Genomic DNA, 57,671 nt, shown 5'->3' with positions numbered 1-57,671 from the left:
GGAAAAATTCCTGCCTTTAAGCTTTGCCGCATTGACATAGGATTACATTATGATAAATATTGGTGTATTGGCACATGTAGATGCAGGAAAGACCACATTGATAGAAGCAATTCTTTATAAAACCGGAAAACTTAGAAAGATGGGCAGGGTGGATTTCGGAGACAGCTTTTTAGACAATGATGAATATGAGAGGAAGAGGGGGATTACTATATTTTCAAAGATTGCCGCGACAAAGCTTGAAGATATAGATATCAATATCATAGATACCCCGGGACATGTGGATTTTAGTGCCGAGATGGAAAGAACATTATCCATACTTGATATTGCGATACTTGTAATAAGCGGCAGTGACGGGGTACAGTCACATTCACATACACTTTTTAGACTTATTAGGGAAGCAAATATACCCACTATTATATTTGTTAATAAGATAGACAGTGATAAGTTTGATAAAGAAAAGGTTTTGGAAGGACTGAAAAAATCACTTTCAAATAATATTATTGATTTTTCAAAAATAAATAAAAATATTCAGGAGGAAGTTGCATCCTGTGATGAAAGTCTTATAGAAAAGTTTATAGAGGGAGAGGAGATAAGCAAAAAAGATATAAGTTTTTGCTTTGAAACTTTAAAGGCTTTCCCTGTGGTTTTCGGTTCCGCACTTAAGCTGATAAATATTGAAGAGATATTGGAGCTTATAAAAAAATATTTTCATGAAAAAACTTATAATGATAAATTATCAGGCATCATATATAAGATAAAATATGATGAGAACGGCAGCAGACTTTCATTTATAAAATTGACAGGCGGAAGTATATATGTAAAGGATACTCTAAAAGATGAAAAGATAAATCAGATTCGCTTCTATGACGGTGAAAAATATTCTACAAAGGATAAAGGGGTTGCCGGAGATATTATTGCGGTTACAGGGCTGTCAAAGTCACAAGCCGGAGATACTTTTGGAGATACCAAAAAACCTGTTACAAAACTTTTACCTGTACTAAGCTATAATATGATTTTCCCGGAAGAAATAAGCTTATATCAGATATATCCAAAGCTTTTACAGATATTTGATGAGATTCCCGAGATTAAAATGGAATATAATGAGGAACTTGAGAGAATAAAAGTAAATCTGATGGGTGAAGTGCAGATAGACCTTATAAAAAGTCTTATAAATGAAAGGCTTTGTATAAGCTGCGACTTTGTGGACGGCGGAATAATTTATAAGGAGAGTATCAAAGGATATATAGAGGGTGTCGGTCATTTTGAGCCGCTAAAGCATTATGCCGAGGTACATATACTTATCTCTGAGGGCGAGAGAGGAAGCGGAATAACATTTATAAATGAAGTATCTGATGATGAGCTTCCAAAAAACTATCAGAGTCAGGTGAAAAATATTATAGAAAACTCAAAGTTTAGAGGTGTACTGACGGGCAGTGAGCTTACGGATGTTGTTTTGACATTGGTGGCAGGCAGGGCGCATGAAAAGCATACAGAGGGTGGAGATTTCCTTGAGGCTGTAAACAGAGCCGTAAGGCATGGACTTATGTATGCCACATCCGTTCTTTTGGAACCTTATTATGATTTTGAGATAAATATTCCTATGAATTGCCTTGGAAGATTATTAAATGATCTTAATAATATGAATGCCGAGGAGATAAGCTATGAGGGAAGTGATACGGTTTTTGTAAAAGGCTTTGCACCTACAATAAATATACAAAACTATGGAAGCACACTTTTATCATATACCAAGGGGCTTGGGCAAATCACATTTGGGCTTAAGGGATTTTTGCCATGCCATAATACTGGTGAAATTATAAACGAGGTTTCTTATATGGCTGAGTTTGATACTAAAAACACAGCAGATTCGTTATTTTGTTCCCATGGAGAAAGCTTTATAGTGCCATGGAGTGAAGTATTTAATTATATGCATCTGCCTTTAAAGAAGTTTGAGCTTGTAAAAGAAGAGGAAAAAATAGAAACCGTTCGTTCTACCTATGATGCCTCAAAGGCTGACAGTGAAGAGTTGATGGCGATATTTGAAAGAACTTACGGTAAGATTACAAGAAGAATAGGGGATTGGGATGCACCTGTAAAAAAACAGCCTGAAAAAGAATATGTATATAAGGAAAGAGAAAAAAGGAAACATTATTTACTTGTTGACGGATATAATATTATATTTGCCTCAAAAGCATTAAATGAGCTTGCGCAGATAAATATTGATGCCGCAAGAGACAGACTTGTTGAACTTTTAATAGATTATAAGGCATATAAGGATTATGAAATAATATTGGTTTTTGATGCTTACAGACTTGTAAATCATCCTACAGAGGTACAAAACTTTGCAGGAGTATATGTAGTTTATACAAAGACTGCAGAGACAGCGGACCAGTATATCGAAAAGACCACCCATGAAATGATTAAAAAATATGATGTCACTGTAGCCACCTCGGACGGAATAGAGCAGATTATTATAAGAGGTAAGGGTGCAATACTTATATCGACAAGAGAATTTTTAAAAGACCTTGAGGATACAAAGGAAGCCTTTAGAAAAGAGCATATAGAAAAAAACACTGCATCCAACAGATTATTTGATTCTCTTGATGAGGAACTGAAAGAAAAAATTGAGAATATAAGACTGGGTAAAGAAAAACCGTAAAAATAGAGCCATGGCGAAAGTGCTATGGCTCTTTAAAATATTTCGGGCAATATATTTTATAAATAATTATCAGGTATGACAGCTTCCTGAGCAACCGCCACAACTGCCTCCACAGGAGGATTTTCCACTTTTCTTATCTTTATAAATTGATCTTACAATAAGACCTACTACACCGACCAATGCAGCTGAAATAACAACTGTTGCTACCATAATAATCTCCTTTCTTTAATAAAACCACTTATGCGTTAGCTTTTACAGTAGAATCTTTTTCTTCATATGGCTTACGCACAAGACCGTAAATAATAGCTGCGATTCCGATAAATCCAAATATTGTACCGATACCGAACTTACCTGTAATTATAAGTGAACCTACCTGATATATAATCATAGCTACTATATATGCAAACACACATTGATATCCTACAGCAGTCCAGAACCATTTTACACTGCTCATCTCTCTTCTGATAGCACTCATCGCTGCAATACAAGGAGCACACAGAAGGTTGAATACAAGGAATGAATATGCTGAAATAGGTGTGTAGTCGGCATGTAAAAGCTGCCAGATACCCTCACCGGTATCCTTATTGAAATCGGATACATGGTATAGAATACCGAATGTACCTACTACATTCTCTTTTGCCATAAGTCCTGTGATGGCTGCAACTGCAGGCTTCCATGTACCCCATCCGAGAGGAGCGAAGATCCAAGCAAAAGTATTACCGATATGTGCAAGTAGCGATAAATCCATCTGATCTTCAGCAAGATATGTAAATGAACCGTCTACAAATCCGAAATAGCTGAGGAACCATATAAGGATAGTTGCAAGTGTAATAACTGTACCTGCCTTCTTTACGAAGCTCCAACCTCTTTCAGCCATTGATCTGATGATTGAACCTGCTGTAGGAAGGTGATATGCAGGAAGCTCTATAACAAAAGGTGAAGGATCGCCTGAAAACAGCTTGGTCTTTTTAAGCATTATACCTGAGACGACAATAGCGGCAATACCTACAAAGTAAGCTGATGAAGCAACCCACGCGTCATTATTAAACAATGCACCTGATATAAGTGCGATAACAGGAAGCTTTGCAGAACATGGAATAAATGTGGTTGTAATAACCGTCATTCTTCTGTCATGCTCACTCTCAATAGTTCTTGAAGCCATAATTCCCGGAACACCGCAACCTGTACCTATAAGGATTGGAATAAAACTCTTACCTGAAAGTCCGAATCTTCTGAAAACTCTGTCCATAACGAATGCAATTCTCGCCATATATCCACAGCCCTCTAAGAAAGCTAGGAAGAAGAAGAGTGTAAGCATCTGAGGAAGGAATCCGAGTACGGCACCTACACCGGCAATAATACCGTTTACAATAAGACCGACAAGCCACTCGGCAACGCCTGCAGACTCAAGGAAACCTTGAACACCGGGCTGAATAATTTCTGCAACCAATACATCATTTACCCAGTCGGTCATTGCTGTACCTACAGTGGTAATTGAAATATAATAAACGGCAAACATGATAGCTGCGAATATCGGAAGACCCAAAATTCTGTTTGTAACTATCTTATCGATCCTATCTGAAATACTTACATAGTCTTTATTCTTAACCTTATAAAAACTTGCAATAACTGTGGAGATATAATTGTATCTCTCAGATGTGATGATACTCTCGGCTTCATCATCCATGGTATCTTCACATTTTGTTATGATCTTTTCAATTTCAGCAAGAGTACTGTCTGAAAGATTTAACTGCTCCATAGCCTTGTCATCTCTTTGGAACAACTTAACACCGTACCATCTTCTTTGAAGCTCAGGTACGCTGTTTGGAAGAAGAGCAATGATATCCTTGATAGCATCCTCTACATTCTTATCAAACTCTTGTTTTTCTTTTGGAAGAGTGTGGCTCTTTGCTATCTCGATAGCTTTTTCAGCCGCTTCCATAACTCCTGTACTCTTAAGTGCGGAAATCTCCACTACAGGACAGCCAAGCTTTTCACTCATTTTATCAAGATCAAGCTTGTTTCCGCTTTTTTCAAGTACATCGAGCATGTTTACCGCGATAACAACAGGGACACCTAACTCTGTAACCTGTGAAGTAAGATATAAGTTTCTCTCAAGGTTTGTACCGTCAATGATATTAAGTATTGCATCAGGCTTTTCATTGAGAACATAGTTTCTTGCTACAACTTCCTCCAATGTATATGGAGAGAGAGAATAAACACCCGGAAGGTCTGTGATGATAACATCTGTATGTCCTTTTAACTTTCCTTCCTTCTTTTCAACGGTAACACCGGGCCAGTTTCCAACTGTCTGGTTTGAACCTGTCAAGGCATTAAATAAAGTAGTTTTACCGGTATTTGGGTTTCCGGTAAGTGCAATTCTGATTGCCATATTAGCTCCTTATCTGGTTATTTCAATTTTTTCTGCGTCTTCTTTTCTAATAGAAAGCTCATATCCTCTAACAGTAACCTCAATAGGGTCACCAAGAGGAGCCACCTTACGTACATGAATAGTTGTACCCTTTGTTACACCCATATCCATAATTCTTCTTTTAACAGGACCTTCGCCGTGAACTCTGGCAACGGTAACATTCTCACCGATTTTTACATCTCTTAAAGTATCCATTCTTTTCTCCTTTCTGTAGTTTAATTAGTAATTCTCAAAAAAACACAATGGAATATCCACCGGTAAGTGTAAATATAAAATATTTACAAACTGATAATAAATTTCCAAGCTAACTTAGACCATAATCTTAGAGGCTAATTCCTTGCTGATTGCTACTCTTGAATCCTTGATGTTAACTATCAAGTTTCCGGCCATAGCATTAACAACTGTAATCTTGCCGTCTAAAACAAAACCGAGGGTTGCCAAAAAGGTTTTATCCTTTTCACGACCGCCGATTTGCTTTATGGTGTATTCTTCGCCTAAGTTAGCCATAAGTAAAGGCATCATAACTCCTCCTCCTTTTCTTTGCTAAAACATGTCAGATACATTCTATAGGTTAGCATACACTAACATCAATTGCAAGTTTTTTTTAAGAAAAAGTTAGAGTTTACTTACCGAAGATACACAACATTAGTAAAAACTAACTAAAAAGCACTTAAAAAAATACAATATTAACTGGTAAAAGTTGAAAAAAACATGAATTTTCTATTTACATTAACTTTAGTTTATGATATATTCTTTAGTGTAATAAATTTTGTAAAATATAATTGTTAATATTAGTCAACGCTAACTTATTAAGTGAGACATATTAACGCTGATTAAGGAGGATTAAAATGTTTTTATTAAATTGTTTAAATTGTAAGAGATGGGGATTATTTGCAGCAGGAGTTGCTTTCGGAACAGCAGGAATTAAATTGCTTTCAAGCAAGGATGCAAAGAAGGCTTATGCACAGGGAGCTGCAGCAGTTCTTCGTATGAAAGAGTCTGTAATGGATACAGTTTCATGTGTACAGGAGAATGCAAGTGATATTTTAGCAGAGGCTAAGGATATAAATGAAGAGCGTGCAGCAAAGGAAGCAGAGGCTAATATAGAGGAGTAATTTCTCTTTAAAATTTTTAATAATGAGATTCTGGTATAAGGAAGAGTTTAACTCTTCCTTAAGTTATAAAAGGATTTAGAGGTTAAAAAGTGAATTTTAAGATTTTACATGAGTCAAAGAAAAGAATGCGTGTACGCATGGCTCAAAAGAGAATGAGTATAAAAGAAGCGGATATGCTTCAATACTATTTAGAGGGCTTTGAATTTGTAAGAAAAGCCGTTGTATATGAAAGAACCTGTGATGTCGCTGTTTATTATAATGTTAATAAAAGAGACGCAGTTATAAATAAACTTAAAAAATTCGACTATAATAATAAAGCTTTGCTTGAAAGTATGCCAAGCACTTCGGGAAGACAGATAACAAGGGATTTCCAGGAAAAGATGGTAGGAATGCTCATATTTACAGGTGTAAGAAACATGTTCTTCCCGAATATTATCAATAATATTTATACTGTTTTTAAGGCGGCACCATATATTCGCAGAGGATTAAGATGCCTTTTTAAAATGAAGTTTGAAGTTGATTTGCTTGATGCACTTTCAATAGGTATATCAATAGCTCAGGGTAATTTCTCAACAGCGGGCTCTTTGATGCTCTTACTTGGAGTGGGAAGCGAGTTGGAGGATTGGACACATAAAAAATCTGTTGACGATTTGGCAAGAAGTATGTCATTAAATGTGGATAAGGTATGGCTTGTAACAGATGACGGAGAAGTATCTGTGCCTATTTCACAGGTTCAGTCAGGAGATATTATCAGAGTACATACAGGTAATGTGGTTCCTCTTGACGGTGAAATGATTAGCGGAGAGGCTATGTTAAACCAAGCTTCACTTACAGGTGAATCAGTACCTGTTGAAAAGAGCGCCGGTTCAAGAGTATATGCCGGTACTGTAGTTGAAGAGGGAGAATGTCTACTAAGAGCCATATCAGCTACAGGTCAAAGCAGATATGACAAAATCGTATCAATGATTGAGGAGAGTGAGAAGTTAAAGTCAAATACTGAGAATATGGCAAATAAGCTTGCTGACAGACTTGTACCATATACACTTCTTACAACAGGACTCACATATTTATTTGGAAGAAATATAACCAGAGCATTATCTGTGCTGATGGTTGACTTTTCATGTGCATTAAAGCTTTCCATGCCTCTGGCTGTACTATCCGCCATGAGAGAAGCCGGCAATCATAAGATTATTGTAAAGGGCGGGAAGTTTATGGAGGCAATTGCCAAGGCTGATACCATAGTATTTGATAAAACAGGTACATTGACACATGCCTGCCCTAAGGTAAACAGAATCATTACATTTGACGGTGATGATGAAAATCAGATGTTAAAGATTGCTGCATGCCTTGAGGAGCATTATCCTCATTCTATTGCCAATGCTGTAGTTAAGGAAGCTAAGGATAGAAAGATTCGTCATAAAGAGATGCATTCAGAGGTGCAATATATAGTTGCACATGGTATTGCAAGCAGAATCGAGGGCGAGAAGGTTGTAATAGGAAGCTCACATTTTGTATTTGATGACGAGAAGGTTGAGGTAAGCCCTGAGGCAAGAGAAGTGGTTGATAATATCGATCACAGATATTCACATCTTTATATGGCTATAGGCGGTAAGCTGGCTGCAATTATAGAAATCACAGATCCTTTAAGAGACGAGGCAAAGGATGTGTTAAAGAAGCTTAAGGCTCTCGGCATTAAAAAGACTGTAATGATGACAGGAGATAATCATTACACAGCAGAGGCTATCGCAAAAGAGGTAGGTGTAGATAAATTCTATGCGGAAGTTTTGCCTGAGGATAAGGCAAGCTATGTGGAAAAAGAGAAAGCAAAGGGAAGAACCGTGATAATGATTGGTGACGGTATAAACGACTCACCTGCATTATCCGCAGCGGATTGCGGTATCGCCATAAGTGAAGGTGCTGCAATTGCAAGGGAAATAGCTGATGTATGTATATCGGCGGATGATTTGAATGAACTTGTAAAATTAAAAGAGCTTTCAAATATGTTAAAGAAGCGTGTGGATTCAAATTTCAGATTTATTATGGGATTTAACGGTACGCTTATCGGACTTGGTATTTTTGGAATGGTTGCGCCGGCAACATCATCACTTTTACATAATTTGTCGACTGTAGGTATATCACTTTCAAGCATGACAAATTTGATGCCGGAAAATTAAGATAAATAAATTTTAATATTGTCGGACATCTTTTGATGTCCGATTTTTCACAAAAAGGTAACAAAAAAGATTGGTGACAATTGTTTTATGTGACCGTTTTGTGTATAATAAATATAGAAACAGTTAGTAGAAATAAACTAAGAAGGAGGAAAGTATGGTTATACAGGAAGCTGCTGAGATGTATTTGGAGACTATACTCAGATTGAAAAAGAAAACGGGTGTAGTAAGAGCAGTGGATATTGCAAGAGAAATGGGTTATTCAAAGCCTACTATAAGCGAGCAGATGAAAAAGTTCAGAGAAAACGGCTATGTGGAAGTGGACAATGAAGGACATATAACACTGACTCCGAAGGGAATGGAAATTGCAGAATCAACATTGGAAAGACATAATGTCCTGGGAGAGATTTTACAAAAAATTGGTGTAAGTAAGGATACTGCAATAGAAGACGCATGTAGAATAGAACATTATATAAGCGAAGAAACATTTGAATGTTTTAAGGCATATTTTAAGAATAAATAGTTTGTAGATTATTGATAAAAAAATATCTAAATGTATTTTATCAGATACTTTATTGAAAAATCTTATGCTAACCTGTACACTTAACGCTGTTTATATTAAGTCTATGATAAAAGTAAGAGGTAAAGTATGGGATTACATATAATAAATGAGGCAAATAAATGCTTGCAATGTAAAAAGCCGCTTTGCAGCAGTCATTGTCCTATAACAACATCAATACCGCAGGTAATATCACTTTTTAAAGAAGGTAAGATAATGGAGGCGGGAGAAATCCTTTTTGAAAACAATCCTTTGTCTTTGGTTTGCTCAATAGTATGCGACCATGAGGCTCAATGCCTTGGAAACTGTATAATGAACAGAAAAAACAATCCTGTAAGATTTTGTGATATTGAAAAATTTATATCGGATTTTTATTTGGACAGAATGGAATTTGTTAAAAAGCCGAGAAAAAATATAATGGTTGCTATTATAGGTGGTGGTCCGGCAGGTATGACAGTAGCTTTCAAGATGATAAAGGAAGGCTATGATGTAACTATCTTTGATGAGAAAAATACCATAGGAGGAGTTCTTCAATACGGTATTCCGGATTTCAGATTGCCAAAATCTTTAATGCAAAGATACTATGATAAGATGGAAAAAATCGGAATTAAAATCAGAAATAATACTGCCGTAGGTGGTGCACTTGAGATAAAGGATTTGTTTAGAGACGGATATAAGGCTGTATTTGTAGGAACCGGTGTATGGAGAGCAAAGACTCTGGGTATTGCGGGTGAGAGTATGCCAAATGTCCATTTCAGTGTGGACTATCTGGCAAATCCGAACGGACATAAGCTTGGAGAGAGTGTGGCAATAATCGGTATGGGAAATGCCGCAATGGATGTGGCAAGAACCGCATTAAGGCGTGGCTCAAGAACTGTAAGACTTTATGCCAGGAGCAAGAGAGTGGCTGCAAACTCGGTAGAGGTGGAGTCGGCTAAACTGGAGGGTGCCGAGTTTATTTTCGGCAAGGCAATTGAGTCAATTACTTATGACGGACCTGTTTTTAAGACTGCAATATTTGATGATGAGGGAAATGTTACAGGCTATGAAAAAGAGCTTGATTATGTGGATGCAGACTCTACCATTATTTCTGTAAGTAACGGTCCAAAGAATAAGCTGGTGCTTACAACAGAAGGATTAAGGGCATCGGATAAAGGTCTTTTGATAGTGGATGAGAATTGTATGACAACTGTTGAGGGCGTTTTTGCGGCAGGTGATGTGGTGCATGGCTCAAAAACAGTGGTTGATGCTGTAGCACAGGCTAAGTTGGCAGTGGAGGGAATGCTCAGATATTTAGAGAGTTTACAATAAAAGTTATAAGTATACTTGACAAAGACAAAATCAAGTAATATTATATTGTGCATAAACGAGGAAGAGAAAAGTAGCATATATAGAAATCACAGAGAGAGTTGCATAGCTGAGAGCAATTTATGGAAATATATGTGAAGACCATCTCAGAGTGGCTTTAATAAAGCACGGTGATTCCGTTATAATCAAATGAGGGATATGTATATATCCGAATTAAGGTGGAACCGCGTCAATCGCCCTTAAACGAAAGTTTAAGGGCGATTTTTTCTTATCGCAGGGACAATTACTTTATATGGAGAATAGGAGGAAATATGAAGATAACATTAAAAGACGGCTCGATAAAAGAGTATGAAAGCAAAAAAAGTATTATTGATATAGCTAAGGATATCAGTGAGGGGCTTGCAAGAAATGTAGTTGCAGGCGAGGTAAACGGTGTAAAGCATGATTTAAGGGATGAAATTGACTCTGATTGTGAGCTGAATCTTATTACAATAAAGGATAAGGAGGCACTTTCCGTTATAAGACATTCCGCATCACATGTTTTGGCAGAAGCGGTAAAGAGGGTTTTTCCTGAGGCAAAGCTTGCCATTGGACCAAGTATTGCGGAAGGCTTTTACTATGATTTTGATCATGAACCTTTTTCAAGAGAGGATCTTGATAAACTTGAAGCCGAGATGAAAAAGATTATAAAAGAGGGAGCACATATTGAAAAATTTGAGTTGCCAAGAGAAGAGGCTATCAAATTTATGAAAGAAAAGGGAGAGCCTTATAAGGTGGAGTTGATTCAGGATCTGCCTGAGGATGAGAAGATATCTTTTTACAAGCAGGGAGATTTTACAGATCTTTGTGCAGGACCTCATCTTCAAAGAACAAAGGATATAAAGGCATTTAAGCTTATATCATCCTCCATGGCTTATTGGAGAGGCGATTCAAATAAGGCTAAGCTTCAGAGAATATACGGTACAGCATATAATTCAAAGGAGGAGCTGGAGGCGCATCTAAAGCATCTTGAAGATATCAAGCTTAGAGATCACAATAAGCTTGGAAGAGAGATGGAACTATTTACTACAGTGGATGTAATAGGACAGGGACTTCCTCTTATGCTGCCAAAGGGTACAAAGATGATACAAAAGCTCCAAAGATGGATAGAGGATTTGGAGGATAATGAGTGGGGCTATGTAAGAACAAAGACTCCTCTTATGGCTAAATCGGATCTATATAAAATATCAGGTCACTGGGATCATTATCAGGACGGTATGTTTATACTTGGAGATCCTCAAAATGACGGAGAGATTTTGGCACTCAGACCTATGACATGCCCATTCCAGTACTATGTATATAAAAATACACAAAAATCTTACAGAGATCTGCCATATCGTATGGGAGAAACATCCACACTCTTTAGAAATGAAGATTCGGGAGAGATGCATGGACTGACAAGAGTAAGACAGTTTACAATCTCAGAGGGACATAATGTAATAAGACCTGATCAGGCTGAGGAAGAACTTCAAAATTGCTTAAATCTTGCAATCTATGTGCTTGATACTTTAGGACTTAGAGATGATGTAACATTCAGACTTTCAAAATGGGATAAGAATAATAAGGAAAAATATCTTGGAGATGATGCTTACTGGGAGGGTACTCAGGCTGCTCTTAGAAATATACTTATTGAGAAGGGGCTTCCTTTCACAGAGGCTGACGGTGAGGCTGCATTCTATGGTCCAAAGATCGATATTCAGGCAAAGAATGTATATGGTAAAGAAGATACTATGATTACAATTCAGCTGGATGCGGCTATTGCAGAGAACTTTGACCTTTACTATATCGATCAAAGCGGAGCAAAGGTAAGACCTTATATAGTTCACAGAACATCACTCGGCTGCTATGAGAGAACACTTGCATGGCTTATTGAAAAATATGCGGGAAAATTCCCTACATGGTTATGTGCGGAGCAGGTAAGAATACTTCCTATATCGGATAAATATGCTGAATATGCCAATATCGTTTTAAAGGAACTTAAGAAAAACGGTGTGGATGCAACTGTTGATACAAGAACGGAGAAAATAGGCTTTAAGATAAGAGATGCAAGACTTTCAAGACTTCCATATATGCTTGTGGTAGGAGAGAAGGAAGAAGCTGAGGGAAGTGTATCTGTAAGAAGCAGATTTGCAGGAGATGAGGGCAGCAAAAAGCTTTCGGATTTTGTAGATATGATTTGCAAAGAGATAAGAACAAAGGAAATCAGAAAAGAAGAAGTAACTGAATAAATATAAAAAGGGGCGTGTAAAATTTTTTTACACGCCTCGGTTTTAATCTTTTTTAATAATATTATCAAGTAAATGAAGTGGAAAAGGTGGAAAAGCCAGAGGTTTTACAGCTATAGACATCAAAAGAACAGGATTATCATCCGCCGCACTTCTGTTGGTACCAAGTTTACCGCATTTTTTACATCTGTGAACTATTGACCATTCTCCATCATCCTTTACCCAGATGGAAATAGGCTCCATAATACCTTTGCAATCACTTTTTCTGTCACCCGGCTCATTATCCACATGAATAGATGAAAGGCAATATGGGCAGTGATTTCTATGATGTGTGCCAGCACCCTCGGGGGAAATCATTTTTTTGCAATTTGCGCAGGGGAAGGATTCATTACATGCCTCATATCTGTAGTCAGGCTCTATCTTTAATGTTGTTTTTCTTTTTATAGTGCCTGATTTTTTTTGAGGTACCGGATTATTATTTAAATTTTTTAAAGCTTCTTCCAAATCAAATTTTTCCTGAGCCATATTCTTTCCTTTCAATTTTGTTTTTTCTACAATGAAACTCCTCTTATTTCATGAATATATACTATGAATTATCCAATGTATCTACTATAATTACATTCTGTAAAAGCCTTATAAATACTTGTTTGTTGTATTATACCGAAGAAATCTGCATCTGTAAAATATATTTTATGGCTTATATATTTACCTTTTTTAAATCATTAAAAAATTCAGGATAGGATATCTCAACACATTTTTTATTATCAAGTTTTATTTCTCCGTCGGATACAAGATTTAATATTGCAAAGGTCATTGCAATTCTATGATCGTCATAGGTGTTTACAGTAATATTTCCAAATATTTTGGAACCACCTGTAATTTCCATGCCGTCTTTTGTTTCAACCGCATTTACCCCAAGTTTAGACAGTTCTTCACACATAACTTTTATTCTGTTTGACTCCTTTACCTTAAGCTCTGCGGCATCTTTTATAACAGTAGTACCCTCAGCCAAAGCGGCCATGGCTGCAAGAAGAGGAAGTTCATCTATAAGAGTCGGTATAATATCTCCGCCGATAGTTGTTGCATGAAGCTTTGAGTATGACACCTTTATATCTCCGACAGGTTCAAATTCATCTGTAGACTTGATTATCTCTATATTTGCGCCCATATCCTTTAATACTCTTATAATTCCGTCTCTGGTAGGATTGATACCTACATTTTCAAGTATAAGTTCAGAGCCCGGAACCAAAATTGCAGCAGCCATAAAAAATGCGGCTGATGATATATCCGATGGCACATCTATATCATTTGCAAAGAGTTCGATACAGGGATTGATTGTTACGGATTTTTTTTCGGTAGTCAGATTTGCACCGAATTTTTGCAGCATAAGCTCGGTATGATCTCTGGATTTGGCAGGTTCTATAACAGTGGTGGAAGAGTCTGCATAAAGTCCTGCAAGTAATATGGCTGATTTTATCTGTGCACTTGCTACAGGAGAATTATACTCTATGCCATGTAGATTTTTCCCTGTAATTGTAAGAGGGGCAAAACCTTCATTGCTTTTAATATCCGCTCCCATCAAAGATAATGGCTGTATTATTCTATTCATAGGCCTTTTTTGTATTGATTTATCACCGGTAAGAACGGAGGTGAAAGGCTGTGCCGATAAAATACCGCTTACAAGTCTTGTAGTGGTACCGCTGTTTCCGCAATCTAAAATAGTATCAGGTTTCTTTAATCCATAAAGTCCTCTTCCCTTTACAACAACAAAATCGTTTTCCATTTCTATATCTATTCCCATTTTTTTAAATATTGAAATAGTGGATATACAGTCTGCACCGGTCAGAAAATTTTTTATATATGTAGTACCTTTTGATATAGCCCCGAGCATAACGGCTCTATGGGATATGGATTTATCACCCGGAACTTTTAATTTACCCTTTATCATATTTCCTCCAAAACTAAATAATTCTGTAATTATATTCTTTTAATAATTTTCTTGCCATTTCACATGAGTCGGCATCATAGAAAGAGATATTAAGTGCACCCTCACCCTTCTCTCTGTTGTGATTGATGCCTATATTCTTTATACTTATAGAATTTGCAGCCAGTATTGCAGAGATAATGGATATTGCTCCGGGCTTATCCTGTATATGTACACTGATATCATGCTTTGAAATAATAAGTCCTTGAGCATTGGTATCAAGGGAATTTCTGTATTCACCTGATTTTTCAAACATATCGCTGATATATAAATTTGATTTTACAGACAGATGCGAATATACATCCTCCAATATATCAATATATTTTCTCAACACCATATTTATAGGCTCTGAATTAACTATACAGATTTGTTCCCACATAATGGGAGATGCCGATGCAATTCTTGTAATATCTTTAAATCCTCCTGCGGCAAGCTGTTTCATAACTTTATCATCATAGTCATTATCTTTTACAAGATTTACCAAAGAGGCTGCAATTATATGAGGAAGATGGCTGATGGCGGCAACAACCGTATCATGTTTTTGATAGTCTATTACAAATGGAATGGATTTGATTTTTTTAATAATATATATTATTTCCTCCAATTTTGCATCAGGGAATTTTGAGGATGGAGTAAGCATATAATAGGCATTTTCCAAAAGCAGAGGATCTGAGGCTTCATAGCCGGATTTTTCAGAGCCTGCCATGGGATGTCCTCCTATAAATACATCCTCAAGTTCAAGCTCTTTTGCCAGTTTATGAATAGATGATTTTGTAGAGCCTACATCAGTGATAATGGCATCTTTTCTTATATACGGTTTTATTTTCTCCAAATAAATATTATTTAATTCCACAGGAGTACATAAAAATACTATATCACATTCTAAAAGAGTCTTATCTATATGCTCTAAGATAATATCAATGATACCTTCACTTTTACCTTTTAAAAGTTCCTGACTGTTATCGGTATAGGCATATACTTTTGATTTAGGGAGATATTTTTTTATTGCCTTGGCAATAGAGCCGGCTATAAGTCCGAAGCCTATAAAAGCTATATTATTATCTTGCATAATACTCCTTTCACGGATGCATTGACTGTATTAAATACAAAAAGTCTATTACATTTACCCACAATAGTCAATATTTTCACTTTAACAAATTAAAACTGCAAAGTTCTAAATGTGACAGCCAAACTGTAATAAAATAAAATTTGATTTCCGCTATTTAAATTTACTAGAATCGTCTTTTTATACAAAATTATTATAAAAATTTCCATAGTTTAACTATAAGAAAAACGGAAATTACATTGTATAAATTGAATATAAAACTTGAAATTTTATCGTATGTTTAGTAAAATATCTTTATCAGAAAAGTCTATTGACTAAAAAGGAGGGATTCTCTTATGAAGGTTTATGAAACTAAACAGATTCGTAATGTCGTATTACTTGGGCATGGAGGCTCGGGTAAGACTACAGTGGCAGAGGCTATGAGCTTTGTGGCAGGAAATATTTCCAAAATGGGAAGTATTACAAGCGGAAATACCATAAGCGACTATGATAAAGAAGAGATTAAAAGAGGTTTTTCCATCAGTACATCTTTGGTTCCGGTAGAATATGAAGGTGAGTCCGGAAGTATAAAGATAAATCTTTTGGATACTCCGGGATATTTTGACTTTGTAGGCGAGGTGGAAGAAGCTATATCTGCTGCAGACGCTGCAATCATTGTAGTCAATTGCAAGGCGGGAATCGAAGTAGGTACAATTAAAGCATGGGAGATGTGCGAGGAGTACGGATTACCTCGAATATTCTTTGTAACAAATATGGATGATGATAAGGCAAGCTATCGTGAACTGCTTTTGAAACTTGAAACAAAGTTCGGAAGAAAAGTGGCGCCATTCCATCTTCCTATTAGAGAAAATGAAAAATTCGTAGGATTTGTAAATGTCGTAAAGATGAAGGGTAGAAGATTTACAAATCTTTCCGATTATGTTGAGTGTGAGATACCTGACTATGTTGAGGCAAATCTTAAGATTGCAAGAGAAGCGCTTATGGAGGCTGTAGCTGAGACAAGTGAGGAGTATATGGAAAGATATCTCTCAGGTGAGGAGTTCACTGATGATGAAGTGGCACTTGCACTTAAAGAGAATATCTGTAACGGAGATATAGTGCCTGTAATGATGGGTTCGGGAGTTGACGCACAGGGCTTTAAGGCACTTATGATGGCTATTGAAAAGTACTTCCCTTCACCTGATTTTAAGGAATGTGTGGGAGTGGATGTAAGCAATGGCGAGCATTTTACTGCAAAATATAATAAAGAGGTATCATTATCAGCAAGAGTATTTAAGACGATAGTGGATCCTTTTATAGGAAAATACTCTTTGGTTAAGGTTTGTACAGGTACTCTCAAACCTGACAGTACCATATACAATGTAGGTAAGGAAACAGAGGAAAAATCAGGAAAGATATATGTACTCAGAGGAAAGAGCGCTATAGAAGTGCCTGAGCTTGTGGCAGGTGATATAGGTGCAATGGCAAAGCTTAATGTGACAACTACAGGTGATACCATTGCATTAAAGAACGCACCTATACTATATCATGGACCGAAAATCTCATCACCATATACATGTATGAGATATAAGATAGTAAATAAGGGTGAAGAGGATAAGCTTTCATCAGGTCTGTCAAAACTTATGGAAGAGGATTTGACTCTTAAGCATACAAATGATACTTTAAACAGACAGACTCTTCTCTATGGAATAGGTGATCAACAACTTGAAATTGTAGTTAGCAAACTTTTAGATAGATATAAGGTAAAGATAGAGCTTTCAAGACCTAAGGTGGCATTTAAAGAAACTATCAGACAAAAGGTAGAGGCTGCCGGAAGATACAAAAAGCAATCAGGCGGACATGGACAGTTCGGTGATGTTAAGATGAGTTTTGAACCTTCAGGAGATCTTGAGAAACCGTATGTATTTGAAGAAACCGTATTTGGAGGATCCGTACCGAAGAATTACTTCCCTGCAGTAGAAAAAGGTGTGGCTGAATGCTGTATAAAGGGACCTTTGGCTGCGTATCCTGTAGTAGGTGTTAAGGCAACACTTTTAGACGGATCATATCATCCGGTTGACTCATCAGAGATGGCATTTAAGATGGCTGCCACCATTGCATTTAAGGACGGATTTATGAAGGCTGTTCCTGTATTATTGGAGCCTATATATACAGTAAGTGTAGTAGTTCCGGATAAGTTTACAGGTGATGTAATGGGAGATCTGAACAAGAGACGCGGCAGAGTGCTCGGTATGGAATCAATCAATCACGGTAAGCAGATAATAAGAGCTGATGTACCTATGCTTGAGCTTTTCGGATATAATACGGATCTGCGCTCTATGACAGGAGGTATCGGTGTATTCAGCTATGAATTTGCAAGATATGAGCAGACACCGGGAGATATTCAAAAGAAAGAAGTTGAAGCAAGGGCTTCGAAATTGGATGGTGATTCCGAATAAATAATTATTTAACAGTAACTGTAATATTATCGTAAGAAAACTTACTATAATGTTACATATTACACAAGGGGGTTGAATTTTATTTCATATAACGCTATATTAGTGACAACAAAAAGTTTATATGAAAAGGAGATATCATGCCATGCGTTTAACAAAATTCAAAAAAACGGTTTTCTCAGTAGGTCTAGGTGTAAGCCTGGTTTCAGGTGCAATGGTTGCACTTGCTGAGACACCCCAGGTTATAACAAGAGTAAGTGCAGATGCTCAGCATTCTCAGGTTATCGAGGATGGTAATACTACTTACATCATCCAGGCACCGGGACAGAGAGCTCCATCACCTATTGTTACACCGGGTGTCACTACCAATATAATAAGATCTACAGCATCAAATGCAACTTCTTCAAATGCAACTTCATCGAATGCATCAAGATCCAGAAGTTCATCAGGTGGTTCAGGTTCAGGCTCTTCAAGAGGCGGCGGTAGTGCAAGACCTGTTACTACAGCACCAGGTAATCCGACACCTTCACAGGGTTCATCACCTTCACCTACAAACAGTGCTACACCTGTAGATCCAAGCAGAGGTTCAAATGTAGGCGATGTAAATGCTGCTAAACGTGGTAAGTTAAATGTTCCAAAGACAGCTGATCCTTCAGCAATGGGACTTTACACAGCATTACTCGGATTCTCAGCTGCAGCAGGTGCATTAGTAGTTTCAACAAAGAAAAAAGAAGATTAATAATTAAAAACTTTAAGGGCGGACCGTTACGGTCTGCCTTTTTTGGTATATTTGTTTTTTATAAAGAACAAGAAATTGCTAATAAAATAACAAACATCCTTTCTTTTATTACTTAAATATAGTAGAATATCATTGCTCGGTATAGAAAACAGTAAGTAAAAAAGAGGCTGTTTATACTATATATGTTTGATTTATTTTAGTGGAGGAATATTTGTGAGAGGTGTTGAAACAAGAATTCAGGAAATAAGACATAGAATTTTTAGAGAAGTTGCCAGAATGGCATATCACACAGAATGGCCTGTGGATAAAAGAATAGAGGAACTCCCTTATAAAATTATTCCGGGTGAGGTGGGGAATTTTAGAAATAATGTTTTCCTGGAAAGAGCTATAGTAGGTGAAAGATTAAGGCTTGCTATGGGATTGCCTTATAGAAGTGCGGCAAATCATGCGCCTGTGTCGGAAGGCATTGAGCTGGCTGATAAGGCTGAAACATATTATACACCACCATTAATAAATATAATAAAGTTCGCCTGCCATGGTTGTGTGGAAAAAAGGGTATATGTAACTGACGGTTGCCAGGGATGCTTGGCACATCCATGTTCCGAGGTATGCCCGACAGGTGCGGTAAAGATTGATAAGGAAAGCGGATTTTCAAGTATAAATCAGGAAAAATGTATTAAATGCGGAAGATGTGCAAATGTTTGTGCATACAATGCTATAATTGTACAGACAAGACCATGCGCGGCGTCTTGCGGTATGGATGCAATTTCTTCGGATGAAAACGGTAAGGCGGATATTGACTATGATAAATGTGTATCCTGTGGACAGTGTCTTGTAAACTGTCCTTTCGGAGCTATTTCAGATAAATCACAGATTTTCCAGACAATAAGAGCTATCCAGTCGGGAGACAGAGTATATGCGGCTATCGCACCGGCTTTTGTAGGCCAGTTCGGACCTAAGGTTACACCCGGGAAACTTCGTGCCGCAATGAAAGAACTTGGATTTGCCGATGTATTTGAGGTGGCAATCGGTGCCGATTTGTGTGCTACACAGGAGGCTTTTGACTTCCTTGAAGAAGTACCTGAGAAATTACCTTTTATGGGTACATCATGCTGTCCTTCATGGTCCTTGATGGCAAGGAAATTATTCCCTGACCGGGCTGAATGTATATCAATGGCACTTACACCTATGACACTTACAGCAAGACTTATAAAGAAACAGCATCCGGAAGGAAAAGTGGTATTTATAGGACCGTGTTCCGCAAAGAAGCTTGAGGCTATGTGGACCGAGGTAAGAAGTGAAGTGGATTTTGTACTTACATTTGAGGAGATGGCGGGAATATTTGATGCAAAGCATATAGATATAGAGAATCTTGCAGAAGATCCAAACGGTGTCAATGATGCATCTACAGACGGAAGAAACTTTGCTGTATCGGGAGGAGTTGCAAAGGCGGTTGTAGGCGTTATCAAAAGCCAATATCCTGATAAGGAAGTAAAGATAATGAATGCGGAAGGTCTTGCTGAATGCAGAAAGATGATGACTATGGCAAAGGCAGGCAAGTATCCCGGATATCTTCTTGAAGGTATGGCATGTCCGGGCGGTTGTGTAGCGGGACCGGGAACAATGCAGAATATTAAAAAATCCCAGGGAGCTGTAAATCAGTATGCAGCCAAAGCAAGTCACGGCATTGCAATTGAGACTGAATCTGTAAAAGAGCTTGATAAGCTGGTAAAATAAATATAGAATTTTAAATATTGTTGGCACTCGAGTTATTCGAGTGCCAATTTTTTATTGACTTTTATATTTTCGTGGTTATAATAGTTATAGCAGAGCAAAAGATAATTTTTAAAAATTTATTTTAGAGGTGATGAAATGAAAAAAGGGAATTTATCAATAAATAGTGAAAATATTTTTCCAATTATAAAAAAATGGCTTTATTCAGATCATGATATCTTTGTAAGAGAGTTGATATCCAATGCAACAGATGCCATAACAAAATTAAAAAAATTAAGCCTTGCGGGAGAGTTTACAAAGCCTGAGGGAGAAGAATATAAAATCAATGTGGAGGTAAGCCCTAAGCAGAAATTGATCAGATTTATCGATAACGGTATCGGTATGACTGAGGAAGAGGCGGAAAAGTATATAAACCAAATCGCTTTTTCAGGTGCTGTGGATTTTATAGAAAAATATAAGGATAAGACCAATGATGATCAGATAATAGGTCATTTCGGACTTGGATTTTATTCAGCATTTATGGTGGCTGATAAGGTAAGTATTGACACATTATCCTATAAGGAAGGTGCGACACCGATACATTGGGTAAGTGACGGAGGGCTTGAGTTTGAAATGGGTGAAGGAACCAAAAGCTCAAGGGGAACAGCCATTACACTGTATCTGAATGAGAACTGCCATGAGTTTGCAAATGAATTCAGAGTAAGAGAGATATTAAACAAATACTGTTCATTTATGCCGGAGGAGATTTTCCTAAAGGATATTGATGCTGAGGAAGCTACCGAGATAATCGAAAAGGATGAACTTTTAGATACGGATACTATAATAGAGAATATTATAGAGCCGGCAAAAACAGAGGAAAAAGAGAATGAAGACGGCACTAAGGAAGAGGTGGAAATAGAGCCTGCCAAGGAGAAGATAAAGATAAAAAAACGACCTGTAGCACTTAATGATATACATCCTCTTTGGACAAAGCATCCGAATGAGTGCAGTGATGAGGAATATATAGAGTTTTACAGAAAAGTCTTTATGGATTATAAGGAACCGCTGTTTTGGATTCATTTAAATATGGATTATCCTTTCAATCTTAAGGGAATACTTTATTTCCCTAAGATAAATACTGAATATGATTCAATAGAGGGAACTATAAAGCTTTACAATAATCAGGTATTTATCGCGGATAATATAAAAGAGGTTATTCCTGAGTTCCTTTTATTATTAAAGGGCGTAATAGACAGTGCGGATATTCCTTTAAATGTATCCAGGTCAGCTCTGCAAAATGACGGTTCGGTAAGAAAAATCTCTGAGTATATTGCAAAGAAGGTAGCGGATAAGCTTTCAGGTATGTGCAAGACAGAGAGAGAAAAATATGAAAAATACTGGGATGATATAGCTCCATTTATAAAATACGGTTATTTAAGGGATGAAAAGTTTGGTAAAAAGATAGAAGAGTTTATATTGTTTAAAAATATAAATGATAAATACCTTACAATCAGTGAGCTTGTAGAGGAAGACAAGGAAATCAATAAAGATGAAAATGAGGAAAGTAAGAACGCAGAAAATAAGGATGATAAAAAGATAAATATATTCTATGTGAATGATGTAAAAGAGCAGAGTCAATATGTGAATATCTTTAAATCAGCCGGAAAGGATGCGGTGGTTTTGCCTCATAGTATTGACGGACCTTTTATTACAAGTCTTGAAATGAAGAGAAATAATGTAAAATTCCTCAGAATAGATTCCGATATGACTGATGATATGAGAAGTGAGGAAATAGGTGAAGATTTAAAGGCATCTTATGAAGCATTATCAGAGAAGGTAAAAGCCGCTATTCATAATGACAAACTGAAGGTAGCTATAGAGCCTTTAAAAAATGATGAAATCTCATCCGTAATCACAATATCCGAAGAAAGCAGAAGAATGCAGGAGATGATGAAGCAATACGGAATGATGGGAATGAATCCTTCAATGTTTGGCGGTGAAGGTGAAACTTTGGTTCTTAATGCAAACCATCCGCTTGTTAAGGCGCTTTTGGAAAATACTCATGAAGAATGCTTTGATATGATTTGTGAGCATCTTTATGATATGGCTTCAATATCACATAGTCCGCTATCGCCTGAGAGAATGAGTGCATTTATAAAAAGAAGCAATGAGCTTATGCTTAAATTAAAATAATACATTAAAAAAAGAGCCTTGGTATGGCTCTTTTTAAAATGTATTATTCAATACCTACCATTACTGATGTAGCCTTGATAATTGCATAAGCCTCTTTACCTACAGAAAGCTCAAGCTCTTCAACAGCATTCTTTGAGATTGTAGAAGATACTACACCGAACTTGGTCTCAAGAGTTACAATATCATTTACAGAACCGCTTTGAATTCCCTTGATTACTCCGTGGAATTTGTTTCTTGCAGAGATCTTTGGAAGCTCTGTTGCAATCATAACCTCTGTAGCTTTGATGATAGCATATGCCGCATCACCCTTTTTAAGCCCCAATTCCTTTACGGCATTAATTGAAATTGTGGATGAAATAACCTCGCCGTTTGCTTCGATAGAAACGATAGCATTAACAGCACCCTCATTAATATTAGTTACAATTCCTTTAAACTGATTTCTTGCACTTATTTTCATTATGTAAAAACCTCATGTTAAAATATTTTACACAAAACGTAAAGCTTTATGTAATAGAAAATATTCTAACATATATAAATAAAATAGCAAGCTTTTCCGAGATAAATGCCTTTTTTTATATACTTGACTTATATAGGTGATATAATTATAATGAATGTAGTTTTAAAAACTACATTAAACGGAGTTGAAAAATATGACATATAGATTAATTGGGGATAGTTGTAGCGACTTAGATGAGAATCTGAAAAAAAATGAAAATATAAGAATAGTGCCTCTGACACTTGAAATCGGAGACTATCAGGTAATAGATGATGATAAATTTAATCAAAAAGATTTTATAAAAAGAATGGCTGAGTCAAAAGTCGGTGCAAAGAGTGCATGCCCTTCTCCCGAAGCTTTTAAAGAGGCTATGGAATGTGATACGGATATGATATTTGTGGTGACACTTTCAGACCATTTAAGCGGAAGCTATCAGAGCGCTGAAATCGGAAAAAATCTTTATGAAGAAGAGTATGAGAAAAAGGATATTTTGGTACTTTCTTCAAAGTCCGCTTCAGCAGGTCAATACAGACTTATGCTGGAACTTGAAAAATTATGTGAACAGGGGTTTAAGTTTGAGGAGATATCAAAAAGAATAACAAAGCTAAGAGATGAGATGAAGACATATTTTGTGTTGGAGTCGCTTGATACATTAAGAAAAAACGGAAGGCTTTCTGCTGTAACCGCATTTATAGCATCGGCTCTTAATATTAAGCCTATTATGGGAGCAGTGGACGGTGTTATAGTAAAAAAGGACCAGCAAAGAGGCATGCAAAAGGCACTCATAAAGATGGTGGAACTTGCGATAGAGGAGGCCGGAGAAAATACGAAAGAAAAGATAGTATGTATAACTCATATAAATAATGAGGAGAGAGGCGAGTATGTAGCAAATCTTTTTCGTGATTGCAATAAGTTTAAAGATGTAAAGCTTGTAAACGGTGCAGGTGTGGCGACCATGTATGCAGGCGATGGCGGTATAGTACTTGCAATAGGATAAATCTTAAATATATGAAAGTACACAATAATAAATTGTGTACTTTTTTTGGATTTATGATAAACTATTTTTAGAATACATAGATGGATAATATTTATGTTTGATTTACTATAAACATTTAGCGAGGGTTATATGAATTTACTTGAGGCAAAAAATATATTAAAAAACAACGGAAAAAAATTATTTGAAGAGCTTTATGGAAAGAATGAAGTTGAAAAAAATCTAAAGAGATATGAATGTATCTTAAACGGTTTTTCAAAAGAGTTCGGCAAAAAGGATATTAAGCTTTTTTCATCTCCGGGAAGAACGGAAATCTCAGGGAATCATACGGACCACAATAACGGCAAGGTGCTTGGAGGAAGCATAAATCTTGACTGTATAGCTGTAGCGGCAAAAAACGACAGTGATATTGTAAATATTATAAGTGAGACATTTTCACAGAAGTTCAAAGTAAATATAAAGGATATTGAGCCGGGGGTTGAGAAAATAGGCACTGTGGAGCTGTTAAAGGGTATTCTGGCAGGATTTAAGAAAAGAGGGGCGATTATAGGCGGTTTTGATGCCTATATCAGCAGCAATGTTATTTCAAGTGCCGGAGTAAGCTCATCAGCCGCTTTTGAAACTTTGATATGTCAGATTATAAATACATTATTTAATGACAATAAATTATCAAAAACAGATTATGCCTATATAGGAAAATATGCAGAGAATATTTACTGGGATAAATCAAGCGGGCTGCTTGATCAGATGTGCTGTGCCTATGGCGGACTTATCAGTATAGATTTTAAAAATCCCGATTTGCCGAAGGTGGATGAGATAGATTTTGATTTTGCAGGTGCCGAACATGATTTGATTATAGTTCAAACAGGAAGAGGTCATGCGGATCTTTCTGCTGATTATTCATCCATACCTGCAGAAATGAAAATGGTGGCAAAATATTTCGGCAAAAACACATTGTCGGAAGTAAATGAAGAAGAGTTTTATGAGAATATAATAAAGATAAGAGGATTTGCCGGAGACAGAGCTATACTTAGAAGTATCCATTTCTTTGATGAAAACAAAAGGGTTGAAAAAGAGGTGAAGGCTTTGGCGGAGAATGATTTTGAAACATTCTTAAAAAATATTACAGATAGCGGTAATTCATCATGGAAGTATCTGCAAAATGTATATACCAATAACGCACCGAATGAGCAGGGAATCACCGTGGCATTGTCACTGTCGGAAAAATTTTTAAATGAAAGGAATATTGGAGCCACCAGAGTACATGGCGGCGGGTTTGCCGGAGTTATAATGGCAATGGTGCCTGAAAAATACAGTGATGAATATATTGCCTATATGGATAAATTTATGGGCAAGGGTTCATGTTATAAAATGAAAATAAGACCTTATGGTTCTATATGTTTAAATGAATTTTTTAAGGAGGATAAATGAAAGAAGAACAATATTCGCTAGCCTGCCTGATTGTAGGAATACTTAGCTGTGTACTTTGTTGTATGTGCCTTGGAATACCGCTTGGAATAGCCGGAGTGGTACTGTTTGTTTTATCAATGGGAAACGGGCATGGGGTTGATGCAAAGGCGGGATTTGGACTTGCACTGTCTATAGCAGGATTTATACTTTCCGTTGTTACAATAATTTTATTTATATTGTTTATGTTAGGAATGACAGATACCGATTATCGTTATGACGATAATTGGTATGACCATTTCAGTGATTACAATAATTCACTGGATTATGGTGATTATTATAATCTGCCGTTTGAATTTGATTTTGATGATAATTTTGATGTGGAAACAGATGAGTTATAAAATGATTTTTAGTAAAGGATAAGCTTATGAAATGCCCGTTTTGCCAAGCGCAGGAAACAAAGGTGATTGACTCTCGCCCGGCAGAGGACAACTCTTCTATAAGAAGGAGAAGGCAGTGCGAGAAATGTAATAAAAGATTTACCACCTATGAGAAACTTGAAACCATACCTCTTATGGTTATAAAAAAGGATGATACCAGAGAAAATTTTGACAGATCCAAAATAGAAGCAGGTATTATACAAAGTTGCCATAAAAGACCTGTTTCTACCGTTATGATAAGAAAGACTGTAGATGATATAGAAAACCAAATCTATTCTATGGAAGTCGGTGAAATACCTACCAGAAAGATAGGTGAGCTTGTGATGGAAAAATTAAAGGATTTGGATGAGGTTGCCTATGTAAGATTTGCATCTGTATACAGGGAGTTTAAGGATGTAAATACTTTTGTGGATGAGATTGCAAAACTGTTAAAGAAATGATTTTTATGAATAAACTTTTTCCGGATTTATATAAAAAAGATATATATAATATAGATTTTAAAAAGCTCTACAATAGGGGCTTTAGGGCGGTGCTTTTTGATATTGATAATACCTTGACCACACATGGAACAAGGGCAAACAGGGCTAATATAGAATTTTTTAAATCATTAAGAAAAATAGGATTTAAAACCTGCCTGATTTCAAATAATAAAGAAAAAAGAGTGGCTCCATTTGCAAAGATGGTATCCTCGCCATATATATATAAGGCAAATAAGCCTTCAAAAAAGGGTTATTTAAAGGCTATGGATATTTTGAATGTCAAAAAAGAAGAGACGGTATTTGTGGGAGACCAGATTTTTACCGATATTTGGGGTGCGAACAATGCAGAGGTATATTCTGTTTTGGTTAATCCTATCAGCCCCAAGGAGGAGATACAGATAGTATTAAAAAGATTCTTTGAAAAAATAGTGCTGTTCTTTTATAAAAGGAAATTATCAAAGAGGAAGAAAAAATGATAAACGCCGGTACAAAAATATATGGAATTATAGGAAATCCTGTTTCTCACAGCCTTTCACCTCTATTACAAAATACTTTGGCAAATGAAATGAATATAGATATGAAATATATGGCATTTCATGTAAAAGAAAATATAGAAGATGCTATAAAAGGGGCATTTTTTTTGGATATAAAGGGATTTAATATAACCGTTCCATATAAAAGGGATGTATTAAGCATTGTTGATGAAATTGATGAGAGAGCAAAAAAAATCGGTGCAATAAATACTCTTGTTAAGACATCAAAAGGATATAGGGGCTATAATACCGATATTATAGGACTGTGTAAATGTATAAAAAATAACGGGCTTTCTATAAAGGATAGGGATATTATTTTACTTGGAGCGGGTGGTGCCGCAAAGGCTGCGCTTTATCTTGCAATTGAAGAGGGTGCAAGGTCTATTACCATAGTAAACAGAAATATAAAAAGGGCTGAAGAATTAAAAGCGGAAATTTTTAACAGCTTTAAAAATATATCCACAATCTCTTTGGATGATTTGAAAAAAAATATTGATATATTGGAGTATAAGGATTATTTTGTATTCCAAACTACAGATGTGGGTATGTTTCCTAATATAAACAGCTGTATAATTGATGATAATGAATTTTATAAAAAATGTGATTCGGGTATTGATCTTATCTATACACCATTTGAAACTGCATTTATAAAAAAAATGAAAGAAAACGGCAAAATCTGTATCAACGGACTTGATATGCTTATTCTTCAAGGTGTTGAGAGTTTTGAAATATGGAATGATGTCAAAGTAAGCGAAGATATAATAAAAAAAGTAAAAGTATTGTTGACAGAGAAGCTTAGAGAGAGAATGGGATGAAAATTCTGGTAATAAATGGTGTAAATATGAACTTCCTCGGTATAAGAAATAAGGAAGTTTATGGAAATAGAGATTATAATTATCTTTTGGAAATGATTGAAAAAAAAGCAAAAGAGCTTGGCGTGGATGTGGAATGTTTTCAGAGCAATCATGAAGGTGCTATTGTTGATAAGCTTCAGGAAGCATATTATGAAAAGCCTTTAGGAATTGTTATAAATCCTGCCGCATTTACACATACAAGTGTTGCTATAAGGGATGCTCTGGAAAGCCTTGATTGTATAAAGGTGGAAGTGCATATATCAAATATTTCCGACAGGGAAGAGTTTAGACACAGGTCAATTACACAGCCTGTATGTACAGGTCAAATAGCGGGGCTTGGTTTATATGGATATACTTTAGCAATGGAGTATATAATTGAACAAACTAAGTCTTGATTTGATATAAAAATTGTTATAAAATAGTTCAAGTATCGCATGAAAGTTTTAGGAGGAAATAATAATGGTTTCAGCAGGTGATTTTAAAAATGGTTTAACATTGGAGATTGAGGAAGGTCAGGTTTTTCAGATTCTTGAATTCCAGCATGTTAAGCCGGGAAAGGGAGCTGCATTCGTTCGTACAAAAATTAAGAATGTAATTACAGGTAGCGTTGTTGAGAGAACTTTCCGACCTACTGAGAAATTCCCACAGGCAAGAATAGACAGAGCGGATATGCAGTATTTATATTCAGATGGAGATATGTTCAATTTTATGAATGTTGATACATATGATCAGATCGCACTCAATTCAGACAAGGTTGGAGACGCATTAAAGTTTGTAAAAGAGAATGAGATGGTTAAGATATGTTCATTCAACGGCAATGTATTCTCTGTAGAGCCGCCTTTATTCGTAGAGTTGGAAATTACAGATACAGAACCGGGATTTGCAGGAAATACGGCACAGGGTGCTACTAAGCCTGCAACAGTTGAAACAGGAGCGGTTGTTTATGTTCCTTTGTTTGTAAATCTTGGTGATAAGATTAAGATTGATACAAGAACAGGTGAGTATTTATCCAGAGTTTAAAATTTTAATGCTTGACGGTCGTTCTGACCGTCTTTTTTAACAGCTTTAATATATTAGATATAAGATCTTATTGAATAAAGATTTAGCTGTTTTTATATTGTCAGGCAAGTGATAAGATAATGTTTGCAGGACAAAATCAATATACAGAGTGGAGATATATGAAGACAATTATAGAATTGATTTCAGATGAATTAAAGTCCGCCTTTGTGAAATTGTCATATGATGAAAAATACGGAAAGGTCAATATATCAAACAGACCGGACCTTTGCGAATATCAGTGCAATGGAGCTATGGCAGCGGCTAAGGAATATAAGAAAAAGCCTATTGATATAGCAAATGAAGTGGTGGAAATACTAAAGGATAATGACAGTTTTGAAAAAATCGAGGCTATTATGCCGGGATTTATCAATATAAATATCAGCAATGCCTTTATTGAAAAATATATGAAAGATATGTCAGCCGCATCGAAGTATGGAATTGAGCTTGATAATCCTTCAAAGAAAATAATAATCGACTATGGCGGTGCAAATGTGGCAAAACCTCTGCATATAGGTCATTTGCGTTCAGCTATTATAGGTGAGAGCCTAAAGAGGATGGGAAGATTTTTCGGAAATGAAGTAATAGCCGATGTGCATCTGGGTGACTGGGGTTTACAGATGGGGCTTATAATAGAAGAGCTTAGAGAAAGAAAGCCTGAGCTTGTATATTTTAAGGAAAATTATGATGGCGAATTCCCAAAAGAGCCACCATTTACATTGAATGATTTGGAAGAAATATATCCGGCGGCATCAAAAAAGTCAAAGACGGATGAGGGATTTAAGCAAAGAGCACAGGAAGCCACTTTGGCACTTCAAAGTGGATATAGACCTTATAGAGAGATATGGCAACATATAATGAATGTATCTGTAGAGGATTTAAAGAAAAATTACAGTTCATTACTTGTAGACTTTGATCTTTGGAAGGGCGAGTCGGATGCCGATCCTTATATTCCGGATCTGATAAAAGACCTTGAGGATAGAAAAATAGCCGGAGTTTCAGAGGGAGCTTTGGTTGTAGATATAGCTATGGAGGGTGATAAAAAGGAATTACCCCCATGTATTATAAGAAAATCAGACGGTGCGGCACTCTACGCCACATCAGATCTTGGAACTTTGGTTGAAAGAGAGAAGCTTTATTCTCCTGATGAATATATTTATATTGCGGATAAAAGACAGGAACTTCACTATACACAGTTTTTCAGAGTATCAAGAATTGCAGGTATAGTTCCCGATAATCATGAGCTTAAATATATAGGTTTCGGTACGATTAACGGAAAAGACGGAAAACCTTTAAAGACCAGAGACGGTGGAGTGGTTCGTCTTGAAACCGTGATTAAGGATATCGAGGATGCGGTATTTGCAAAGATAAAGGAATCAAGAGATATATCTGATGAGGAGGCAAGAAATACCGCAAAGATTGTAGGTCTTGCAGCTATAAAATATGCGGATCTCAGCAATCAGGCGGCTAAGGATTATATATTTGATATTGACAGATTTACTTCCTTTGAAGGAAATACAGGACCTTATATTCTTTATACAATAGTTAGAATAAAGTCTATTCTTGAAAAATATTATGAGAGCGGCAGTGAGAAGGTAAGTCTGAATGATTTGACCGTTCCAAAAGAGGATATTCATAAAAAGCTGTATATGGAACTTGCGGGATATAATGAGATTATGAGGGAGGCATGGACTGAGCTTGCTCCGCATAAAATATGCCAATTTATATATTCGGTTTCAAATACATTTAATTCTTTCTATCATGAAATAAAAATACTCTCTGAGAGTGATGAAACAAAAAAGAAGGGATACCTTGCAACCATACTTCTTACAAAGGAGCTGCTTGAAGCGGCTATAGATCTGCTTGGAATAGAAGCACCGAATAAAATGTAAATAGTTTTCAGATCTGTTATGCTTATCAACAAAGGTATGACAGATCTTTTTTATTTTTCAAAAAAATATTTTTGCTATATTACCTGACTTCCGTCGTTTCTCTCAAAACCTAGTACTCTAGGTATCCAAGAGCATGCAGTTTTGAAAGAAATTGTCGACTTCAGCTTTGGTTAAATAGAGGGCATCAAGGTTACTAAAGCCAACCAATTTTTTAACCTTTTCGTTAACGGCCTGGTCTCTTGATATATTGATATATGTATTATCACCTTTATTTACCACCCTAAAATCACGCATAAAGTTAATCAAGTCATAAGAGTTTATTTTATTTTTGAAGCACTTGATTTCTAATACTCTTAAAAGAAACAAGCTAAGGTAGCATATCAAAAAATGCCCATAGATTGTTTCTTTTTTCTGTAAATAAACAGGCCTGGCATCCAGGTATGATTTTGTAAGTCTAAAAGATTCCTCGATTTTCCATAGGCTATGGTATGTTTTATATACCTGTAATGGCTCCATATCTATCTCGGATGTCACTAAAAGATTATATCCTGCATATTTAAGATCTTCATCAATCTTAGATTTATTTAAATCTATTATAGGCTTTATTTTCTTGCCTGCACTATCTTTCGTTATGATGTCTACATATTTAGCACAATCTCCAAGTTCATCTTTAGCGATATTTTTGTATGTAGAAAACTTTGAAGCTTTATCGACCATTTTCATTATTTCAAGCTTTTGTTTCTTTGCAAGGTTAGGATTATAAGAGACGATACGCTTTTCTTTTATAGAGAACCTTGTAACACTCTCTTTTCCTGTTTCCGGATCAATCTCTTTAAAACTGTAATCAAAGCTGTCAATACAGGATTTAAGACGAAAAGATATATTATCTCTTTCATCAGTGTAATTAGAAAAGACATTTGTATCATTCTCAAGTAGAACCCATTTCTTTTCCTTTTCACTTAGATTCTTACCATGTATTGATTTTGAAAATATATAGCCATCATTAGCTTCTTTAACTGCAGCATAAATATTTCGTGCACAATTAAGTCCTTTATCAGCCACCTGAATCGTCTTGCCTGATACGTTGTGTCGTTGCTTCATTTCTTCAATAACTTTTCTAATATATGGCTTTTCCGATTCATTTCCTGGATACATTTGCATGGAGACAGGTACGAGATTAGCATCTAAAAGTAAAGCTTGCCCTATTATCGGGGAGTGCCTATTCTCTTTTGAAGGTCCCTTTTGCTTGTCATCACTAGGGATATCAATTTCAAAGTAATAATTAGTGCAATCAAAAAATACATTGCTTAGATCCCTTTTAGAATAGCTTTCATAAGAGTGATTAAATAAATCAATGTACTTTTTATAAGACTCTCCTATGAAAGAACAACCGTCATATACTTGGTCTTCAGAGATTGTTGAGCTGCCATAAAGGAATGGAAAGACATGAGAGGCTGTCTTTGACTTAGAGCATGGTGATATAACCCTTGCATAAATAAGTTGAGTAATTAAGTCAAATACAGAGAACTGAAAACGCATTTGAGAAGCAATTATATCAATAGTTTCTTTAACATCAAGCTCATCAATTAATGAGTAGAGCAAGAAGTGTCCTATATTAAGTTCAACAGGGGTGGAAAATGCACGAGGACGGGATTCTTCAGAAAGAACTTTTGTTCTATTCTCGTTTTGCTCTTTTACATAGTCACTGTAAAATTTAACAGGATCCGGAATCTCACCTGAAATCAAATCCTCAACATAACCAAAAGATTTTACATTTTTTGTTCTTGGTTGCTTTTTATTCTTATCCCAAAATGATTCATACATCTGAAGATAAGTACCTTTTTTCTTCTTTTCTTTTCTCAAAAAATAAGCCATAAACACCTCTAAAAGCAAAGTACTATGAAGTACTATGATTATAACATACTCTAAAAATTTTTTCAAATTTTTTCAAATATTTTTTATGTCAGAAAAGCCTTTAAAATAAAGGCTTTAAAAGAATTGCACAAAATCAAATAGTTTATTAGAAATTTAAAACGTCGGAACTTTCATAGTACTTCGACGGAAGACGGGTATAGATCTGCTTGGAATAGAAGCACCGAATAAAATGTAAATAGTTTTCAGATCTGTTATGCTTATCAACAAAGGTATGACAGATCTTTTTTATTTTTCAAAAAAATATTTTTGCTATATTATTTTTATTTAGATTGAAATTTTCTGTGTAAAAATATAGACTAAAGGTAACATATTAAATCAGAGATATAGAGATTTATATTAAGAAATATTTGTAATAATTATTTTTTTCTATACCGGAAAGATTATGTATTCAAAAAAATGCAATATAAATTTTCAAAAATCATCTATAAGTTTGTACAAATATGGTATAATAAAGGAAAATAATGGTGAAAAGATGCTTAAAACGGCAGTATACCAAAAGACTAAGAATAGATTTGGTTTCTTAGTTTATTTGTGCGTTAATAGATTATGTTTTGCTTTAGAATAATCTGAAATTTGACAATGAAATTGACATTTGAACGCAAAATACTGCAGTATTTCTTACATTTATTTACCTGAAAAGAAGAGGAGAAAAATATGGGATTAGCTACATTTATTGGTGGTGTACATCCATATGAAGGTAAGGAACTTTCAATGGAGCATCCTATAACAGTTCTGCAACCAAAAGGGGTTGAGATGGTGTTCCCATTAAGCCAGCATATTGGTGCACCTGCAAAGCCTTTGGTGGCTGTTGGGGATGAGGTACTGGTCGGACAAATAATTGCAGAGGCGGGAGGATTTATATCGGCAAATGTAATAAGCTCAGTGTCTGGAAAGGTTAAGAAGATTGAGCCAAGAAGGGTTGCAAACGGTTCAATGGTAAATTCTATTATTATCGAGGATAATAAAGAATACAATGCGATAGAAGGCTTCGGTGAAAAAAGGGATTATATAAGGCTTTCTAAAGATAAGATCAGAAAGATCGTAAAAGATGCGGGTATAGTAGGACTTGGAGGTGCGGGTTTCCCCACCCATGTAAAGATTTCTCCAAAGAATGAAGACGAAATAAATTATATAATTGTAAACGGTGCGGAATGTGAGCCGTATCTTACAAGCGATTACAGACTTATGATGGAAGAACCTAAAAAAATTATAGAAGGTTTAAAAATCATATTGCAACTTTTCCCGAATGCAACAGGAATTATAGGAATCGAAAACAATAAACCGAAAGCTATAGAAAAGCTAAAGGCTTTTGCACAAAATGAGCCAAAGATTGAAGTCGTGGAATTATATACAAAATATCCACAGGGTGGAGAGCGTTCTCTTATTTATGCATGCACCGGAAGAAAGCTCAATTCAAGTCTTTTGCCGGCTGATGTGGGATGTATTGTGGATAATGTGGATACTGTTGTCTCAATTTATAATGCAGTAGCGGAGTCAACACCTCTTATAAGAAGGATACTTACAGTTACAGGTGATGCTATTACCACACCTCAAAACTTTAATGTAAGAACGGGAACTAATTATCAGGAGCTTATAGAGGCTGCAGGAGGATTTAAGGAAGAACCGAGAAAAATACTTTCGGGAGGGCCTATGATGGGACAGGCATTATTTACACTTGATATACCTGTTACAAAGGCTTCATCATCCATAACCACCTTTTTACATGATGAGGTGGAAGAGAATCCCGAAACACCATGTATCAAATGCGGAAGATGTATAGATGTATGTCCAAGCTACCTTGTACCTGTACTTATGATGGAGAAGGCATTAAATGATGATACTGAAGGTTTTGAAAAATTAAACGGTATGGAATGTGTTGAATGCGGTTCATGTGCATATGTATGTCCGGCAAAAAGACCGCTTACTCAAGGCTTTAAATATATGCGTCAGGCTGTGGCTGCAAAGAGAAGAGCCGAAGCCGCAAAGAAGGAGGTGAAATAATGACAGGGAATTTTAATGTTTCATCATCTCCTCATGTGAGGGATAATTCATCCACAGCAAATATTATGAAGGATGTTTGTATAGCAATGATTCCTACATTGGCTTTCGGGTGTTTTCAATTCGGATTATCCGCACTTATAGTTGTTATAGGTACAGTTATTGCATGTGTACTTGCTGAATATTTGTATGAAAAACTTATGAAAAAACCTATAACTATTGGAGATTTTTCCGCTGTAGTTACAGGTCTTATATTGGCGCTTAATATGCCGCCGCAGATTCCTGTATGGATGCCGATACTTGGCGGAGTATTTGCAATAATTGTTGTAAAACAATTATATGGTGGACTTGGACAAAACTTTATGAATCCGGCACTTGCTGCCAGATGCTTCCTGCTTATATCATTTGCAGGTGCTATGACAAATTTCAGCTCCGTTGCAATGAACTATGATTCATCATCTACAGCTACACCTCTTGCATCTTTAAAGGCAATCGGTATAGAAAATGCAATGGAAAAATATAATATGCTAAATATTTTCCTTGGAAGAATCCCGGGAACTATAGGAGAGGTTTCAACCATTGCCTTACTTATAGGAGCTCTGTATCTTGTGGTAAGAAAGGTTATATCTCTTAGAATACCTCTTGTATATATTGCTACAGTGGCTGTATTTGTATTCATCTTCGGAGATCACAATCCCACAACCGTTTTATATCATATTATAAGCGGTGGTCTTATCTTCGGTGCATTCTTTATGGCAACCGATTATGTATCATCCCCTGTTACAAAAAAAGGGCAGATATATTTTGCGATATTTATAGGAATACTTACAGGTTTATTCAGATTATTCGGAGGTAATGCAGAGGGTGTTTCCTATGCCATTATTATCGGAAATATAGTTGCACCTTTGATTGAGAAATCTACACTACCTAAGGCATTTGGAAGGGAGGCAAAGAAGGCATGAAAAAACAATCAGGATTTGTAAAAGATGCAATCATCTTATTTGCTATAACCCTTATTTCGGGACTTGTACTTGGTTTTGTATATGATGTAACCAAGGAGCCTATAGCAGCCGCGGCAAAAGCGGCAAAGAATGAGGCATATGCCGTGGTTTTCCCTGAGGCAAAGGATTTTGAGGAGAATGAGGCAAATACCGCAAAGATAGCAGAGACTGCACAGGATATTGCAGGCAGAGGCTTTGGACATTCAAATATTGATGAAGTGGTTACTGCAAAGGATGAGTCGGGAAATGATATAGGAAGAGTTATCACTTCAACCTCTAAAGACGGATATAACGGTACGGTTCAGATATCGGTAGGTATCAAATCAGACGGTACGGTGGTGGGAATAACTTTCCTTACTTTGGAAGAAACACCGGGACTTGGTATGAGGGCAGGTGAGAGTGATTTTTACGGTCAGTATGCAGGTAAAAATACACAGGAGTTTAAACTTGTAAAGGGTGATGCGACTGCTGAGAATGAAATCAGTGCGATAAGCGGCTCCACTATTACAAGTACTGCCGTTACAAATGCTGTGAATGCGGCACTTTACTTTAATTCAATATTGGAATAAGGAGGAGATATGAGCAAAAGTTTTGAGCGTTTTTACAATGGTGTAATAAAAGAAAATCCTACCTTTGTTCTAATGTTGGGTATGTGTCCTACACTCGCCGTTACAACATCTGTATCTAATGCAATAGGTATGGGACTTTCTACAACTGCCGTTTTGATGTTTTCAAATTTAATTATTTCAGCAATGAGAAATATAATACCGGATAGAGTGAGAATACCGGCATTTATAGTTATAGTTGCATCACTTGTTACAGTAGTACAGCTTTTGATGCAGGGATATACTCCGGAAATCTATAAATCTCTCGGTATATATATTCCATTGATAGTTGTTAACTGTATTATCTTAGGTAGAGCAGAGAGCTATGCTTCAAAGAATTCACCTATACCTTCATTTTTTGACGGTCTTGGAATGGGAATCGGATTTACACTTGCACTGTCTTGCATAGGTTTTGTAAGAGAACTTTTGGGCGGTGGAACAATTTTAAAGGGCGTATTGCCGATTGATAAGTATCCGAACGGTATAGTTGCTATACCTGAGGCTTACAGGATTTCTATATTTGTACTTGCCCCCGGTGCATTCTTTGTACTGGCATTATTGTCGGCATTACAAAACTATTTTAAAGCACCGAGTGCTACAAATACTTCCAAATTATCAGAGTCAGGCTGCGGAAGTTGCTCTGCATGTTCGGGAAATACTAATGTAAAAGAAGAAATAAAAGAAGAAATAAAAAATTCGGGGGAGGATAAATAATGGCTAAACTGATTTTACTTTTGATTAGTGCTGCACTTGTAAACAATGTAGTGCTCAGTAGATTTTTGGGACTTTGTCCTTTTCTCGGTGTATCAAAAAAGACTGAAACCTCTGTAGGTATGGGTGCTGCGGTTATATTCGTTATCACCCTGTCAAGTATGGCGGCAAGCCTTATATATGCACATATTTTGGTACCTTTAAAGCTGGAATATTTACAGACCATTGTTTTTATTTTGGTAATAGCGGCATTGGTACAGTTTGTTGAGATGGTTTTAAAGAAAAATATGCCGTCCCTCTACGAGGCTCTCGGAGTTTATCTTCCTCTTATTACTACAAACTGTGCGGTTCTTGGAGTGGCTCTTGATAATGTTGCCAAGGAACATAGTTTTTTACAGAGTTTGGTATATGGTATAGGTACTGCCGGAGGCTTTGCTTTGGCAATAGTATTACTTTCAGGTGTAAGAGAAAAAATAGAGAATAATGATATACCTCATACAGTATCGGGAATGCCGATTGTTTTGATTACAGCAGGTCTTATGGCAATCGCCTTTACCGGATTCTCAGGTCTTATTTAGGAGGAAAGAAGATGAATGGTGTAATTATTGCGGCAGCAGTAGTTGGTATAGTCGGTATTCTTATCGGTCTCCTACTGGGGGTTGCAAGCGAGAAGTTTAAAGTGGAAGTTGATGAAAAGGAAATAGCTGTCAGAGAAGCATTGCCGGGTAATAATTGCGGAGGATGCGGATATCCGGGATGTGACGGACTTGCAAAAGCTATTGCGGCAGGTGAGGCTGCTGTAAACAAATGCCCTGTAGGCGGACCGCCTGTAGCGGCTATTATCGGTGAGATTATGGGTGTAAGTGCAGGTGAAGCTACAAAGGAGGTAGCATTTGTAAAATGTAAAGGGACCTGTGATAAAACCAAGCAAAACTTTACATATTTCGGTATCACGGATTGCAATTCGGCTATGAATGTACCCGGTCAGGGAGGTAAGGCATGTAGCTATGGATGTATGGGATTTGGCTCCTGTGTAAAGGTATGTGAGTTTGATTCTATTCATATAGTGGACGGTATTGCATTGGTAGATAGAGAAAAATGTGTGGCTTGTGGAAAATGTGTGGAAGCCTGTCCTAAGAAGCTTATCGACCTTGTTCCTTATGATACATTTACATTTGTACAATGTAATTCTCAGGATAAGGGTAAGGCTGTTAAGGAAGTATGTGAGGTAGGCTGCATTGCATGTACACTCTGCGTAAAGGCATGTGAGGATGATGCAATTCATATGAATGGAAATGTGGCACTTATAGACTATTCCAAATGTATAAATTGCGGAAAGTGCGCTGCAAAATGCCCAACTAAAGTTATACAAGTTGTTGATGGTAAATTATCGATGATCGCATGATAATAAAAAAAGAGGAGCTTACGTATGTAAACCCCTCTTTTTTTATTGCCCTCAAATAATAATGAAAATGCTTTCAGAATTTTGATGCATTCCTTATAATAAAATAAAATTCTTTGGTATTTCAAATACAAAAAAACCACCCGGGAAAAGGTGGTTAAATATTTTTAGGGGGGCCGGACAGTTAAACTGTCCGGTATGAGTATGAAAAAGCTTTGTAGTTCCAGTAATTCTGAAACCTGCATTAGCCATTGCTAATGCTCTTATAATATAAAAAATAATTATGTCTATAATATGGAAAAAATATAAAAAAAATATAAAGAAAGGAAATAATAAATAAAAAACAAAGTATATATGTTTATAAAAAATTTAGGTTACAAAAACAAAGAATTTATACAAAAATTTCTGTTTATTATTCAGTAAAAATGGAATGGGAGATATAACTACCGGATATATCATTGTCTTTATAAATGGATTAGACATAAATCCGTATATGGATTGTGATTGTGATTTGTCCCTTCCGGCATTGACATAATATATACAAGTGATTATAATATCCCTAGTTATAAAATAAAAACAAGGATGGAGAGAGTAGTCCCTGACAGAAGTTTCAGCGAGCCGGTGATGGTGTAAGACCGGTACGGAGTTACAGATGAAAATCACTCCTGAGTTGCAGTCTGAATTAACAGTAGGATATGCCGGTTTCCCCGTTATAGGAACACATATGATAGTATGTTGTAAAGGTGGTTTATAAGTTTTGCTTGTCCTGTTACAGGGCAAGCTTTTTTATAATCTATCTTACAAAGAAAGGATTTTTATGTATAAGAAAGTGCCTACAGATCTGAAATTTGTAGAGAGAGAAAGAGAAGTTGAAAAGTTTTGGCGTGAAAACCATATTTTTGAAAAGAGTATCGAAGATAGAAAAGATGCTCCCACATATATGTTTTATGACGGACCGCCGACAGCTAACGGAAAGCCACATATAGGACATGCCCTAACCAGAGTTATTAAGGATATGATTCCAAGATACAGAACTATGAAGGGCTATAAGGTTCCAAGAAAAGCAGGCTGGGATACCCACGGCCTTCCGGTAGAGATAGAAGTTGAAAAAGAACTTGGAATAAACGGTAAGGAGCAGATAGAGGGTTACGGTGTTGCTCCTTTTATTGAGAAATGTAAAGAATCGGTTTGGAAATATAAGGGCATGTGGGAGGAATTCTCAGATGTAATAGGTTTCTGGGCTGATATGAATGATCCATATGTTACATATCATGATTCATATATAGAGTCGGAGTGGTGGGCTCTAAAGCAGATATGGGATAAGGGACTTCTTTATAAGGGATTTAAGGTTGTACCATACTGTCCAAGATGCGGAACACCGCTTTCAAGCCATGAGGTGGCTCAAGGGTATAAGGATGTTAAGGAAAGATCAGCCATTGTAAGATTTAAGAAAAAGGATGAGAATGTATACTTCCTTGCATGGACTACAACACCTTGGACATTGCCAAGCAATGTGGCTCTTTGTGTAAACCCGGAGGAAGATTATGTAAAGGTAAAGCAGGGAGATTATACATACATTCTTGCAAATGCATTGGTTGAAACTGTTTTAAAAGAGGACTATACAGTACTTGAAACTTATAAGGGTAAGGATCTTGAGGGAATTGAGTATGAGCCGCTATGGGGTGGCCTTAATGTAAAGAGCAAGGCATGGTTTGTAGTATGTGATAACTATGTAACTCTTACAGACGGTACAGGTATAGTACATATCGCACCTGCATTCGGTGAGGATGACTCAAGAATAGGTAGAAATTACGATCTTCCATTTGTTCAGCTTGTAGATGCACAGGGTAATCTTACAAAGGAAACCAAGTGGGAAGGCGTGTTTGTAAAGGATGCCGATAAGTTGGTACTAAAAGATCTTGATGAAAACGGAAAGCTCTTTGATGCACCTGTATTTGAACATAGCTATCCACATTGTTGGAGATGTAATACACCGCTTATCTACTATGCAAGAGAGTCATGGTATATCAAGATGACTGCGGTAAAGAAAGATATAATAAGAAATAATAATACAATTAACTGGATTCCTGAGAGTATAGGTAAGGGACGTTTCGGTGATTGGCTTGAAAATATTCAGGACTGGGCGGTGTCAAGAAACAGATACTGGGGAACACCGCTTAATGTATGGATTTGTGACTGCGGACATATGCACAGTATCGGAAGTGTTGAAGAGTTAAAGTCAATGTCAAAGAACTGTCCTGACAATATAGAACTTCACAGACCATATATTGATGAAGTGACCATTACCTGCCCGGAATGCGGTAAGGAGATGAGAAGAACACCTGAAGTGCTTGATGCATGGTTTGATTCAGGTTCTATGCCTTTTGCACAACATCATTATCCTTTTGAAAATCATGAAAAGTTTGAGGCACAGTTCCCTGCTGACTTTATCTCAGAGGCGGTAGACCAGACAAGAGGATGGTTTTACTCACTGCTTGCAATATCTACATTGATATTTAACAAAGCACCGTATAAGAATGTTATTGTAATGGGACATGTACAGGATGAAGACGGTCAAAAGATGAGTAAGTCAAAGGGAAATGCCGTAGATCCGATGGATGCACTTAATAAGTTCGGTGCAGATGCAATCAGATGGTATTTCTATGTAAACTCGGCACCATGGTTGCCAAACAGATTCCATGACAAGGCTGTTGAGGAAGGACAGAGAAAGTTCCTCGGTACACTTTGGAATACCTATGCCTTCTATGTACTGTATGCGGATATTGATAATTTTGATCCGACAAAGTACAGCCTTGATTATGACAAGCTTAGCGTAATGGATAAATGGCTTTTATCAAAGCTTAATACATTGGTTAAAACAGTGGATGAATATTTGAGCAATTATAAGATAACAGAGACTGCAAGAGCATTACAGAGTTTTACTGATGATATGAGTAACTGGTATGTCAGAAGATGTAGAGAGAGATTCTGGGCAAAGGGTATGGAGCAGGATAAGATAAATGCTTATATGACTCTATATACAGCACTTATTACTCTTTCAAAGATTGCCGCACCTATGATACCTTTTATGACTGAGGAGATTTATCAAAATCTTGTAAGAAGTGTGGATAAAAATGCTCCTGAGAGTATACATTTAACAGACTTCCCTGCCGTTAATGAGGAGTTTATAGATAAAGAGCTTGAAGTAAGCATGGATGAAGTTCTTGATATAGTGGTACTTGGAAGAGCCGCAAGAAACTCGGCAAATATAAAGAATCGTCAGCCTATCGGGAATATGTATGTCAAGGCTGAAAATGTACTGGATCCTTTCTATGTGGAAATCATTGAGGACGAGCTTAATGTCAAGTCTGTAGAGTTTAAGGATGATGTAGAGGAGTTTGTAAGCTACATATTCAAACCGCAGTTAAAGACGGTAGGACCGAAATACGGTAAGCTTTTAGGTAAAATAAAGGAAGCGCTAAGCTCACTTGAAGGTCATGCAGCTATGAATTCTTTAAATGAAACAGGAAGTCTGGAGTTTGACTTTGACGGTGAAAAGGTAAGTCTGGCGAGAGAAGATTTACTTATTGAGAGTGCAAAGAATGATGATTTTGTTACAGAAGGTGATAATAAGACCACGGTTGTACTTGATATAAGACTTGATGAGGCACTTATTGAAGAGGGCTTTGTAAGAGAACTTATTTCAAAAATTCAGACTATGAGAAAGGAAGCCGGGTTTGAGGTTGTTGACCATATCTTACTCTCTCAAAGCGGAAATGATAAAATTGCAGATATCATAAAGAAAAACGAAGATATTATAAAGAATGACACATTGGCAGATGAGATTATTTATAACAATGTAGAGGGATACACTAAAGATTGGAACTTGAACGGAGAAAACACATCCCTTGGAGTGAGTAAGAAAGGTTAAATGAGCTTACAATGATGAACGCTAAGGAATTAAAAAAGGCTATAGAAGATAATGTAAAGGTTTTATACAGAAAGACTATAGATGAGGCAAGTAAGGAGCAGGTTTTTTATGCTCTTTCCTATGCCATAAAAGATACTATTATAGATGAATGGATAGCTACACATAAGGCTTATGATGCTCAGGATGCAAAGATTTTATACTATTTGTCAATGGAGTTTTTGATAGGCAGGGCACTAGGCAATAATATAATAAACCTTGGTGCAAGAAAAGAAGTGGCAGAGGTTATGGAGGAGCTTGGTTTTGATCTTTCCGATATAGAGGATCAGGAGAGCGATCCGGCACTTGGAAACGGCGGTCTTGGAAGACTGGCGGCATGTTTTCTTGATTCGCTTGCAACACTTAACTATCCGGCATACGGTTGTGGTATAAGATATCATTATGGTATGTTTAAGCAGAAGATAGAGAACGGATATCAAAGGGAAGTTCCTGATGATTGGATTAAGAACGGATATCCTTTTGAGGTAAAGAGAAGTGAATATTCATATATAGTTAAATTCGGCGGAAATGTCAGAGTTGAGAATGTGGACGGCAAGGAGAAGTTTATACATGAAAACTACGGTTCTGTAAAAGCGATTCCTTATGATATGCCTGTACTTGGATATGAGAACGGAATGGTGAATTCACTTCGTATCTGGGATGCGGAGGCTATTACAAACTTCAGCCTTGAGCAGTTTGACAGAGGTGATTATCAAAAAGCACTTGAGCAGGAAAATCTTGCAAAGACATTGGTAGAGGTGCTTTATCCAAATGATAATCATTATGCAGGTAAGGAACTCAGATTAAAGCAACAGTATTTCTTTATTTCTGCAAGCCTTCAAAGAGCTCTTGATAAGTTTAAAGAAAATCACAGTGATATACATGATCTTCCAAAGAAGGTGGTATTCCAGTTAAATGATACTCATCCTACAGTGGCTATACCTGAGCTTATGAGACTTTTACTTGATGAGGAAGGTCTAAGCTGGGATGATGCATGGGCAATCACAACAAGTTGTATGGCATATACAAATCATACTATTATGGCGGAGGCACTTGAGAAGTGGCCTATTGATTTGTTCAAGTCATTATTGCCTCGAGTTTATCAAATTGTGGATGAGATAAACAGAAGATTTGTTGAGCAGATAAAGTCAAAATACCCGGCAAACTACGCAGAAAAAGAAAAAAATATGGCAATACTTTATAACGGTCAGGTACGAATGGCATATATGGCTATTGCGGCAGGATTTTCTGTAAACGGTGTGGCAAGACTTCATACGGAGATCTTAAAGAATCAGGAGCTGAAAGATTTTTATGAGATGATGCCTGAGAAATTTAATAATAAGACAAACGGTATCACTCAAAGAAGATTCCTTGATCATGCCAATCCGCTCTTGACCGATTGGATTACAAAGAAGCTTGGAACAGATAAGTTTATTACAGATTTGCCGCTTCTTTCAGGCCTTAAGAATTATCTGGATGATGATAATGCTCTTAATGAGTTTATGGATATCAAATATCAGAATAAACTTAGACTTGTTAAGTATATCAAGGAGCATAACGGTATAGACATAGATCCTAATTCCATCTTTGATGTACAGGTTAAGAGATTGCATGAGTATAAGCGTCAGCTTTTGAATATTTTGCATGTAATGTATCTTTATAATAAGCTTAAGAATGATGACAACTTTGATATGTATCCAAGAACATTTATATTCGGTGCCAAGGCTGCGGCAGGATACAAAAGAGCAAAGCAGACTATCAAGCTTATAAACTCTGTTGCGGATGTTATCAATAATGATAGGAGCATAAATGGAAAGATTAAAGTGGTCTTTATAGAGGATTACAAGGTTTCAAGTGCTGAAATCATCTTTGCGGCGGCTGATGTCAGCGAGCAGATTTCCACGGCAAGTAAAGAGGCTTCAGGTACGGGAAATATGAAATTTATGCTTAACGGTGCGCCTACCATAGGAACTATGGACGGTGCAAATGTTGAGATAGTTGAAGAAGTAGGTCATGAAAACGCATTTATCTTCGGACTTTCTTCAGATGAGGTAATTGCATACGAGAAGAATAATGAATATGATCCGATGACTATATTTAACAGTGACAGTGAGATCAGAACAGTGCTTATGCAGCTTGTAAACGGATTCTATTCTCCGAATAATACTGAGGAGTTTAGAGAAATCTATGATTCACTTTTAAAGAAGCAGGGGAATGACAGAGCGGATACATACTTTATTCTTAAAGACTTTAGAAGTTATGCGGCGGCTCATGATGAGGTGGATAAGGCTTACAGAGACCAAAAGAGATGGGCAAGGATGGCGCTTACACAGACTGCAAATGTAGGTAAGTTCTCATCTGACAGAACCATAGAAGAATATGTAAGAGATATTTGGCATTTGAGTAAATTAAGGTTGGATAATGCAAAATAAAAAAATTTTCAGTTTTGATATTGATATGACATTGCTTGATCATAAAGATTATAAGATCACTCCCTCCGCTCTTTCAGCTATAGAAAGCTTAAGAGAGCAGGGGCATATCATAGTCCTTGCTACAGGTAGAAATCCTGAAAACAGCGACAGCAGGCAATTCGTTGATATAGTAAATCCTGATGCTATGATTGGATTAAACGGAACATTGGTAAAGGTGGGAGAAGAAAAAATCTTTGAACATTTCTTTGATAAGGATGTTTTAAGAGGTCTGGCAAAATATGTAGAGGGCAAGGAATGCTCTATAGGGCTTACTCTTGAAGATAAGGATTATTTTTTTAATCCACATATAATTGATGCATATGATATTAAAAGATGGGGACAGCACTTTAGAAAGTTTTATCCGGCTGAAGAATTGTTTGACCTTCCTATAAGAACATTGACTTATATAGGACCGGTTGAAGGTGCAAAGGATATAGAAAAGAAATTTCCCACTTTGAAACTACCGCTCTTTGCCGGAATGTTCGGAGCTGATGTTGTAGAAAAGGTTGCAAGCAAGGCGGAAGGACTAAAACGCCTGTGTAATTACTTCGGTGTCGATTTAAAAGATACGGTTTCATTCGGAGATTCTATGAATGATAAGGAAATCTTGGAGGAATCGGGACTTGGTGTAGCCATGGGCAATTCCATAGAGGAATTAAAACAATATGCAGACTATGTCACAGATAATATAGCTGATGATGGAGTTTTTAACGCATTAAAAAAATTCGGATTTATAAATATTTAATATATTAGGCGTAACAGTTTGCCATGGGCAGATATCGGTTTGGAATTCTCATACAGATATATGGCGGCTTTTGGCAGGGCTGTTACAAAAGGAGCATTATGAAACAGACGATTGTTGATTTAAGAAGAGTAATGCAAAGAGAGGGGATAGACGCATGGATATCCCCTTCTTCTGATGCACATCAAAGTGAATATCCTACAGAATATGATAAATGCAGAAGGTTTCTTAGCGGATTTACCGGAAGTGCGGGTACACTTCTTGTAATGAAGGAAGAGGCCTTTCTTTGGACAGACGGAAGATATTTTTTACAGGCGGAAAATGAGCTTAAAGATAGCGGTATAACTCTTATGAAAATGGGAGAGCCGGGAGTACCAGGTCTTGATGAACTTTTGGAAGAGAAGATGAAAAAAGATGAAGTACTTGGATTTAACGGTTCACTTCTAAGTTTTTCCGAAGGAAAGGTCATTGCAGGAAAGGTCGTAAAAAACGGTGTAAAGCTTGCTATCGGAAAAGAACTCACTGATGAAGTTTGGACTGACAGACCGAAAAGACCTCATACAAAAGTCTTTATTTTAGAAGAAAAGTATGCAGGAAAATCAGCGGCAAAAAAGATAAGTGAAGTAAGAGAGAGAATGAAAGGAAGGGATCTTTTGATAGTATCTTCACTTTCAGATATTGCATGGCTAACAAATCTTAGAGCCTTTGATATAAAATGTAATCCTTTATTTTTATCTTATTTTATCCTTGAAACAGATAAGGCAACATTATTTATTCAAGAAGAGGCGCTTAGTGAGGAAGTGAGAAAATATCTGGCTGAGAACAGTATAGACATAAAGCCATATGACAGCTTTGATGAAAATGTTGCTGATATTAAAAATAAGCAGATAATGTTTGATGAGGCGGATGTAAGCTACAAGACATTTATTTCTATAAGCAAAAAAGAAAATGCGAATAAACTTTACAGTGTATTAAGCCCTGTAACCTATCTGAAAAATATCAAGAATGATGTTGAAGTTTCAAATATGAAGAAATCTCATATCAGAGACGGTGTATATATGGCTAAGTATATGTACCGGATAAAAAAACAGATGAAAGAGGGGGCAAAGTTTACAGAAAAGACCGCATCAGATATTCTGGATAATTTAAGAAGAGGGGATGAACTCTTCCTTGATTTAAGCTTCCCTACTATCTCAGGTTATGCAGAAAACGGTGCAATCGTTCATTATGAAGCGGAGTATGAGACAGCAAAGCAGATGGAGTCAAAGGGATTATACCTATTTGACTCAGGTGCTACATATAAGGACGGCACTACCGATGTAACAAGAACAATTTCTCTTGGAGAAAACACCTATGAAGAGAAGCTCCACTATACCTTGGTAACCATCGGTATGCTAAGACTTTTAAATACTACATTTAGAAGAGGTGCTATAGGTGCATGCCTTGATATAAAGGCAAGAGAAGCACTTTGGGATTACGGGCTTGACTACAATCATGGCACCGGACATGGTGTTGGCTTTGTAAATACTGTACATGAGGCACCAACATCTATAAGAAACAAGATAAACAAAGATTTATTCAGAAATCTTGAGTTTGAGCCTGGTATGATAATGAGTGATGAGCCGGGAGTATATATAAGCGGTAAGCATGGTATCAGAATGGAAATTTTGATGAATGTAGTGGAAAAGCAGGAAGGTTTCCTCGGATTTGAGAGTCTTACCATGGCACCTATTGACAGCGAGCCGCTCTTAGTGGAAGTGATGACAAAGAAGGATATTGAATTTTATAACAAATATCAGAGAGAAGTCTACGAGGCTATATCCTATGGACTTAGTGAAGAAGAGAAAGCATGGCTGAAGGAATTAACAAAAGAAATATAAAAGCTTCTAAGGAGCTAAAATGCGCAGTCGCCAAAAAATGTGGCGGCTGCGATTATATAAACAGTTCATATAATAAGCATGTCAAGGAGAAACTTGACACAGCAAATTCATTGATAAAAAAATATGGCAAATTTGACGGGATTGTCTCCATGAGCAATCCCTATCATTATAGGAACAAAGTAAGTGCGGTCTTCGGCTTTGAAAACAAGAAAATCATTGCAGGAACTTACGAAAAGAACTCACATAGAGTGGTGGATACAAAAAACTGCCTTATTGAAGATGAGAAGGCAAGCAGTATTATACAGACCATCAAGAAAATGTGTGTTTCATTTAAAATAAAGGCATATGACGAAGACAGCGGCTACGGATTTTTGCGCCATGTACTGATTCGTGTAGGAAAGAAAAGCGGTCAGATCATGGTGGTTTTGGTGACCTCAAATGTAATATTCCCAAATAAGAATGCCTTTATAAAGGTACTGAGAGGAGAGCACCCCGAGATAACTACCATAGTGCAGAATGTGAATAATAAAAATACCAGCATGGTACTTGGTGACAGGGAAATAGTGATGTATGGTAAGGGCTATATCACAGATGAACTATGTGGGCTTACATTCAAAATTTCACCGAAGTCATTCTATCAGGTAAATCGAGACCAAACTGAAAAGCTGTATTCTCAGGCTATAGAGTATGCCGGTTTGGAGGGTGATGAAGTATTACTTGATGCCTACTCGGGAATAGGCACTATCGGGCTTATAGCTTCAAAGTCCGTAAAGGAAGTAATATCTGTAGAACTTAATAAGGATGCCCACAAAGATGCCATTACCAATGCCAAGATAAACAATATAAAGAATGTGAAGTTCTATAATGCAGATGCAACCGCATTTATAAATGATCTGGCAGCAGCCGGTGAAAAAATAGATGTGGTAATCCTTGATCCCCCAAGAACAGGCTCTACAGAGGAGTTTATAGCTGCGGTCGGTAGACTTAAGCCAAAGAAGGTAGTATATGTGTCCTGTAATCCGGAGACACTTGCTAGGGATCTGGAAAGCTTTAAAAGGCAGAGGTATGGGTTTGAGAAGGGGATGGTGTTTGATTGCTTTTGCCATACTAGGCATGCGGAGGTCGTGGTATTGATGTCAAGGAAAGATAAATAAGAACCAGAATGCGGCGTATTTCCAGCTTTTTCGGTAGTTATGAGGTAAGGTCTGACCTCTGAAAAGGCTCGGTTATTTTATATGGAAACATATCTACTGCGAAAATGTGTGTCAGGTTGTGACCTCGGATTAGATAACGTAAATTGAGTTAGTGGATTAGATGTCGGGCATTTTTGAGCAAGAGCTGAAAACTGGCAACTCGATAGTAAAGGCATTTTCGGGCAGTGGAATAGATGTCGGGAGGTGAAGACAGAAATGTTCAAAGATATATGCATCAATAACAAATCGTGTGAATTGATGAAATCAGTGAATAGACCTAAATATGGCAGTAGAACAATACTAACGGATTCATGTTGGGAATATGTAGCTTTGTTTTTGAAGCGTCAATCAATATCTGGAGCAAGTGATGCCTTATTTTATTGGGAACAGGCGCATAGTTTTTATTTAGCGTCACAGGAACTTCCAGATAACGCACGACCATTAACATCATATTATTGTATTTTAAATGCAGCTAAGGCCTTATTGCGATATAAAGGTGTTGATGATAGTAGATTAAAAAACCATGGAATATCGTCTGTTAGAGATGATACTAATAAGACAAATATAAAAGAGGCTTGTACATCGATAAAAGGCGCTGGAGTTTTACCTGAGCTGTCAATATATTACGGACATAATATAGTCACAGGCCATTACACAATGGCGGAATTACTTTATAATATTCCATGTGTTCATAGAGCATATTGCATTACTTTTTCCAAACCGGAGATATTTGTTCCTATCAGCAAGCCTGTGTTCGTAAAAAAAGACAACTCTAAGGAAGCATGGATTAAATTCGAAGTTTCTGGAAGGTATGCAAATGCTAAGGCTCTTAAGAACTTGCCATCGAAGTTTGAGAGAGACCTAGGTGTTGATGATAAATATGTTATAAGAATGAAAAAAAGATTCAATTGGGATATTCACAAGCTAATTGAGGAGCGTAAAAAAGCACTAAATAAATATCACGAAAAGACTAGAGGCTATCTTTTTTACATATTTGGTGAGACAAAATTATGGTACATAAAAAAAGAAGTTTCAGGTAATGACAACTTAGCAAATATGCCATCGACTGTATTGATTTTTGCTGTGTTTCATTGGATAAGTGAATTGGTCAGATATAATCCGAAATTATTTAGCAAATACATGAAGTCAAAACAGAACTGGTTGTTACATGAATTCATTAATAATGCATTAGACCAATTTGTAGATGAGGTAGGATGTGAAATAACTGGTGAAGATATCATGTGTACCGGATACAGAAAATGACATAAATAACTCATATAAACCCTCTCGGTTATTATAGCCGAGAGGGTTTTTGTGAAAAAAGCTCATTAATAAAAATATTACAAGTTTCAGTAATAGAAGGTATTGATATTTGAATTGAGAGATAGTATAATTATTATAGACACTGATAATAAAGATTACTAAAAAGAGGTGATAAGAATGCTTATTTCTAAGAATATACAAATCGAATTTGCTGATTCGACAATAAAAGCCATTGATGCCATTCATGATATAAGAGAAGGCGTCAGGAGTGCATCGTTGAATCTTTATTCGAGATACGGTGTGCAGATACAGACCCCGATGGTTTATGGTGACGATAAGGTGGTAGTAGAAGTCAAAATTCCAAAAGAAATTGTGGGCACATTTGCAATAGGCCCTCATTTAAAAGGTGTTGCTGCATATTTACTTAAGCAATGTAATGGTAGATATGATGATTATCTTGTAGGAAAACGCTTATTGAGCTATACAGAAATTGCAGCACCTGATGCGTCTGAAAATAAATTCCGTATGGAAGATAGACTGGAGGCTGTTTCAAAGTTCGCAAAATTGCTTGAAAGGTCTGATGAAGAAGCCATGGATGCGATTAGTAAAATATTGATGATAATAAAGGAGGTTAACCAAAATGATATTACAAGTATTTAAAAGCGTTGGTAATACATTGAGTATAGCTGACGCGTATACGGCATTGATTTCGCTATATTCTAATCAAATTTATCCAACGAAAAAGGCTGCAGGTTCTCTAGGCGGAGCAGTAAATGGTGGTACGATTATATTGAAAAATGGTTATTATATGAGAGTGAGGTAAAATATGTATAATACATACGCAGATAATTTGACATACTGAGCATCGGAATTAGCAAAGAGAAGTAGTGTATCTGTATCCCTATCAGGGTGGCCAGCTGCTTTTGCAATAATGTCGATTCCATTATCTGTTGTCGCAATATATGCAATAAAAGAATGCTTAAGCGAAATCAGTAGTGGGTTTGACTAAAATGCGCAACGAAATCAGTCGTGGGTCAATCATATACAAAATAAGGATATCTATGTCATCATAGCTGGTGACTAAGATATCCTTTTTTAGAAAAGATTGAAGTATGGTTTGATTTTATTTGTTTAATGTATCGACTATTTGTTTGGTATATGTGCCACGTTTTTTGTGCTCTCGTTTTCTGGAATATAAACATGTGGTCAAGCAATAGAATAGTTTGTCTTTTAGGCAGTATAGTGCACGTGCACGGAAACGTTCTAGGTTTGTATATCCATTGGACACGTCAATCAGTAATCGAAGTTTCTGATTGATGTTTTCAGCTAGAGCATTAGATTGTCGTCTATCGTCATAAGGCCTTCTGAAGCTGTTTATAATTTCTGGTTTCCAGTGCTTCAGTAGAGATATGAATTCCTTATAGCAGTCTAAGTCTGAGTGTTCAAATAGCTCAATCAGATAATCAAGTTTCATACTAGCTTCTTCAAGAGAGCAGCGTTTATTGAAGTCTCTATATAGCTCCTTTAATTCATACGCAAGCTTTAAATCAGGACTTATCTCCAACAACATGTTGAAAAGGTCCCTATAATTCATCTTCTGACGAAATTTTGAATTATATCTTGGCTCGTTATCGAGGTCGAATGAATCAGTTTCTAATAACTTATGCCAGGTCTTCAACAAATAGTAACTGGGACTATCATAAACACACTGTTTCATGATTCCTACACGTATGTATCTAAAGCACTCCGTAAGGTGTTTGATGACATGGAAAGGGTCTACCGCTATTTCGCAATGTCTCAGGTACTTTTTACAGACATCCCTATAAGGTTCCCACATATCGATCGTAACGTACTTTACCTTGTCTCTCTCCGATTGTGGAATCATTTCAAAGTGTTTCGACAGCGTTACTTTCGAACGGTTTAAAGTATCTCGTTTAATGTCCTATTATTGTTGTCTACGAATACGCACAAATATGAACCACCATATTTCGCCATGGAAGAAGATATCTCATCGATACCAAGGTTCTCAGGAAGTGTTAATCTAGGTGCACGGATGAAACTATCGGCATATACTTGTATAATCGTGTTGGATACGTGGTATTTATGTGCAATATCCTTGTAAGTCATACGAACATTATGTAGATCCAAGGCAATCGCATTGAGTACTGCGTATGACTGATGGAAGTTCTCTGGACCAAATGGACTTGGCTCAGAGAAGGACTTCCCACATTCTTTACAGACATAGCGTCTTCTTGTCCAATCAATGATGGATGGAATCCCTGCAACGTCAAGGTGGTTATAGCTGTATGAAGAATAATTCTTTATTTTTGAATGACCTCCACAACAGGGACAGGTAGGGTGAGTATCATTCAGTTTTATTAAGATGTGTAATTTATCAGATGATTTATGTGTATCAATCGAAAAAATCATATCGTCACTAACATTGAGTGTGGATATGATAAAATCATTTATAGCCATATGGCGCCTCCTATCGTTATTATTCAATCTTTTTCCAACTTGAATTCTAACATAGGAGTTTTTTATTAGCTGAGACCCCGAGTGAATTTGGAGGGTATCCCCGAGTTGTAAAAAAAGAGGTCAAAATTTGACCCCTAGAAATTTCGGAGGGTCGCCCCGACCCCGAGTGATTTTATAGTGCCGATTATACTATCATCGCTATTATTTTTTTAGTGTCCATAAATTTTCAATAGGCATCTTGATAAATATTGAATTTTAATTTATTATTAAATATAGATTCAGTATTATAGGAGAAAGAGGTGTGCTATGGCACAGGTATTAAAAGAAGAAGTTAGAAATAGAATACTCGAAGCAGCAGAAAAAGTATTTTATAAAAAGGATTATAGAGGTGCCAAATTAACAGAAATTGCAAAAGAAGCAGATATTCCTGTGGCACTAATTTATACCTATTTCAAAAACAAGGAAGTTTTGTTTGATGCAGTAGTAAGTTCTGTTTATATAAACTTCGAGTCAGCTTTTAATGAGGAAGAATCTTTGGAAAAAGGTTCTGCTTCTGAAAGGTTTGATGAAGTTGGAGAAAATTATATTCATGAACTTTTAAAAGAGCGTAAGAAGTTAATTATTTTAATGGATAAAAGCTCAGGAACGAAACATACAGAAGCAAAACAAAAACTCATATCACAAATGGAGGTTCATATTGAAGTAAGTTTAAAAAGACAATCGAAAGAGGAATATGATCCAATGCTTGCCCATATTTTAGCCAGTAATTTTACAGAGGGGCTTCTTGAAATAGCAAGGCACTATCAAAGTGAAAAGTGGGCAAAAGATATGCTAAAACTTATTGCAAGGTGTTATTACAAGGGAGTGGAATCCCTGTAATCAGCACTAAAAAATAGACTTTGTGTAATCAGCAAAGTCTTACTTTAAACCTTAATACTGAATTAAAATTCAATATTATTCAATTTTGAAAGGAGAGTTGTTCATGCCGGAAAAAGAATTAAGGAAAAAGGTGATTGGGAAAAATGGTTTATCCAATTCACTTCTTGCTTTAAAAATAGTATTTGATTTGATACCACAAATCTTACTTGTATATTTGATTAGTTCTTTAATCACAAACAATATTAACGAAGGTAATTTAAAGTATATATTCTTGGGAATCTTTATATCGTTTGTATTAAAAGGCGTGTTTTACTATTTTGCAACAAAGGTTGCCCATGAGAAAGCATACGAAAAATTGACAGAACTTAGGATAGATATTATCGGGCATCTAAAAAAACTAAGTTTGGGATTTTTCAAAGAACATAATACAGGGGAGCTTACGAACATTGTTCAGCATGATGTGGAGCAAGTGGAAGTATACCTTGCTCATGGTCTTCCTGAAATAATGGCAGTTACGCTTCTGCCTACCATTATTTTCATAGCTATGATTTTTGTAGACTGGCGTCTTGCTCTTGGAATGATTGCCGGAGTTCCACTCATGTATTTGGTAAAAGTTCTTTCACAGAAAACAATGGATAAGAACTTTGCTATTTACTTTAATCATGAAAATAAGATGAGAGAAGAGTTGATGGAATATGTAAAAAACATTTCTGTGATTAAGGCTTTTGCTAAAGAAGAGGAGATTAGCGAAAGAACATTAAAAACGGCAAGAGAGTATATTTACTGGGTTAAAAAGAGCATGGGAGCAATTACAATTCCAATGGGACTCATTGACATATTTATGGAAATTGGAGTAGTTATTGTCATGATTTTAGGAAGCATATTTCTTTACTATGGAAATATTACAACACCTAATTTTATACTTGCCATTATTTTATCGTCTGCCTTTACTGCATCTATAAGTAAGACAGCTACATTGCAACATTTTTCTATTGTGTTTAAGGAAGCTCTAAAGGCGATTGGAAAAGTTTTAACCGTTTCGCTTCCAAAGAAAAAGATAGAACAAGGTTTAGAATTTGGAAATATAGAATTTAAAGATGTGAATTTTGCATACGGAAAAGATAGTTTCAAGTTAAAGGATATAAATCTTATTTTTAAGAAAAACAGCTTAAATGCTTTTGTTGGAGCAAGTGGATGCGGTAAGAGTACAGTATCCAATTTGCTTATGGGTTTTTGGGATGCTGACAGCGGACGAATAGAAATAAATGGGAAAGATATAAAGGATTACAGTCAGGAAAATATTTCAAATCTTATTGGAAGTGTGCAACAGGAGGTCATCCTTTTCGATTTAAGTATTTTTGACAATATTGCAATCGGGAAACTTAATGCGACAAAAGAAGAAGTCATAGAAGCTGCTAAAAAAGCAAGATGCCATAATTTTATTTCTGCTTTACCAAATGGATATGAAACACAAGTAGGTGAAATGGGAGTTAAGTTATCCGGTGGAGAAAAACAAAGAATATCCATTGCGAGAATGATACTCAAAAATGCACCGATTTTAATATTAGATGAGGCAATGGCAGCTGTTGATAGTGAAAATGAAAGACTAATCGGTGAAGCGATTGATGATTTAAGTAAGGATAAAACCATCATTACAATTGCTCACCATCTAAATACGATTAGAGATTCAGACCAAATTATAGTTATGGATAAGGGTGTTGTTCTTGATGCAGGAAGCCATGAAGAGTTGATGAAAAGATGTGATTTTTATAAGGATATGGTTGATGAACAGAACAAAGTTGATAGATGGAATTTGAAAGATAATAGTCTTTCACGAACAAGAAACGAAGTGGATTGCGAGTGTATGGAGGTGGCAACAGAAAATGTTTAGAGAAATGTTAAAACTACTTACAAAAACCGGCAAGAGAGATTTGATTATATCAAGCGTATTCTTTGCCCTTTATGGATTAAGCTCCATAGCCATGATTGTTATCGTATTTTCTATACTGTTCCAAATCTTTGATAGAACGAGCTTAGCAAGCCTATATAAATATTTTATTGCGATTGGATTACTTGTAGTCTTCAAAGGTATTTGTAACATGGTTGCGGATATGAAAAAGCATAGTGCAGGTTTTGATATTGTTCAGCAAATAAGAGAACGCATGATTATCAAATTAAAGAAATTCAGTTTGGGATTTTATACCAATGAACGACTTGGGGAAATAAATACAATTTTACACAAAGATGTTGATAATATGTCCCTTGTTGTAGGACATATGTGGTCAAGAATGTTTGGTGATTTTTTGATAGGTGCAGTCGTATTTGTTGGTCTTGCAAATATTGATATAAAGTTGGCACTGATAATGGCAGTATCCGTTCCAATTGCACTTGCCTTTCTATATCTGACAATTAAGCAGTCTGAAAAAATAGAAAATCAGAACAACTTAAGCCTTCTTGATATGGTTAGTTTATTTGTTGAATATGTTAGAGGAATACCTGTATTAAAGAGTTTTGGGGAGAATAAGAGCTTAGATAATGAGCTTATGAACAAAACGAAAAAGTTTGGAGAAACAAGTAAAGCAGCTTCAAGATTTAAGGCAAAACAGCTATCTATATTTGGTTTTTTACTGGATATTGGATATTTAATTCTTTTAATCGCAGGAGCAATATTTGCTGTAAAGGGAAATCTTGATGTACTTAATTTTATTATCTTTGCAGTAATTTCAAAAGAGTTTTATAAGCCGTTCGCTTCTATGGAACAACACTATATGTATTATGTTTCGGCGGTAGACAGCTATGAGAGACTTTCAAGAATTTTGTATGCAGATATAATACCTGACAAGGCAGATGGTATTATTCCGAAGCAAAATAACATAGCCTTTGAAAATATTAAATTTTCCTATGAAGAAGATGAGTTTAAAATGGAAAATTTAAGTTTTGATATTGCTGAAAAAACAATGACAGCCTTAGTTGGAGAATCTGGTAGTGGAAAGACTACTATAACCAACTTGCTTTTAAGATTTTATGATGTGCATAAAGGGAAAATTACACTTGGAGGAACTGATATAAGGGATATTCCTTATGATGAGCTTTTAGATCGTATCAGCATTGTCATGCAGAATGTTCAACTGTTTGATAACACGATTGAAGAAAATATCAGAGTAGGTAAAAAAGGAGCTACAAAAGAGGAAATCATTAAAGCTGCAAAGAAGGCAAGGATACATGATTTCATTATGAGTTTACCAAAAGGTTATAAAACTGATATTGGAGAAAATGGTGGGATTCTTTCAGGTGGGCAGAGACAAAGAATATCTATTGCAAGAGCCTTTCTAAAGGATGCACCTATTTTAATTCTTGATGAAATGACAAGTAATGTTGATCCTGTAAATGAATCTTTGATACAAGATGCTATTACAGAACTTGCAAAGAATAGAACTGTACTTGTAGTGGCTCATCATTTAAAAACAATTCAAAAAGCTGACCAAATTCTCGTATTTCAAAAAGGCAATTTACTTGAAAAAGGAAAGCATGGGGAACTTCTTGAGAAAGATGGCTACTACACAAAATTATGGAAAGCTCAGTATGAGGTGTAACCATGATTTTGTTAAAAGATGTTTCTTATGAATGGGAAGATGGACGAACTGCTTTAAAAAATATCAATCTTGAAATTAAAAAAGGTGAATTTGTTTTAATTTCAGGGAAAAGTGGAAGTGGTAAAAGCACTCTTGGAAGTGTAATGAATGGTCTTATTCCACATTATTACAAAGGCAAAATGCAAGGAGAAGCCTTTGCGTATGGAAAAGATATAAGCAAACTATTACTTCATGAAGTAGGACATATTGTAGGGACTGTATTTCAAGATCCAAGAAGTCAATTTTTTACAACAACGACAGATGAAGAAATAGCTTTTGGGCTTCAAACCATCTGCAAATCAAGAGATGAAATCAAACAGAGAGTAGAAGAAGTATACGCAGAATTGGATACCCCGGAACTGAAAGGAAAATCTGTTTTTGAATTATCAAGCGGACAGAAACAAAAGATAGCTATTGCAAGCATCTGTGCGATGAATCCGAAAGTTTTGATTTTAGATGAACCTTCAGCAAATTTGGATATGAAAGCAACATTTGACCTATTTTTAATTTTGGAAAAATTAAAGAAAAAGGGAACAACTGTTGTTCTAATTGAACATCGTTTGTACTATGTAAAATCTTTATTTGACCGTTTTCTTTTGGTTAAAGATGGAGAGATTGCACAGGACTTGAGTCGGGAAGAAGTTATCCATCTTGAAGGGGAGTTTTGGGATGATAATGGACTAAGAACTCTTGAATTAGAAGAATACAGGATAAGCGAGAAGAAAGATT

Annotated in this window: 49 protein-coding genes and 1 other annotated feature (2 of these 50 running past the window's edge); of the genes, 38 read left to right on the top strand and 11 right to left on the bottom strand. The window is 36.3% G+C overall.

Translation table 11 applies throughout. The features are described 5' to 3' along the window. Nucleotides 1-40, top strand: the end of a protein-coding gene (gene ybaK / locus J4O15_RS09105) for a Cys-tRNA(Pro) deacylase (protein WP_009218304.1). The gene continues 428 nt to the left of window position 1, outside the view; only the last 40 of its 468 coding nucleotides appear in the window; its start codon lies beyond the left edge, outside the window; the stop codon is at nucleotides 38-40. A 9-nt stretch (nucleotides 41-49) separates the two neighbouring features. Next, nucleotides 50-2,656: a translation factor GTPase family protein gene (locus J4O15_RS09100; RefSeq protein ID WP_208100530.1), complete on the top strand. Its 2,607-nt coding sequence runs from the start codon at nucleotides 50-52 to the stop codon at nucleotides 2,654-2,656. A 69-nt stretch (nucleotides 2,657-2,725) separates the two neighbouring features. Here the strand turns inward: J4O15_RS09100 and J4O15_RS09095 are convergent, their stop codons facing one another. The 4 genes from J4O15_RS09095 to J4O15_RS09080 all read right to left on the bottom strand — a co-directional run bounded on the left by J4O15_RS09095 (nucleotide 2,726) and on the right by J4O15_RS09080 (nucleotide 5,609). After that, nucleotides 2,726-2,866, bottom strand: a complete 141-nt coding sequence (locus J4O15_RS09095) for a FeoB-associated Cys-rich membrane protein (RefSeq protein ID WP_009218306.1) — start codon at nucleotides 2,864-2,866, stop codon at nucleotides 2,726-2,728. A gap of 28 nt (nucleotides 2,867-2,894) precedes the next feature. Beyond that, nucleotides 2,895-5,048, bottom strand: coding sequence for a ferrous iron transport protein B (gene feoB, locus J4O15_RS09090; protein WP_208100529.1), 2,154 nt, complete (start codon nucleotides 5,046-5,048; stop codon nucleotides 2,895-2,897). A gap of 9 nt (nucleotides 5,049-5,057) precedes the next feature. Continuing rightward, complete coding sequence (locus tag J4O15_RS09085; RefSeq protein ID WP_009218308.1) at nucleotides 5,058-5,282, bottom strand: FeoA family protein; 225 nt, start codon at nucleotides 5,280-5,282, stop codon at nucleotides 5,058-5,060. A gap of 114 nt (nucleotides 5,283-5,396) precedes the next feature. Further along, on the bottom strand, nucleotides 5,397-5,609 hold the full coding sequence (locus J4O15_RS09080; protein WP_009218309.1) for a FeoA family protein: 213 nt from the start codon (nucleotides 5,607-5,609) through the stop codon (nucleotides 5,397-5,399). A gap of 326 nt (nucleotides 5,610-5,935) precedes the next feature. On the opposite strand from J4O15_RS09080, the gene J4O15_RS09075 reads away from it, so the two are divergent. The 5 genes from J4O15_RS09075 to thrS all read left to right on the top strand — a co-directional run bounded on the left by J4O15_RS09075 (nucleotide 5,936) and on the right by thrS (nucleotide 12,507). Further along, nucleotides 5,936-6,202 carry a DUF6110 family protein gene (locus tag J4O15_RS09075; RefSeq protein WP_009218310.1) on the top strand — a complete coding sequence of 89 codons (267 nt, stop codon included), beginning with the start codon at nucleotides 5,936-5,938 and terminating at the stop codon, nucleotides 6,200-6,202. Nucleotides 6,203-6,339: 137 nt separating this feature from the next. Beyond that, a complete protein-coding gene (locus J4O15_RS09070; protein ID WP_208100813.1) occupies nucleotides 6,340-8,376 on the top strand; it encodes a heavy metal translocating P-type ATPase in 2,037 nt (678 codons plus the stop codon). A gap of 154 nt (nucleotides 8,377-8,530) precedes the next feature. Continuing rightward, the gene (locus tag J4O15_RS09065; protein ID WP_009218312.1) at nucleotides 8,531-8,896 is read left to right on the top strand and encodes a metal-dependent transcriptional regulator; all 366 of its coding nucleotides are present in this window, start codon (nucleotides 8,531-8,533) and stop codon (nucleotides 8,894-8,896) included. Between the two features lie 126 nt (nucleotides 8,897-9,022). Next, the gene (locus tag J4O15_RS09060; protein ID WP_009218313.1) at nucleotides 9,023-10,243 is read left to right on the top strand and encodes an FAD-dependent oxidoreductase; all 1,221 of its coding nucleotides are present in this window, start codon (nucleotides 9,023-9,025) and stop codon (nucleotides 10,241-10,243) included. 49 nt (nucleotides 10,244-10,292) lie between these two features. Then, nucleotides 10,293-10,484 (top strand) — a binding site (T-box leader). Nucleotides 10,485-10,551: 67 nt separating this feature from the next. Further along, a complete protein-coding gene (gene thrS, locus J4O15_RS09055; RefSeq protein WP_208100528.1) occupies nucleotides 10,552-12,507 on the top strand; it encodes a threonine--tRNA ligase in 1,956 nt (651 codons plus the stop codon). 42 nt (nucleotides 12,508-12,549) lie between these two features. Here the strand turns inward: thrS and J4O15_RS09050 are convergent, their stop codons facing one another. The 3 genes from J4O15_RS09050 to J4O15_RS09040 form a co-directional block, all read right to left on the bottom strand. Beyond that, entirely contained in the window at nucleotides 12,550-13,029 is a 480-nt protein-coding gene (locus J4O15_RS09050) for an RNHCP domain-containing protein (RefSeq protein WP_208100527.1), read from the bottom strand. Nucleotides 13,030-13,201: 172 nt separating this feature from the next. Continuing rightward, nucleotides 13,202-14,452, bottom strand: coding sequence for a 3-phosphoshikimate 1-carboxyvinyltransferase (aroA, locus tag J4O15_RS09045; RefSeq protein ID WP_208100526.1), 1,251 nt, complete (start codon nucleotides 14,450-14,452; stop codon nucleotides 13,202-13,204). Between the two features lie 13 nt (nucleotides 14,453-14,465). Continuing rightward, nucleotides 14,466-15,557 (bottom strand): prephenate dehydrogenase, encoded by a 1,092-nt coding sequence (locus tag J4O15_RS09040; RefSeq protein WP_208100525.1) that lies wholly within the window; start codon nucleotides 15,555-15,557, stop codon nucleotides 14,466-14,468. 332 nt (nucleotides 15,558-15,889) lie between these two features. Between J4O15_RS09040 and J4O15_RS09035 the strand changes: the two genes are divergently transcribed. From J4O15_RS09035 to htpG, 4 genes are all read left to right on the top strand, one after another. Next, nucleotides 15,890-17,992: an elongation factor G gene (locus tag J4O15_RS09035; RefSeq protein ID WP_208100524.1), complete on the top strand. Its 2,103-nt coding sequence runs from the start codon at nucleotides 15,890-15,892 to the stop codon at nucleotides 17,990-17,992. Between the two features lie 142 nt (nucleotides 17,993-18,134). Further along, nucleotides 18,135-18,728 (top strand): sortase B protein-sorting domain-containing protein, encoded by a 594-nt coding sequence (locus tag J4O15_RS09030; protein WP_009218319.1) that lies wholly within the window; start codon nucleotides 18,135-18,137, stop codon nucleotides 18,726-18,728. A gap of 213 nt (nucleotides 18,729-18,941) precedes the next feature. Beyond that, nucleotides 18,942-20,465 (top strand): 4Fe-4S dicluster domain-containing protein, encoded by a 1,524-nt coding sequence (locus J4O15_RS09025; protein ID WP_208100523.1) that lies wholly within the window; start codon nucleotides 18,942-18,944, stop codon nucleotides 20,463-20,465. 135 nt (nucleotides 20,466-20,600) lie between these two features. After that, a complete protein-coding gene (gene htpG / locus J4O15_RS09020; protein WP_208100522.1) occupies nucleotides 20,601-22,634 on the top strand; it encodes a molecular chaperone HtpG in 2,034 nt (677 codons plus the stop codon). Between the two features lie 43 nt (nucleotides 22,635-22,677). Here htpG and J4O15_RS09015 read toward each other — a convergent pair whose 3' ends face one another. Continuing rightward, a complete protein-coding gene (locus tag J4O15_RS09015; protein ID WP_208100521.1) occupies nucleotides 22,678-23,091 on the bottom strand; it encodes a TOBE domain-containing protein in 414 nt (137 codons plus the stop codon). A gap of 193 nt (nucleotides 23,092-23,284) precedes the next feature. Between J4O15_RS09015 and J4O15_RS09010 the strand changes: the two genes are divergently transcribed. The 9 genes from J4O15_RS09010 (at nucleotide 23,285) to argS (ending at nucleotide 30,785) form a co-directional block, all read left to right on the top strand. Continuing rightward, the gene (locus J4O15_RS09010; RefSeq protein ID WP_208100520.1) at nucleotides 23,285-24,127 is read left to right on the top strand and encodes a DegV family protein; all 843 of its coding nucleotides are present in this window, start codon (nucleotides 23,285-23,287) and stop codon (nucleotides 24,125-24,127) included. Nucleotides 24,128-24,256: 129 nt separating this feature from the next. Beyond that, a complete protein-coding gene (locus tag J4O15_RS09005) occupies nucleotides 24,257-25,555 on the top strand; it encodes a galactokinase (protein WP_208100519.1) in 1,299 nt (432 codons plus the stop codon). Next, entirely contained in the window at nucleotides 25,552-25,932 is a 381-nt protein-coding gene (locus J4O15_RS09000) for a DUF4190 domain-containing protein (protein ID WP_208100518.1), read from the top strand. Before J4O15_RS09005 ends, J4O15_RS09000 begins: the two co-directional genes overlap by 4 nt. 26 nt (nucleotides 25,933-25,958) lie before the next feature. Then, the gene (gene nrdR, locus J4O15_RS08995; RefSeq protein ID WP_009218326.1) at nucleotides 25,959-26,411 is read left to right on the top strand and encodes a transcriptional regulator NrdR; all 453 of its coding nucleotides are present in this window, start codon (nucleotides 25,959-25,961) and stop codon (nucleotides 26,409-26,411) included. After that, nucleotides 26,408-26,926 carry a YqeG family HAD IIIA-type phosphatase gene (locus tag J4O15_RS08990; protein WP_009218327.1) on the top strand — a complete coding sequence of 173 codons (519 nt, stop codon included), beginning with the start codon at nucleotides 26,408-26,410 and terminating at the stop codon, nucleotides 26,924-26,926. Before nrdR ends, J4O15_RS08990 begins: the two co-directional genes overlap by 4 nt. Then, nucleotides 26,923-27,798, top strand: a complete 876-nt coding sequence (gene aroE / locus J4O15_RS08985) for a shikimate dehydrogenase (RefSeq protein ID WP_208100517.1) — start codon at nucleotides 26,923-26,925, stop codon at nucleotides 27,796-27,798. Before J4O15_RS08990 ends, aroE begins: the two co-directional genes overlap by 4 nt. Continuing rightward, complete coding sequence (gene aroQ / locus J4O15_RS08980) at nucleotides 27,795-28,232, top strand: type II 3-dehydroquinate dehydratase (protein WP_208100516.1); 438 nt, start codon at nucleotides 27,795-27,797, stop codon at nucleotides 28,230-28,232. The genes aroE and aroQ overlap by 4 nt, the downstream gene beginning before the upstream one ends. Nucleotides 28,233-28,296: 64 nt before the next feature. Continuing rightward, a complete protein-coding gene (gene efp / locus J4O15_RS08975; RefSeq protein ID WP_009218330.1) occupies nucleotides 28,297-28,857 on the top strand; it encodes an elongation factor P in 561 nt (186 codons plus the stop codon). 158 nt (nucleotides 28,858-29,015) lie between these two features. After that, nucleotides 29,016-30,785 (top strand): arginine--tRNA ligase, encoded by a 1,770-nt coding sequence (gene argS / locus J4O15_RS08970; protein ID WP_208100515.1) that lies wholly within the window; start codon nucleotides 29,016-29,018, stop codon nucleotides 30,783-30,785. A 117-nt stretch (nucleotides 30,786-30,902) separates the two neighbouring features. Here argS and J4O15_RS08965 read toward each other — a convergent pair whose 3' ends face one another. Next, nucleotides 30,903-32,660 (bottom strand): IS1634 family transposase, encoded by a 1,758-nt coding sequence (locus tag J4O15_RS08965; RefSeq protein WP_208100312.1) that lies wholly within the window; start codon nucleotides 32,658-32,660, stop codon nucleotides 30,903-30,905. 714 nt (nucleotides 32,661-33,374) lie between these two features. Between J4O15_RS08965 and rsxC the strand changes: the two genes are divergently transcribed. The 14 genes from rsxC (at nucleotide 33,375) to J4O15_RS08895 (ending at nucleotide 50,776) form a co-directional block, all read left to right on the top strand. Further along, complete coding sequence (rsxC, locus tag J4O15_RS08960) at nucleotides 33,375-34,721, top strand: electron transport complex subunit RsxC (protein WP_208100514.1); 1,347 nt, start codon at nucleotides 33,375-33,377, stop codon at nucleotides 34,719-34,721. Beyond that, complete coding sequence (locus J4O15_RS08955; protein ID WP_009218334.1) at nucleotides 34,721-35,680, top strand: RnfABCDGE type electron transport complex subunit D; 960 nt, start codon at nucleotides 34,721-34,723, stop codon at nucleotides 35,678-35,680. Before rsxC ends, J4O15_RS08955 begins: the two co-directional genes overlap by 1 nt. Further along, nucleotides 35,677-36,288, top strand: coding sequence for an RnfABCDGE type electron transport complex subunit G (locus J4O15_RS08950; protein ID WP_208100513.1), 612 nt, complete (start codon nucleotides 35,677-35,679; stop codon nucleotides 36,286-36,288). The genes J4O15_RS08955 and J4O15_RS08950 overlap by 4 nt, the downstream gene beginning before the upstream one ends. A 9-nt stretch (nucleotides 36,289-36,297) precedes the next feature. Then, complete coding sequence (gene rsxE / locus J4O15_RS08945; RefSeq protein ID WP_208100512.1) at nucleotides 36,298-37,038, top strand: electron transport complex subunit RsxE; 741 nt, start codon at nucleotides 36,298-36,300, stop codon at nucleotides 37,036-37,038. Continuing rightward, nucleotides 37,038-37,613, top strand: coding sequence for an electron transport complex subunit RsxA (rsxA, locus tag J4O15_RS08940; RefSeq protein WP_208100511.1), 576 nt, complete (start codon nucleotides 37,038-37,040; stop codon nucleotides 37,611-37,613). Before rsxE ends, rsxA begins: the two co-directional genes overlap by 1 nt. 11 nt (nucleotides 37,614-37,624) lie before the next feature. Continuing rightward, nucleotides 37,625-38,440, top strand: a complete 816-nt coding sequence (locus J4O15_RS08935) for an RnfABCDGE type electron transport complex subunit B (protein ID WP_009218338.1) — start codon at nucleotides 37,625-37,627, stop codon at nucleotides 38,438-38,440. 814 nt (nucleotides 38,441-39,254) lie between these two features. Continuing rightward, a complete protein-coding gene (gene ileS / locus J4O15_RS08930; RefSeq protein WP_208100510.1) occupies nucleotides 39,255-42,368 on the top strand; it encodes an isoleucine--tRNA ligase in 3,114 nt (1,037 codons plus the stop codon). 11 nt (nucleotides 42,369-42,379) lie between these two features. Then, a complete protein-coding gene (locus tag J4O15_RS08925; RefSeq protein WP_208100509.1) occupies nucleotides 42,380-44,836 on the top strand; it encodes a glycogen/starch/alpha-glucan phosphorylase in 2,457 nt (818 codons plus the stop codon). Then, on the top strand, nucleotides 44,826-45,620 hold the full coding sequence (locus J4O15_RS08920; protein WP_208100508.1) for an HAD family hydrolase: 795 nt from the start codon (nucleotides 44,826-44,828) through the stop codon (nucleotides 45,618-45,620). The genes J4O15_RS08925 and J4O15_RS08920 overlap by 11 nt, the downstream gene beginning before the upstream one ends. A gap of 98 nt (nucleotides 45,621-45,718) precedes the next feature. After that, nucleotides 45,719-47,497 (top strand): aminopeptidase P family protein, encoded by a 1,779-nt coding sequence (locus J4O15_RS08915; RefSeq protein WP_208100507.1) that lies wholly within the window; start codon nucleotides 45,719-45,721, stop codon nucleotides 47,495-47,497. Continuing rightward, entirely contained in the window at nucleotides 47,467-48,651 is a 1,185-nt protein-coding gene (gene rlmD, locus J4O15_RS08910) for a 23S rRNA (uracil(1939)-C(5))-methyltransferase RlmD (RefSeq protein ID WP_208100506.1), read from the top strand. Before J4O15_RS08915 ends, rlmD begins: the two co-directional genes overlap by 31 nt. Nucleotides 48,652-48,906: 255 nt before the next feature. After that, complete coding sequence (locus J4O15_RS08905) at nucleotides 48,907-49,953, top strand: YaaC family protein (protein WP_009218345.1); 1,047 nt, start codon at nucleotides 48,907-48,909, stop codon at nucleotides 49,951-49,953. A 177-nt stretch (nucleotides 49,954-50,130) separates the two neighbouring features. After that, complete coding sequence (locus tag J4O15_RS08900) at nucleotides 50,131-50,613, top strand: hypothetical protein (protein WP_009218346.1); 483 nt, start codon at nucleotides 50,131-50,133, stop codon at nucleotides 50,611-50,613. Continuing rightward, nucleotides 50,594-50,776: a hypothetical protein gene (locus tag J4O15_RS08895; RefSeq protein WP_009218347.1), complete on the top strand. Its 183-nt coding sequence runs from the start codon at nucleotides 50,594-50,596 to the stop codon at nucleotides 50,774-50,776. The genes J4O15_RS08900 and J4O15_RS08895 overlap by 20 nt, the downstream gene beginning before the upstream one ends. A gap of 300 nt (nucleotides 50,777-51,076) precedes the next feature. On the opposite strand, the gene J4O15_RS16550 is transcribed toward J4O15_RS08895, so the two are convergent. Both J4O15_RS16550 and J4O15_RS08885 read right to left on the bottom strand, forming a co-directional pair. Next, a complete protein-coding gene (locus tag J4O15_RS16550) occupies nucleotides 51,077-51,892 on the bottom strand; it encodes an ISL3 family transposase (protein ID WP_442911600.1) in 816 nt (271 codons plus the stop codon). Further along, a complete protein-coding gene (locus J4O15_RS08885; protein ID WP_009218350.1) occupies nucleotides 51,874-52,431 on the bottom strand; it encodes a transposase family protein in 558 nt (185 codons plus the stop codon). Before J4O15_RS08885 ends, J4O15_RS16550 begins: the two co-directional genes overlap by 19 nt. Before the next feature lie 306 nt (nucleotides 52,432-52,737). On the opposite strand from J4O15_RS08885, the gene J4O15_RS08880 reads away from it, so the two are divergent. The 4 genes from J4O15_RS08880 to J4O15_RS08865 all read left to right on the top strand — a co-directional run. Further along, entirely contained in the window at nucleotides 52,738-53,310 is a 573-nt protein-coding gene (locus tag J4O15_RS08880; RefSeq protein WP_009218351.1) for a TetR/AcrR family transcriptional regulator, read from the top strand. 103 nt (nucleotides 53,311-53,413) lie between these two features. Beyond that, nucleotides 53,414-55,201 carry an ABC transporter ATP-binding protein gene (locus J4O15_RS08875; protein ID WP_208100504.1) on the top strand — a complete coding sequence of 596 codons (1,788 nt, stop codon included), beginning with the start codon at nucleotides 53,414-53,416 and terminating at the stop codon, nucleotides 55,199-55,201. Continuing rightward, nucleotides 55,194-56,903 (top strand): ABC transporter ATP-binding protein, encoded by a 1,710-nt coding sequence (locus J4O15_RS08870; protein ID WP_208100503.1) that lies wholly within the window; start codon nucleotides 55,194-55,196, stop codon nucleotides 56,901-56,903. Before J4O15_RS08875 ends, J4O15_RS08870 begins: the two co-directional genes overlap by 8 nt. 2 nt (nucleotides 56,904-56,905) lie before the next feature. Next, nucleotides 56,906-57,671, top strand: partial view of an ABC transporter ATP-binding protein gene (locus J4O15_RS08865; RefSeq protein WP_208100502.1) — the 5' portion only. 752 nt of this gene lie beyond the right edge of the window; 766 of the gene's 1,518 nt are visible here — the first part of the coding sequence; it begins with the start codon at nucleotides 56,906-56,908; the stop codon falls past the right edge of the window.

The organism is Lachnoanaerobaculum sp. Marseille-Q4761 (genome assembly GCF_017565785.1).
Classification (GTDB): Bacteria; Bacillota; Clostridia; order Lachnospirales; family Lachnospiraceae; genus Lachnoanaerobaculum.
The sequence above is the reverse complement of the archived record's forward strand: the minus strand, read 5'-3'. Positions and strand labels throughout refer to the sequence as shown.

What these genes read in the sequence shown, in the direction of transcription:
- J4O15_RS09100 (WP_208100530.1), top strand. Translation starts at nt 50, where the DNA reads ATGATAAATATTGGTGTATTGGCACATGTAGATGCAGGAAAGACCACA.
- J4O15_RS09095 (WP_009218306.1), bottom strand. Translation starts at nt 2,866, where the DNA reads ATGGTAGCAACAGTTGTTATTTCAGCTGCATTGGTCGGTGTAGTAGGT.
- feoB (WP_208100529.1), bottom strand. Translation starts at nt 5,048, where the DNA reads ATGGCAATCAGAATTGCACTTACCGGAAACCCAAATACCGGTAAAACT.
- J4O15_RS09085 (WP_009218308.1), bottom strand. Translation starts at nt 5,282, where the DNA reads ATGGATACTTTAAGAGATGTAAAAATCGGTGAGAATGTTACCGTTGCC.
- J4O15_RS09080 (WP_009218309.1), bottom strand. Translation starts at nt 5,609, where the DNA reads ATGATGCCTTTACTTATGGCTAACTTAGGCGAAGAATACACCATAAAG.
- J4O15_RS09075 (WP_009218310.1), top strand. Translation starts at nt 5,936, where the DNA reads ATGTTTTTATTAAATTGTTTAAATTGTAAGAGATGGGGATTATTTGCA.
- J4O15_RS09070 (WP_208100813.1), top strand. Translation starts at nt 6,340, where the DNA reads ATGGCTCAAAAGAGAATGAGTATAAAAGAAGCGGATATGCTTCAATAC.
- J4O15_RS09065 (WP_009218312.1), top strand. Translation starts at nt 8,531, where the DNA reads ATGGTTATACAGGAAGCTGCTGAGATGTATTTGGAGACTATACTCAGA.
- J4O15_RS09060 (WP_009218313.1), top strand. Translation starts at nt 9,023, where the DNA reads ATGGGATTACATATAATAAATGAGGCAAATAAATGCTTGCAATGTAAA.
- thrS (WP_208100528.1), top strand. Translation starts at nt 10,552, where the DNA reads ATGAAGATAACATTAAAAGACGGCTCGATAAAAGAGTATGAAAGCAAA.
- J4O15_RS09050 (WP_208100527.1), bottom strand. Translation starts at nt 13,029, where the DNA reads ATGGCTCAGGAAAAATTTGATTTGGAAGAAGCTTTAAAAAATTTAAAT.
- aroA (WP_208100526.1), bottom strand. Translation starts at nt 14,452, where the DNA reads ATGATAAAGGGTAAATTAAAAGTTCCGGGTGATAAATCCATATCCCAT.
- J4O15_RS09040 (WP_208100525.1), bottom strand. Translation starts at nt 15,557, where the DNA reads ATGCAAGATAATAATATAGCTTTTATAGGCTTCGGACTTATAGCCGGC.
- J4O15_RS09035 (WP_208100524.1), top strand. Translation starts at nt 15,890, where the DNA reads ATGAAGGTTTATGAAACTAAACAGATTCGTAATGTCGTATTACTTGGG.
- J4O15_RS09030 (WP_009218319.1), top strand. Translation starts at nt 18,135, where the DNA reads ATGCGTTTAACAAAATTCAAAAAAACGGTTTTCTCAGTAGGTCTAGGT.
- htpG (WP_208100522.1), top strand. Translation starts at nt 20,601, where the DNA reads ATGAAAAAAGGGAATTTATCAATAAATAGTGAAAATATTTTTCCAATT.
- J4O15_RS09015 (WP_208100521.1), bottom strand. Translation starts at nt 23,091, where the DNA reads ATGAAAATAAGTGCAAGAAATCAGTTTAAAGGAATTGTAACTAATATT.
- J4O15_RS09010 (WP_208100520.1), top strand. Translation starts at nt 23,285, where the DNA reads ATGACATATAGATTAATTGGGGATAGTTGTAGCGACTTAGATGAGAAT.
- J4O15_RS09005 (WP_208100519.1), top strand. Translation starts at nt 24,257, where the DNA reads ATGAATTTACTTGAGGCAAAAAATATATTAAAAAACAACGGAAAAAAA.
- J4O15_RS09000 (WP_208100518.1), top strand. Translation starts at nt 25,552, where the DNA reads ATGAAAGAAGAACAATATTCGCTAGCCTGCCTGATTGTAGGAATACTT.
- nrdR (WP_009218326.1), top strand. Translation starts at nt 25,959, where the DNA reads ATGAAATGCCCGTTTTGCCAAGCGCAGGAAACAAAGGTGATTGACTCT.
- J4O15_RS08990 (WP_009218327.1), top strand. Translation starts at nt 26,408, where the DNA reads ATGATTTTTATGAATAAACTTTTTCCGGATTTATATAAAAAAGATATA.
- aroE (WP_208100517.1), top strand. Translation starts at nt 26,923, where the DNA reads ATGATAAACGCCGGTACAAAAATATATGGAATTATAGGAAATCCTGTT.
- aroQ (WP_208100516.1), top strand. Translation starts at nt 27,795, where the DNA reads ATGAAAATTCTGGTAATAAATGGTGTAAATATGAACTTCCTCGGTATA.
- efp (WP_009218330.1), top strand. Translation starts at nt 28,297, where the DNA reads ATGGTTTCAGCAGGTGATTTTAAAAATGGTTTAACATTGGAGATTGAG.
- argS (WP_208100515.1), top strand. Translation starts at nt 29,016, where the DNA reads ATGAAGACAATTATAGAATTGATTTCAGATGAATTAAAGTCCGCCTTT.
- J4O15_RS08965 (WP_208100312.1), bottom strand. Translation starts at nt 32,660, where the DNA reads ATGGCTTATTTTTTGAGAAAAGAAAAGAAGAAAAAAGGTACTTATCTT.
- rsxC (WP_208100514.1), top strand. Translation starts at nt 33,375, where the DNA reads ATGGGATTAGCTACATTTATTGGTGGTGTACATCCATATGAAGGTAAG.
- J4O15_RS08955 (WP_009218334.1), top strand. Translation starts at nt 34,721, where the DNA reads ATGACAGGGAATTTTAATGTTTCATCATCTCCTCATGTGAGGGATAAT.
- J4O15_RS08950 (WP_208100513.1), top strand. Translation starts at nt 35,677, where the DNA reads ATGAAAAAACAATCAGGATTTGTAAAAGATGCAATCATCTTATTTGCT.
- rsxE (WP_208100512.1), top strand. Translation starts at nt 36,298, where the DNA reads ATGAGCAAAAGTTTTGAGCGTTTTTACAATGGTGTAATAAAAGAAAAT.
- rsxA (WP_208100511.1), top strand. Translation starts at nt 37,038, where the DNA reads ATGGCTAAACTGATTTTACTTTTGATTAGTGCTGCACTTGTAAACAAT.
- J4O15_RS08935 (WP_009218338.1), top strand. Translation starts at nt 37,625, where the DNA reads ATGAATGGTGTAATTATTGCGGCAGCAGTAGTTGGTATAGTCGGTATT.
- ileS (WP_208100510.1), top strand. Translation starts at nt 39,255, where the DNA reads ATGTATAAGAAAGTGCCTACAGATCTGAAATTTGTAGAGAGAGAAAGA.
- J4O15_RS08925 (WP_208100509.1), top strand. Translation starts at nt 42,380, where the DNA reads ATGATGAACGCTAAGGAATTAAAAAAGGCTATAGAAGATAATGTAAAG.
- J4O15_RS08920 (WP_208100508.1), top strand. Translation starts at nt 44,826, where the DNA reads ATGCAAAATAAAAAAATTTTCAGTTTTGATATTGATATGACATTGCTT.
- J4O15_RS08915 (WP_208100507.1), top strand. Translation starts at nt 45,719, where the DNA reads ATGAAACAGACGATTGTTGATTTAAGAAGAGTAATGCAAAGAGAGGGG.
- rlmD (WP_208100506.1), top strand. Translation starts at nt 47,467, where the DNA reads ATGGCTGAAGGAATTAACAAAAGAAATATAAAAGCTTCTAAGGAGCTA.
- J4O15_RS08905 (WP_009218345.1), top strand. Translation starts at nt 48,907, where the DNA reads ATGTTCAAAGATATATGCATCAATAACAAATCGTGTGAATTGATGAAA.
- J4O15_RS08900 (WP_009218346.1), top strand. Translation starts at nt 50,131, where the DNA reads ATGCTTATTTCTAAGAATATACAAATCGAATTTGCTGATTCGACAATA.
- J4O15_RS08895 (WP_009218347.1), top strand. Translation starts at nt 50,594, where the DNA reads ATGATATTACAAGTATTTAAAAGCGTTGGTAATACATTGAGTATAGCT.
- J4O15_RS08885 (WP_009218350.1), bottom strand. Translation starts at nt 52,431, where the DNA reads ATGGCTATAAATGATTTTATCATATCCACACTCAATGTTAGTGACGAT.
- J4O15_RS08880 (WP_009218351.1), top strand. Translation starts at nt 52,738, where the DNA reads ATGGCACAGGTATTAAAAGAAGAAGTTAGAAATAGAATACTCGAAGCA.
- J4O15_RS08875 (WP_208100504.1), top strand. Translation starts at nt 53,414, where the DNA reads ATGCCGGAAAAAGAATTAAGGAAAAAGGTGATTGGGAAAAATGGTTTA.
- J4O15_RS08870 (WP_208100503.1), top strand. Translation starts at nt 55,194, where the DNA reads ATGTTTAGAGAAATGTTAAAACTACTTACAAAAACCGGCAAGAGAGAT.